Genomic DNA, 57,671 nt, shown 5'->3' on the forward strand with positions numbered 1-57,671 from the left:
CAGCAGGCCGGTGATCTGACCGCCAGCAGCGTGCAGAACTGGATGAGCGGGCGGATTCTGGTGCTGGAAAACCTCGCGCAGAACGTTGCCCATCAGGGCAAGGACGCGGATTTCCCGGGCCTGGTCGATCAACCAGCGTTCACCTCGAACTTCCAGTTCACCTATGTCGGTCAGGCCAACGGTGTATTCACCCAGCGCCCTGACGCGAAGATGCCGGACGGCTATGACCCGCGTCAGCGCCCTTGGTACAAGCAAGCAGTCGCTGCCGACAAAACCATGCTGACGCCGCCGTACATGGCGGCCGTCGGTGGCTTGGTGGTAACCATCGCCATGCCGGTGAAAAAGAACGGCGAACTGCTCGGCGTCGTCGGTGGTGACCTGAGCCTGGAAACCCTGGTGAAGATCATCAACTCGGTGGACTTCGGTGGCCTTGGCCATGCGTTTCTGGTCAGCGCCGACGGTCAGGTGATCGTCAGCCCGGACAAAGATCAGGTCATGAAAAACCTGAAAGACATCTACCCGAACACCAGCGTGCGCATCGAGAAGGGCAACCAGAACGTCGTGCTCAACGGTCAGGAACGTATTCTGTCGTTTACCCCGGTCAGCGATCTGCCGAATGCGCAGTGGTACATCGGTCTGTCGATCGATCGCGATAAAGCCTACGCCGCACTCAGCCAATTCCGCACCTCGGCGCTGATCGCGATGTTTGTTGCTGTGGCTGCGATTGCGCTGCTGCTTAGCCTGTTGATCAATGTGTTGATGCGTCCGCTGACCACCATGGGTCGTGCGATGCAGGACATCGCTCAGGGTGAAGGCGATCTGACCCGTCGTCTGGTGGTTGAGAGCAAAGACGAATTCGGTGAATTGGGCAGCGCATTCAACCAGTTCGTTGAACGGATTCACGCGTCGATTTCCGAAGTGTCCTCGGCAACCCGCCACGTGCATGACTTGTCGCAGCGCGTGATGGCGTCGTCCAACGCTTCGATCGTCGGTTCTGACGAACAAAGCGCGCGCACCAACAGCGTGGCTGCCGCTATTAACGAGCTGGGCGCCGCCACTCAGGAAATTGCGCGCAACGCCGCCGATGCTTCGCAACACGCCAGCGGCGCCAGCGAGCAGGCTGATGACGGTCGTCAGGTGGTCGAGCAGACGATTCAAGCGATGACAGAGTTGTCGCAGAAGATCAGCCTGTCGTGCACGCAGATCGAAACCCTGAACGCCAGCACCGACAACATCGGCCACATCCTCGATGTGATCAAAGGGATTTCGCAGCAGACCAACCTGCTGGCACTTAACGCCGCAATCGAAGCGGCGCGTGCCGGTGAAGCCGGACGTGGTTTTGCCGTGGTGGCGGACGAGGTGCGAAACCTTGCCCATCGCACCCAGGAGTCGGCGGAAGAGATCCACAAAATGATCACGTCGTTGCAGATCGGTTCGCGGGAAGCGGTGACCACGATGAACGCCAGTCAGGTGTCCAGCGAGCAGAGCGTGGAAGTGGCCAATCAGGCCGGTTTGCGTCTGGTCAGCGTGACTCAACGCATCGGTGAAATCGACGGCATGAACCAATCGGTGGCAGCGGCCACTGAAGAGCAGACCGCGGTTGTGGAAACCCTCAACGTCGACGTTAACCAGATCAACCTGCTGAACCAGCAGAGCGTCGCCAACCTCAATGAAACGTTGAAGGATTGTGATGCGTTGTCGCAGCAGGCCAATCGTCTGAAGCAGTTGGTCGACAGCTTCAAGATCTGACCTGAAGTCAGACCGCGTTATCGTTTATCGCGAGCAGGCTCACTCCTACAAATTAACCGGGCTCCATCTGAAGGAACCCGATCAACTGTAGGAGTGAGCCTGCTCGCGATAGCGATCTAGAACTCCCCGCCAAGCTCAAGCCTTAAACAAACAGCTTCAGCACATTCCCCATCGCATCATCCGCAAACCCCTGCACAAAATCCTTGAACCCTGGCAGTGCCTCTTCACCGCCCGAAGCCGGCTCGGCAATGATCGTCCACGTCGCCCGAGACTTACCCGCGCCCAGCGATTCGACATTCATCGCCGCCCACAGATTCGCCACCCCCAACGTGTTGTAAATCGTCGTCCAGGTCATGCTTCGGGCCTGCTCATCGCGGGAGTTGAGTTGCTCGACCACCACGTTGCCATCCTTAAAGCATTTCTTGCGCAGCGAGGACACGCCCTCGCCGATTGTTTCGATGTGCGACAGCGCCGGAATGAAACGGTCGAATCCGCCGAAATCGCCGACCACCGCCCAGACCTGCGCCGCGTCTGCTGGCACTTCTACCGAAGACACTACGTGGCAGCCATGCGGGTTTTTGATCAGGGTGTCGGGTTGCAGAGTGCTCATGGTGTTGCTCCTGTTTGATGGATCAGATGAAGTTGATTTCTTTCAGGTAATCGCAGCCACGACGCAGCAGTGCCGGGGATTTCTGTGGGTAGTGCGCGCCCATCAACTGCACGCCGGCCTCAGCGTTGGCATGGCCAATCAGGGAGATGTCGCCGATGTCTTCTTCGAAGCCGTTGAGGTAGAAACCGAGCACGCCGAACAGCGCGTTGTCGGCATCGACACGCCCGAGCTGCTGCTGCCAGTCGGCGACGCTGACCAGTGCGAACTTGCTGCCGGTTTCGCGGAACGAAGCGACGTAGGCATCCCAGCTCAATGGCTCGGGGTTATGCAGGTTGAACACTGCACGTTCGGGTGAATAACGGCTGGCGTGGAAGGCAATGAAGCGGGCAAGAAAGTCCACTGGCATCAGGTCGAAATTCAGCGCGAAGGCCGGCACCTGGCCGAGCTGGATCGAGCCTTTGAGCATCAGCATCAAACGGTTTTTGTGCGGCTGACAAACACCGCTGAGGCTGTTGAAACTAATGTTGCCGGGGCGATACAGATTGACCCGTACACCGCGTTCCCGCGCCCGTTCTAGGATGCGTTCGCCGACCCATTTCGACAGGTTGTAGCCGTTGCGGATGTAGATCGGTGGGGTCGTGGCGGCTGGCAGTTCCAGCACCCGTCCAGCATCGTCCACCGTGCTGGAAGCCGACAGCGTCGAGACGAAGTTGAAAACCTTTTTGCTCTGCCCTTCGCACAAGCGCAGCAGGGCGAAAATCGGTTCGACGTTGTCCGCCGCCAGCGACTCGTAATCGAGTACGTGATTGACGTTAGCGGCATTGTGCACCAGTGCGCCGAACTCGCGATCCAGGCGCTGATAGTCGTCGTCATTCAGGCCCAACTGCGGGCGCGTAATATCCGCCGCGTAAACCCGCACGCGACTCAGATCCAGATGCTCCAGGCGGTTTTCACGCAGTGACTCGGCAAAGCGTTGCGCCGCAGTTTTACCGCCGCCGTCGCGCACCAGACACGCCACTTCGCTGGCGCCCCAACCGAGCAGCGCCTCAACGATGTGCACGCCGACAAAACTATTGGCGCCGGTTACGATGACTTTATGCACATCGCCCATGTGGCTGATCGGCAGTGGCTCGATTTCCAGTGCACGCTCGGCGTCGGCCATGGCCTGGGCGCTGAGTACGGCGCTGTCATCGGTGCCGCGTACCAGCGTTGCCAGTTTGATGATGGTCGGCAGTTCGATGAAGCGGTTGATCGAAATGCTACGCCCGAACTCCTCACGCAAACGCAGCAACATGCGCGAGAGCAGAATCGAGTGGCCACCAAGATTGAAGAAGCTTTCGTCAGTGGAAATGTCGCTGCTCGGCAGCTCCAGCAACTCCGCCCAGATCTCCAGCAACAGCGCTTCATCGGCATTCACCGGCAGGCATTTCGGCCCGTTGTCCTGCACGCTCACTGGCAGTTCCAGCAGTGCTTTGCGATCGACTTTGCCGTTGCTGGCGAACGGCATGCTCGCCAGCTCGGTCCACGCCACCGGTTGCATGTAGTCCGGCAAAAACTGTCTGGCGTGGGCTTTCAGCGCGTCGCGTGCGGTGTCCGATTGCGCTTGTGCGAGGAACGCGAGAATGCGCCGCTGACTGTCGATCACCACCGCCATTTGCCGGTACAACTGGCTCTCGCGCAGGCAGCGCTCGATCTCTTCCGGCTCGACCCGGAAGCCACGGATTTTTACCTGATTGTCGCGCCGCCCGCACAGTTCGATACCGTGCTCGCCCCACCTGGCCATGTCGCCGCTGCGGTAGGCGCGCAGCGTTTGGCCGTCCGGCAATTGCAGGGTCAGATAACGCTCGGCGGTCTGCTGCGGATTGTTCAGATAACCGAGGCAAACACCGGGGCCGATGATGAACAATTCGCCGACGGTGTGCTCCGCCACCGGTTGCAAATCGTCATCGAGAATCAGCACTTGGCTGTTGGCGATTGGTGCCCCGAGGGTGCGGTTACTGTCGCCCGGTTTGAGCTGGCGCGCGGTGATCAGTACGGTGGCTTCGGTCGGGCCGTAAAGGTTGTGCAGTGTGCCTTGACGGGTCAGTTGCTCAATGACAAACGGCTCGCAGACATCGCCGCCGGTCATCACTTGCACGCCTTCCAGTTGCTCCAGCGGCAGGATGCTCAACAGCGCCGGTGGCAGGAATGCGTGGGTCAGGTGTCGGCGGCGGATCAACGCGACCAGTTGCAATGGATCGCGCCGTTGCGTGTCGTCCGGCACCACCAGTTCGGCACCTTCCAGCAGGGTCGGGAAGATGTCGATCAGTGACGAATCGAAGCTCAGCGACGAGAACTGCAAGACCCGACTCTCGGCCTGCAATTGCACGTAATCGGCGTACCACGCGGTGAAGTGCGCGAGGTTGGCCTGACTGAGCAACACGCCTTTCGGATGTCCGGTGGTGCCCGAGGTATAGAGCGCCATGCACGGTGCATCAAGGTCGGGACGGCGGCGCATTAGCGGTTGGCTGAGATCTGCCTCTGAGCTGTCGATGCGGCTGACGTCCAGCCCCGCCATGGATGCGCTGAGCGGATGCTCGCCATCATGCAGCAACAGCAGCGCGCCAGCATTTTGCAGAATGTATTGCTGACGCTGTAACGGATGACTCGGCTCCAGCGGCAGATACACCGCGCCGCTGCCGAGGATCGCCAGAATCGAGGCGAACAGCGCCGGGCTTTTTGGCAGGCAAATGCCGACCACCCACGGTTTTGGCTGTTGCTCGAGCAAGGGCAGCAACCGCTGCTGAAGCGCACGACTGTGAGCGTGCAGTTGGCGATAGCTGATCGACTGTTCGGCGATGTGTAGCGCCGGGCGTTCAGCGTGGTGGATCAAGCTTCGTTGCAGGCGCTCGATCACCGGGATCTGCGCCTCTTCCAGCAGTGTGAGATTGGTCGTGTCGTTGCGGCGATGGACGTAAGCCAGGCTGTCGAGGAACAGCAGGTTTTCCATTCTCTCGAAATCCGGCGCAGTCACTGACGCGGCCTGCTGCAGATAGTCAGCATCACGGGAGAAGCGGCTGACCAGCAACGCCACTTCATCGACCACCTGCGTCAGCACCCGTTGCCGCAGCGCCTGCCCATTGCCGGACGGCTCATCGCCAATCGGCACGCGGCTGATCAGTGACGAGCCAAGGAAACACAGCAAATCGAGTGTCGGCAAACCGGCATGGCTCTGCACGCCGACACCCAAACGCAGATGCAGGTGCGGGATCGAGCAGAAATCGCCGGCGCCGATAAAACCATCGTCGATGATCAGATCCACCGTCGCTGCACCGGCAGCGCTGCGCTGCAATGAGTGACCGTGTTGTTCCAGTTCCTGCGCCAGGTCGGTCATCGCCTGGCTGGCGCCAATCAGCAAAATGTCGAGACGTTTCATGTCGGCCTCCTCATCAAACCAGGTAATCGCGTAACGCGTGCTGCACGCACGGCGTGTCGAGCAGCGAGCTGTTGTGGAAGAACTTGACGATGTTGCCCACCAGCGGATGGTGGCGATTGATCGGGAACGCGAGCCCGGCCATCTCGTCCCTGAGCGAGCGGCGGGTGGTCTCGCTGACCGGCAGTGCGTCGATCAGGCGCAGGTCGAAGGCTTTCTGGATGTCGTTGGTCAGGTAATGGCCGATGAACACCGGCAGAATCTGCGCGATGGTTTCGCGATCCGCCGCGTTGGCGGTGTGCCAATAGATGCGCACCATCCGCGCCCAGAAACTCGAATGGCGACCTTCATCGAGCAAGTGATCGGCCATCAGGCCTTTGATCGACGGCTTGACCGTGTCGTCGCGTGCGAACGCCGCGACATCACCGGTCACGGTGTTTTCGGCGATGGCCACGCAGATCAATTCGACCGCGCTGCGCAGGTGCTCTGGCGCCAGCGCTACTGCCGCAGGAATCGCCCGGCTCAGTTCGATTTCATCGGGGAGCTGAATCGGTTCGATGCCGGTCATCGCCACTGTTTGCTGCATGAAATCCATCGCCACGAGGGCGTGGTAATCCTCGTCGACCACCACGGTCATCGCGTCGTAACGACAGGCAAACGGGAAGGCCACGGCGAAGCGATTCTTGGCGATGCTGCGCGCGGTCTTGTCGACGATCTCGGTCTCGAAAATCACCACGTCGTTGATGAATTTGTACAGCGTCTGTACCAAGGCGAAATCACGCTGTTGCGGGCACTCGCGCAGGAAGGTTTCGCTGAGTACCAGCGGCTGACGACTGAGCGGATAGATCAGCCGTTCGTCGTCTTCGAGTACGCGTCGCGGGCGGGTGCGGATGGTCGCGCGATTCTCCCAGGCGTCGGCAAAGGATTGATAGTCAGCAGCGTTCATTGGGTCACCTCTGCCAACGGCTCGCGCATGCTTACGCGCAGGCCGTCCCACAAGGCGATACGGCTTTCCACGGCGGCAATGGCGCTGGCGTAGACCTCGGCTTCACGTTGCGGGTCGCCGTCGACCAGGCGCTCGAGCAGGTGTTCGGCCGCCGGGCCGTGGTCTTCGGAGTCGACCTCGATGTGCCGTTCCAGGTAATAGCGAAAGGTCGGCGCCTGTTCGATACCGATGCCCCAGTCGTCAAGAATGCGCTGGAACATGGTCGGGATCACGCTCTCGCGACCATGCAGAAACGCCGCCGCCACGCTGTGTCCCGGAGCATGCAGGGCGGTACGCAAAGTATCGCGGACAAACTGCGCGGCAGCCGGATCAACCTCGACGCTTTGCAGCGCGACGTCATAGCTCACGCCTTCCTGTTGCAGGGCGACAAAGCGCTCTACGGCGGTGGTACTCGCGCCGATTTCGCGCATCGCATCCAAGTACAACTCGAAATGGCTGTAATGCCCCTCGGTCAGGCGATCATCCGATTCTTCACCGAGAACGATCTCGTTGATCAACCGCGCGGCGTGAGGGTCACGCGGCGGTAGCCAGGGCAAACGCGTGCAGGTCAGTTCCTGCTGCAGGCGTTTGGTCAGCGACATGAAATCCCACACGGCAAATACATGGGTTTCCATGAAACGACGCAATACCGATAACGACGTGATCTCGGAAAAGATCGGGTGAATGCTAAGTTCGGCTTTCTTCAGGGTGAGTTGGTGCTTAGTGGGCATCATGATGTCCTTTATCGTTGATATTAAATGGAACTGCTCTGCAACTGCGCAATCAATGGAATTACGACTTACTTGTTTTCTGTCGACGGACGACAGCCTTCCTTCCTGATAGGTAAGTGCGGATCGATATACCTTTGACATGACTTCATGTCTGCCCATAAAGCGCTGCTGCTGCTCCGCAGGCATTGGGCTGCTGCCGAGGTGAAGGGTGAAGTTCAAACTTGGCGAAGAAAAGCTAATACACCGACAAAGTGTTTAACAAGTATATTTTTAATTATTTTAAGTTAGCTGTTTTTTGAAGTTGAGTTGTTCCAATAAAACTTTCAAATAAAGTTTTATTTGGGCGTAGTTGCTCCTTTCGGCGAATAACGGCCAAAATTGCTCAAGAAGAGTGAATGCCTCACTCGAAGCAACTTTCCAGTAATAAGAGTTGAATGATTTAAAAGGGGCGGAAGTTGGCCGTGACCCCGCGCCATGACTTCCTTTTTCCCGTGGCAAGGCTCCTTCCGTAGGTTCCTGGTGCGGGGACTGCGCCGGCAGGGCGGCGCGTCGCCCGTTCTTTATGGGGTGGCGGCTCAAGAGTGCGGGTAAATTTGCGCCACGGCTATGACCGATTCATCAGCGGTAACTTGCAAATATCGGACTGAACGGCGCAGGGAGGTTAGAGCGGACATGTGGATCCGCCCAGCAGAGGGCTGGCGGATCGCTTGGGGATTTGTAAGCGGGTGATTCGCGGGGCGGTGCGCGCTCAGCGCGCAGCTTGGCGGTTTTGCGCGGCAGGGGTAGCGAGATAACGAGTAATCACTTCGACACCGCGATTGAGGTGCTGCTCGAGGAGTTTGATCGACAGTTCAGTGTCGCGATCCAGCACGGCTTGCAACATCGCCCGATGATCGTCCTGGGACAATTTGCCCAGGCCCATGGCCTCAAGGTTGAAGCGCAGAAAACGCTCCTCTTCGTTTAGCCCGTCTTCAACCAGTCGCAGTAAGCGTTGGTTGGGCGCCTTGCTGTACAGGGCCATGTGGAACAAACGGTTGAGTCGGCCGATTTCCGTGTAGTCGTGTTGCGCCTCGAGCTCTTCGATGTACCCGGCTGCGCGTGCGTGGTCGGCAGCGGTCAGCAGCGGAATCGATTGCCGCATGGCTTCGGATTCGAGCAGGATGCGCAGCTCGTAGGTTTCGGTAGCATCACCCTGAATCAATGGCGCAACCACTGCACCTTTATGCGTAGTAACGCTCAGCAGTTCTTGGGCTTCGAGCTGGCGCAACGCTTCGCGCACCGGCATGCGGCTGACACCGAAAAGGTCGGCCAGATCCTGCTGGCGCAGCGCCGTGCCACAGGGCAGACGACCGTCGAGGATTGCTGAGCGCAGGGTTTCTTCGATCACCGAACGGGCCAGATGAGCAGGAATCGGTCCATCGACTTTAATGCTGTGCAACGGTTTGGGCTTCTGTGTCACGACTACGCACCCTGTATGTCGGCCTGGTTTGGATCCAAATGACACTAGTGATTGCTCTACAGGTTGTCAAACCTTGTAAAACATCGCTGTGCCAACTGAAGTTTAGCGTGCCGAGTATGATCTCATGGTGCCATTGTTTTTTGTCGGGCTAAGCTTCACCATCAAACGCTTTCCTTCCTGCCCCCTGGAAACCTGCTGTGGCGGTACGTTTCGCGATCCCCCGGACTCTGCGCTGGCTAGGCTGCGCACTGCTGCTGGCCGGCGTCATGCTGGGCGGTCTGCATGCCGATTGGGATTTTTCCACGATCAGCCGCAAAGCCACGGCACTCTACGGGCCGCTGGGTGCCGGCCAGCAGCGCATTGATGCCTGGCAGAATCTGTTGGCCACGCAGAAACAGGTCAGCGAGATGGAAAAGCTCAAAGTGGTGAACCTGTTCTTCAACAAACAGGTGCGCTATGTCGAAGACATCGATCTGTGGCACGAGGTCGATTACTGGGAAACGCCGATCGAGGCGCTGTGGAAGGGCGCCGGCGACTGCGAAGACTATGCGATCGCCAAGTATTTCAGCTTGCGTCACCTCGGGGTTTCCAGTGACAAGCTGCGCATTACTTATGTCAAAGCGTTGCGCCAGAACCGCGCGCATATGGTCCTGACTTACTATGCCACCCCCGATGCCATGCCTCTGGTGCTCGACAGCCTGATCGATCCGATCCAGCCGGCGTCGCAGCGAACCGATTTGCTGCCGGTCTACTCTTTTAATGCTGAAGGGTTGTACCTGCCAGGCGCCAAGGGCAACAAGAAGGTCGGAGATACCAAACGCCTGTCACGCTGGCAGGATGTGTTGAAGAAAATGCAGGCCGAAGGTTTCCCGGTCGAAACGACTAACTAGGAGCATGCGCTCAGATGTCTTTGTTCAAACAGCTGTTGATCGCTATCTGTCTGTTCCTGGTGGTCGCCTTCACCGGCAGCTTCATGGTCAGTCTGGAGAGCTCGCGCACCCAGTACGTCAACCAGTTGCGTTCCCACGCCCAGGACGCCGCGACGGCGCTGGCGTTGTCGCTGACGCCGAATATCGACGACCCGGCCATGGTCGAGTTGCTGGTCAGCTCGATTTTCGACAGCGGTTATTACGCGAGCATCCGCGTGGTCGATCTGAAGACTGACCAGACGATTGTTGAGCGCAACGGCATTCCGGCCGTCACCAATGTGCCGGACTGGTTCGTCAAGCTGATCGGGCTGGAGCCGGCCGGTGGCGACGCGCTGGTCAGCCGTGGCTGGGAGCAGGCGGCGCGGGTCGAGGTAGTCAGCCATCCGATGTTTGCTGTGGCCAAATTGTGGCAGAGCGCATTGGGTAGCCTTGGCTGGCTGCTGATCTGCGGGGCGATCAGTGCCGTGCTTGGCGCGCTGCTACTGCGTCGGCAATTGAAGCCACTGGATTACATGGTCAAGCAGTCCCACGCCATCGCCCGTCGCGAATTCCTCAGCCTGCCGGAATTGCCGCGCACACCTGAATTGCGCCGCGTGGTGCAGGCGATGAACCAGATGGTCGAGAAGCTCAAGGCGCTGTTCCAGGAGCAGGCCGAACGTAGCGAAAAACTGCGCGCCGAGTCCTATCAGGACAATCTCACCGGGCTGGCCAACCGACGTTATTTCGAGATGCAGCTGCACAACCGGGTGAGCAACCCGGAGCAGGCCAGTTCCGGTTATCTGCTGCTGTTGCGGGTCAAGGATCTGGCCGGGCTCAACCAGCGCTTGGGCGGTCAGCGCACCGATGAATTGTTGAAGGCTGTTGGCGAACAACTGTCCCGCGAATGCGCCAAATACCCGGAAACCCAGAACCTCGTCACCCGTATTCGTGGCGGTGAGTTTGCCGTGCTGGCGCCGGGGCTGGTTCGTGAGGAAGCGCTGCAACTGGCGCAGAACCTCGACAGCGCTTTGAGCAGTCTGCACGCCACCGGGGCGACCGACGTGGCTGCCGTGGCGTCGATCGGCCTGGCGCCGTTCACCCACGGTGATTCACCGCAACAAGTACTGACGCTCGGCGATCAGGCGCTGGCGCAAGCTGAAGGTCAGGGCGAGCAGAATTGGGCGTGCATCGATCAGAGCCTGACGGCGGATGTCGGCGACGATCACCATGCCTGGCATCGCTTGCTCGATCAGGCCTTGAGTCAGCAGCGTTTCGAGCTGTATTTCCAGCCAGTGGTTGCCGCTGCAGACACGCAGCTGGTGCTGCATTACAAAGTGCTCTCGCGCCTGCTCGATGATCAGGGCAAGACCATCCCGGCCGGGCGCTTCCTGCCGTGGCTGGAACGCTTCGGCTGGACTGCACGGCTTGACCGCTTGATGCTCGAACGCGTGCTGGAGCAGATGAAAGGGCACGAAGATTCGCTGGCGCTGAACTTGTCCTCGGCGACCCTGGCTGATCCGCAGGCACTGAACAAAGTCTTCGAGATTCTGCGCGCGCATTCCAACCTGGGCGAGCGCTTGACCCTGGAAATTGGCGAGGAGCAATTGCCCGAACAAGCGGTGCTGGAGCAGTTGACCCGGCGCCTGCGCGAACTCGGTTTCTCTCTGAGCCTGCAACGCTTTGGTGGTCGCTTCAGCATGATCGGCAACCTGGCGCGGCTGGGGCTGGCGTACTTGAAGATCGATGGCAGTTACATTCGTGCGATTGATCAGGAGAGTGACAAGCGTCTGTTTATCGAGGCGATCCAGCGTGCGGCGCACAGCATTGATCTGCCGCTGATTGCCGAGCGGGTCGAGACGGAAGGGGAGTTGTCGGTGATTCGCGAGATGGGCTTGTATGGGGTTCAGGGGCAGTTGTTTGGTGAGCCTCGGCCTTGGCGGTGAGATTGCAAAAGCCATCCTCACCCTAGCCCTCTCCCAGAGGGAGAGGGGACTGATCGTGGGATATTGATGTAATACGCCGACGTGAACGATTTGCGCTGAATCCATAATCGACTCGATTTCTCAGGTCGATGTATAGCGCCAGACTCCTCGGTCGACCCCTCTCGGTCAGGGAGAGGGGACTGATTGGGGGATATTCGGGAAATACGCCGACGTGAGCGATTTGCGCTGAATCCATAATCGACCCGGTTTTTCAGGTCGATGTATGACGCCAGACACCTCGGTCGGCCCCCTCTCCCTCGGGGAGAGGGCTGGGGTGAGGGTAGGCTTTTGATACCGGGTGGATCAGATCAACCCGCCCTCATCCTCATCGATCAACTGGCTCAACCCGCCCAACGCCTCACGCGCCTGGGTCCGGTCCATCAACTTGGCCTGAGCCGCCGGCGGCAGGTCGGTGACGCGGATCACGCCCTTCTGGGTCAGCACCTGAATCAGGTCGTCGAGTACCCGAATCATTTCGAAGTCGCTCTGCTTGAGCTGTTTCAGGCTGGTTTCCACCACTTCATTGGCGAACCAGGCCTGGATTTCATGGCTGTCGGCCGGCAGCGTTTCCGTGGCCTCGGCGTAGGCCGCGGCTTCCACGCGAATCAACAGACCTTGCGCATCGCGTTGCACGTAAAACATTGAGCATCCCTCAGAAATGAACCAGCGTCATGCTGTCAGCAGCATAGCCAACTGTGCGCGAGTATGCGGTGCGGCGACGCGATCGTCACCGGTCCGGTCAGCACAAACGTGACGGCCGCCCCATCGGGGCGGCCGTTTTGTTCACTATCAGCTGTTGTTGTGGTCGACCTTGATGGTCGGGTCGCTGCCGGCAATCAGGTTGTGAATGTTGGCGCTCGACCAGTTGTTGCCTTCCAGTTTGATCGTCACGTCCGGGGTTGCCGCCGCAGCGTCGCCGGAGTTGAACTTGCCCGCCGAGCTGACTTGCAGCGACGACGTGCCGTCGACCGTGGTGATCTTCAGGAAGTTGTCGATGGTGCTGCCGGTCTCGCCCTGCAGCAGATCACGCAGATCGATGCGGTCACCTTCGCTGGCCTTGAAGTCCTTGATCACGTCGTTGCCGGTGTCGCCCGCCTTCCAGACGAAGGTGTCGGCACCCGAACCACCGATGAGGATGTCATTACCCTGACCGCCGATCAGCGTGTCGTTGCCGGTGCCGCCGAGCAGGATGTCATTACCTTTGCCGCCATCGAGCAAATCGTTGCCGCCCGAGCCGAACAGGATGTCATTGCCCGCGCCGCCCAGCAGGGTGTCGTTACCATCGTGCGCGCCGGAGACATCGAACGCCTGATAGTGCTCGGTGATGTACTGGTGCACGTTGCTGGTGGTGACTTTGCTGACATCGACCCCGGTTTCTTTGGCAACGAACGCCTGCATCGCCTGATAACCCTCGCCGGCAATGCCGTTGAAGCTGACCAGATCGCCGAACAGGATGTCATTGCCGTCGCCACCGCTGACGGTGTCGTTGCCTGGCAGCGTCGCTTCGGTGTGGCCGATGATCGAGTTGGCCAGATCCTTCGGATCAATGTTGGTCTGCGGCGTTTTATCCGTATCGTACGGCTTCAGATCGTTGAGGCTGACATCGTTGTTCAGTCCGATAGCCTCGACGTTCGACAGACCGTTGAGCAAGGCAAAACCACTGGTCGAGTTGCTGGTCGTTGACGAGTTGGTGCTGTTACCGGTACCCGCCAGACTCGACAACTCATAAGTGCCGTCGCCCTGCGCGTGGATGGTGCCCAGATTAGAGCTGCTCCAGCCCCACCACGAAGTGTAGGTTTGCAGGGTCACGGTGCCGGCGCTGTTGATCGTCAACGCGTGGGTATTGTCGATGTAAGTGCTGAAGGTGTCGCCCGGCTTGTAGTTGCTGGTTTTCACCACATCGTCGAGCTTCACGTTGCCGTACAGCGTCGGGTTGGTCTGCTCGCCGCTCTGGTAATAGGTCGGCTGGCCGTCGGTGATGAAGTACGTAAGGTTCTTCGCGCCGGTGTTGGCCACAGCGTCAGCGCTCTGGAACCAGTTGGCCGTGGTCTTGAACACGTCCTCGTAGTTGGTGCCGCCGCCGGAGGCCATCGAGTCCAGTACCGCTTTGAGTTGCGTCAGCGCGTTCGGGTCGTTGAGGTTCACCGACACCGACTTGTTGACCTGGGTATCGAAGTCGACGAGGAAAATGTTCACCGTGCCCGAATTGCTGCCGCCCAGGCTCTGCTTGAGACTGTTGAACACCGACGTCAGCGAGTCTTTGGCGGCGTTGAGCGACGAACTGCTCATGCTGCCGGAGCTGTCGACCATGAACGCGATGTTGTAGTTGGTGCCCGGGACCACGGTCAGGCCGCCGATGTCGGCGACGATTATGTCGTTGCCATCGGTGCCGGTGACGGTGTCGTCGCCCGACGTCGCAACCACGGCGTTGTAGACCGCCGGCACCACGCTGACCGGAATGGTCGCGGTGCTGCTGGCCGAGCCGCCGACCATCTCGGTGGAGGTCGAGGTCACGGTCAGGTTGAATTGGCCGTTGTAGTACGGCGGTGGCGTTACGGTCAGGCTGCCAAGGTTCCAGCCAGTGACGTTGGCGTCGCCGCTGCTGGCAGTGACGGTGAAGGTGTGACCCGCGCCATCGCTGAGCACCGAGCCGACCGGTGCGCCGCTGATCTTCACGCTCAGGGTTTCCGAGCCGTCGGTGTCAGTCAGTGCGGTGGTGATTGCCGAGAGTTTCACCGTGGTGCCTTCGGCGCCGGTATTGAGTTTGTAGCCGTCGTAATAGCCTTCGCCGTTGCTGCCGTGCAGATCGGAGACGGTCACGCCCGAATTGATCAGATCCTGCACGCCGGTGTAGATCGGCACGCCGGCGCTGCTCAGGTCGATCGGCGTGCTGCCATTGACCGACAGGTTGACGTCGTAGCTGCCCGGGCCGCTCTGGTTGTGGTGGTAGATGTCCAGGGTGTAGTAGCCGCTGGTGGTAGGGGTGAACGAGCCATTGATGGCGCCGCCCGCGCCCCAGGTACCCGAAGCCACACTCTTGCCGCCGATCGTGATCAACAAACTGTCATCGGCAATACCGCTGAAGGTGTAGGTTTTGCCGGCTTCCAGATAAATCAGGCCTGACGTCTTCGATGCCGTGCCCGCCGCAACGCTACCGTCGGACTGCACATTGGTCACCGAGCCGCTGGAGTTCGGTTTGCCGGCGCCGTCGATGACGTTTTTCAACGTGGTCGAATCCGCGCCATTGCCGTTGGTGCCCAGACCCGCCAGGCCGGTCCAGACTTCCTTGATCAGCCCGGTGGACTTCACGCTGTTGTCGGCCACGCTCACGGTCGGCGCGTCCGCCACTGGCGTGATGTCGATCTTCACGGTGCCGGTGTTGCCCAGCAGTTGGCCGTCGGTTGGCTGGAATTTGATCTGTGCGTAGTCCGCCTGGTTGTTGCCCAGACCGCTGCCGCCGTAACCGTTGACCCCCGACTCGTTGGCATCCGGCAGGAAGCGCAGCTTGCCCGCGTCGATGTCAGCCTTGCTGAAGGTCTGGTTGTTGGCGACGTCTTTCCAGGTCGAACCGTCCAGATACTGCAGTTTGCCTTCGCCCGGCAGCTGAGTGATTTTGATGCCGAGGCTGCTGGCCGGGCTGTCGACGTCGGTCACGCCGAAGGTCGACCAGCCGAGCACCAGCGGAGTGTCTTCGGTGCCAGTGACGTTGCTTGGCGCTGCCACCGGAGCGTCGTTGACCGCCACCACGTTGACCGTGGTGGTCGCGGTGTTGGAGTAATTGCCGCCGTCGGTCACGGTCACCGTGATGATGCGCGGCACGGTGCTCGGGTTTTCGCTGCCGTTGGTGAAGCTGATGTTCTTGATGGCCTGCATGTAGTCGGCCAGCGTCGCGTTACCGGACAGCGTCAGCGTGACGGTGCCGTTGGTGCTGTTGGCATTGATGGTGATGCCGTTGACGCTGTTGCCCAGGTTCAGCGCATCGCCGTCCTGACGGTTGGTCAGGACCACAGTGGCACCGGTGAGCATGGTGCTGTCCGGGTCAGTGATGCTGATGTCAGTGTCGGCAATCGACACACCCGCGCCCGGGGTGTTTTCGGTGAAGGTCACCTTGTAGTCGGCACCGGTGGCGCCGCTGGAGTTGTTGGCATCCAGGTCGAGCACCGGCGGCGCATCGTTGTCGATGATCGAGGTACTGACGCTGCCGTTGGTGCTGCTGACCGCGAGGTTTTCGAAGTTGCCGCCGGTGGCGGAATCGATCTTGACCACGAAGTTTTCGGTGCCTTCGGTGATCTTGTCATCGATGGTCGCGACATTGAACTGCGCGCTGCTCGCACCGGCCGGGATCTTCACGGTGTACACGCCGGTGAAGTCCGAACCGTCGGCGGCGGTGCCGCTGTAGACGATTTTCAGGGTCACTTCGGTTTGCGCCGGGTGGTTCAGGCTGACCGTGTAGCTGGCGGTCTGGCCTTCGGTCACCGAGCTGCTGCCAGTGATGCTGACGGTGGTGGTGTCGACCGTGTCGGTGACGTTGGTCACGGCTGGCGTGTTGCTGGTCACCAGATTTTCGAAGCTGCCGCCGCTGGTGCCGGTGATGGTCGCCTGCACGGTGCCGGCGTCTTTGTAGACGTCGTCAGTTGGTGCTGGAACGGTCACGGTGCCGCTGGTTTTACCCGCGTCGATGGTGATCACCGAGCCGTTGCTCAGGGTCACGGTGACTGGCGAGCCAGCGGCGTTGGTCAGCGTAGCGGTGTAAGTGATCTGACCACCTTCGGCCACGGTGCCGGTCGCGGACAGCGATAGGTTGGTGGTGTCGACGGTATCGGTGACGGTGGTCGAAACCGGCGTTTTGTCGGCCACGAGGTTCTCGTAGTTGCCGCCAGTCACATTGGTGATCGAGTTGGTCAGCGGTGCATGGCCGGTCAATGCGTCGTTAGGCGCAGTGGTGGTCGCGGTGCCCGTGGTCTGGCCGACGCCGATGGTGATGGTCTGACCGTTCGACAGGCTTACCACGACTGGCGAGCCCGTCACTGGCGCGCCGACAGTTGCGGTGTAGACGACGTTACCGCCTTCAGCGGCAGTGGCGGTCGCGGTCAGTTTCACCGTGGTGGTGTCGATGGTATCGGTAACGCTGGTGATTGCCGGCGTGGTGCTTGGCACGAGGTTTTCGAAGTTGCCACCGGTGGCGGTGCTGATCGTTGCCTGGACGGTGCCGGCGTCTTTATAGACGTCGTCAGCCGGTGCCGGAACAGTCACGGTGCCGGTGGTTTTGCCGGCCTCGATAGTGATCACGGCGCCGTTCGACAGGGTCACGGTCACAGGCGAACCTGCGGCGTTGGTCAGCGTGGCGGTGTAAACAATCGAACCGCCCTCAGCCACAGAGCCGGTCGCACTGAGCGACAGGTTGGTGGTGTCGACGGTATCCGTGACGGTGGTCGATACCGGGGTCTTGTCGGCCACCAGATTCTCGTAGTTGCCGCCGGTCACGTTGGTGATCGAGTTGGTCAGTGGTGCGTGGCCAGTCAGTGCGTCGTTTGGCGCGGTAGTGGTCGCGGTGCCAGTGGTCTGGCCGACGCCGATGGTAATGGTCTGACCGTTGGCCAGCGTTACAACCACAGGCGAACCGGTCACCGGAGCACCGACGGTCGCGGTGTAGACGACGTTGCCGCCTTCCGTCGCTGTGCCGGTAGCTGTCAGTTTCACAGTGGTGGTGTCGATGGTATCGGTAACGCTAGTGATGGCCGGTGTTGTGCTCGGCACCAGGTTTTCGAAGCTGCCACCGGTGGCGGTGCTGATGGTTGCTTGTACGGTGCCGGCATCTTTGTAGACGTCGTCAGCAGGAGCTGGAACGGTCACGGTGCCGGTGGTTTTGCCGGCGTCGATGGTGATCACGGCGCCGTTCGACAGCGTCACGGTCACTGGCGAACCAGCCGCGTTGGTCAGCGTTGCGGTGTAAACAATCGAACCGCCTTCAGCGACCGAATTGGTAGCGCTGAGCGACAGGTTGGTGGTGTCGACAGTGTCGGTCACCGTAGTGCTGACCGGCGTCTTATCCGCCACGAGGTTTTCGTAGTTACCGCCGCTGACGTCGGTGATCGCGTTGGTTAGCGGTGCGTGACCGGTCAATACGTCGTTTGGTGCGGTAGTGGTTGCGGTGCCAGTGGTCTGGCCGACTCCAATGGTGATGGTCTGACCGTTCGACAGGGTTACCACGACTGGCGAACCGGTTACTGGTGCACCGACGGTTGCGGTGTAGACGACATTGCCGCCCTCTGCCGCAGTAGCCGTTGCCGTCAGTTTCACAGTGGTGGTGTCGATGGTATCGGTAACGCTGGTGATAGCCGGAGTCGTGCTTGGCACCAGGTTTTCGAAGTTGCCACCGGTAGCGGTGGAGATTGTCGCCTCAACCTTGCCGGCGTCTTTGTAGACGTCGTCAGCAGGAGCTGGAACGGTCACGGTGCCGGTGGTTTTGCCAGCGTCGATTGTGATCACGGCGCCGTTGCTCAGCGTCACGGTCACTGGCGAACCAGCCGCGTTGGTCAGCGTTGCGGTGTAAACAATCGAACCGCCTTCAGCGACCGAATTGGTAGCGCTGAGCGACAGGTTGGTGGTGTCGACAGTGTCGGTCACCGTAGTGCTGACCGGCGTCTTATCCGCCACGAGGTTTTCGTAGTTACCGCCGCTGACGTCGGTGATCGCGTTGGTTAGCGGTGCGTGACCGGTCAATACGTCGTTTGGTGCGGTAGTGGTTGCGGTGCCAGTGGTCTGGCCTACGCCGATGGTGATGGTCTGACCGTTCGACAGGGTAACGACCACCGGCGAGCCGGTGACTGGTGCACCGACGGTTGCGGTGTAGACGACATTGCCGCCCTCTGCCGCAGTAGCCGTTGCCGTCAGTTTCACAGTGGTGGTGTCGATGGTATCGGTAACGCTGGTGATAGCCGGAGTCGTGCTTGGCACCAGGTTTTCGAAGTTGCCACCGGTAGCGGTGGAGATTGTCGCCTCAACCTTGCCGGCATCTTTGTAGACGTCGTCAGCAGGAGCTGGAACGGTCACGGTGCCGGTGGTTTTGCCGGCGTCGATGGTGATCACGGCGCCGTTGCTCAGCGTCACGGTCACTGGCGAACCAGCCGCATTGGTCAGGGTCGCGGTGTAAACAATCGAACCGCCTTCAGCGACCGAATTGGTAGCGCTGAGCGACAGATTGGTCGTGTCGACAGTGTCGGTCACCGTAGTGCTGACCGGCGTCTTATCCGCCACGAGGTTTTCGTAGTTGCCGCCGGTTACGCCAGTAATCGAGTTGGTCAGCGGTGCGTGGCCGGTCAGCGCATCGTTCGGTGCGGTGAAGGTTACGGTGCCGGTGGTTTTGCCGACTTCGATGGTGATGTTCTGGCCGTTTGCCAGGGTCACGACAACCGGCGAGCCGGTCACCGGCGCGCCGACAGTGGCGGTGTAAGTGACGGTGCCGCCTTCAGCTACCGACGTATCAGCCGTGAGTTTGACGGTTGAGGTGTCGATGGTATCGGTGACTTCGGTCACAGCCGGAACAGTGCTCGGCACCAGATTTTCGAAATTGCCGCCCGTTGCAGTCGAGATCGTCGCTTCAACCTTGCCGGCGTCTTTGTAGACATCATCGGCTGGCGCTGGAACGGACACGGTGCCAGTGGTTTTGCCGGCGTCGATGGTAATCACCGCGCCGTTCGACAGGGTTACGGTAACTGGCGAACCCGCTGGGTTGGTCAAGGTTGCGGTGTAAACAATCGAACCGCCCTCGGCCACGGTGCCGGTCGCGCTGAGCGACAGGTTGGTGGTGTCGACGGTGTCAGTGACCGTGGTCGAAACCGGGGTCTTGTCGGCCACCAGATTCTCGTAATTGCCACCGCTGACCTCAGCGATCGCATTGGTGATCGGCGCGTGGCCGGTCAATGCGTCGTTCGGCGCGGTGGTGGTGGCGGTGCCTGTGGTCTGGCCTACGCCGATGGTAATGGTCTGACCGTTGGCCAGGGTCACGACCACCGGCGAACCGGTCACCGGCGCGCCGACAGTGGCGGTGTAGACGACATTACCGCCTTCAGCCGCCGACTCGGTGGCGGTCAGTTTGACGGTGGTGGTGTCGATGGTGTCGGTGACTTCGGTCACAGCCGGAACAGTGCTCGGCACCAGATTTTCGAAATTGCCGCCCGTTGCAGTCGAGATCGTCGCTTCAACCTTGCCGGCGTCTTTGTAGACATCATCGGCTGGCGCTGGAACGGTCACGGTGCCAGTGGTTTTACCAGCCTCGATAGTGATCACGGCGCCGTTGGACAGGGTCACGGTGACTGGTGAGCCTGCGGCGTTGGTCAAGGTTGCGGTGTAAACGATCGAACCGCCTTCGGTGACGGAACCGGTCGCGCTGAGCGACAGGTTGGTGGTGTCGACGGTGTCAGTGACCGTGGTCGAAACCGGGGTCTTGTCGGCCACCAGATTCTCGTAATTGCCGCCGCTTACCTCAGTGATCGCATTGGTGATCGGCGCGTGGCCGGTCAATGCATCGTTCGGCGCGGTGGTGGTCGCGGTGCCGGTGGTCTGGCCGACGCCGATGGTGATGGTCTGACCGTTGGCCAGGGTCACAACCACAGGCGAACCGGTCACCGGCGCGCCGACAGTGGCGGTGTAGACGACATTACCGCCTTCAGCCGCCGACTCGGTGGCGGTCAGTTTGACGGTGGTGGTGTCGATGGTGTCGGTGACTTCGGTCACAGCCGGAACATTGCTCGGCACCAGATTTTCGAAGTTGCCACCGGTGGCAGTCGAAATCGTCGCTTCAACTTTGCCCGCGTCTTTGTATACGTCGTCAGCCGGTGCTGGAACGGTCACGGTGCCAGTGGTTTTACCAGCCTCGATAGTGATCACGGCGCCGTTGGACAGGGTCACGGTGACTGGTGAGCCTGCGGCGTTGGTCAAGGTTGCGGTGTAAACAATCGAACCGCCCTCGGCCACGGTGCCGGTCGCGCTGAGCGACAGGTTGGTGGTGTCGACGGTGTCAGTGACCGTGGTCGAAACCGGGGTCTTGTCGGCCACCAGATTCTCGTAATTGCCACCGCTGACCTCAGCGATCGCATTGGTGATCGGCGCGTGGCCGGTCAATGCGTCGTTCGGCGCGGTGGTGGTGGCGGTGCCTGTGGTCTGGCCGACGCCGATGGTAATGGTCTGACCGTTGGCCAGGGTCACGACCACCGGCGAACCGGTGACTGGCGCGCCGACGGTAGCAGTGTAGGTAACGGTACCGCCCTCAGCCGCCGACTCGGTCGCGGTGAGTTTGACGGCGGTGGTATCGATGGTGTCGGTGACGTTGGTCACGGCCGGCACGGTGCTCGGAACGAGGTTCTCGAAGTTACCGCCTGTTGCATCCTTGATCGTCACTTCGACCTTGCCGGCGTCTTTGTAGACGTCATCGGCAGGCGCAGGAACGGTCACGGTGCCGGTGGTTTTGCCCGCTTCGATGGTGATCACCGAACCGTTCGACAGCGTCACGGTTACCGGGGTGCCGGCCGGGTTGGTCAGCGTCGCGGTGTAAACGATCGACCCGCCTTCAGCCACCGAATCGGTCGCGGTCAGATTCAGGTTGGTGGTGTCGGTGGTGTCCGAAACCGCGGTGTCGGCGGACTTGCCGTCGACTGCCAGTTTTTCGTAGTTGCCGCCAGTGGCGCCGTCGATGGTCACGCTCAGCGAGCTGCCGCCGGCCAATGGGCTGTTCGGCGCAACGAAGTTCACCGAGCCGGTGGTTTCACCGACGGCAATGGTGATGGTCTGGCCGTTGGACAGGGTCACGACAACCGGTGAACCCGTCACGGGTGCGGTCACGGTCGCGGTGTAGACCACGGTTTCGCCTTCGGCGACGTTCGCCGTGGCGGTCAGCGACACGGTGGAGGTGTCGATGGTGTCGTTGACGGTGGTGACCGCCGGGGCGGTATTGGTGACCAGGTTTTCGAAGTCGCCACCGGTCGCGCCTTTGATGGTCGCTTCAACGGTGCCGGCATCTTTGTAGACGTCATCTTTCGGCGCATCGACGGTGACGGTGCCGGTGGTTTTGCCGGCGTCGATGGTGATCACGGCACCGTTCGACAGAGTCACGGTGACCGGCGAGCCAGCGGCATTGGTCAGGGTCGCGGTGTAGGTGATCTGGCCGCCTTCATCCACAGAACCGGTGCCGCTCAGCGACAGGTTGGTGGTGTCGACAGTATCGGTGACGGTGGTGCTGACCGGAGTTTTATCGGCCACGAGGTTTTCGTAATTGCCGCCGGAAACGTCAGTGATCGCGTTGGTCAGCGGAGCGTGGCCAGTGAGCGCATCGTTTGGCACGGTAGTGGTCACGGTGCCGGTGGTTTTACCCACTTCGATGGTGATGTTCTGACCGTTGGCCAAGGTCACCACAACTGGCGAGCCAGTGACTGGCGCACCGACCGTGGCGGTGTAGGTGACGGTGCCACCTTCAGCCGCCGACTCGGTGGCGGTCAGTTTGACCGTCGAAGTGTCGATGGTGTCAGAGACGTCGGTAACGGCTGGGTTGGTGCTCGGAACGAGGTTCTCGAAGTTGCCGCCAGTGGCGTCCTTGATCGTGACTTCAACTTTGCCGGCGTCTTTATAGACGTCATCGGCGGGCGCAGCGACGGTGACGGTGCCAGTGGTTTTACCCGCCTCAATGGTGATCACGGCGCCGTTGGACAGGGTCACGGTGACTGGCGTGCCGGCCGGATTGGTCAGTGTTGCGGTGTAAACGATCGAACCGCCTTCGGCCACGGTGTCGGTCGCAGTCAGCGACAGGTTGGTGGTGTCGACAGTGTCAGTAACAGTGGTCGAAACCGGAGTCTTGTCGGCAACCAGATTCTCGTAGTTACCGCCGCTTACGTCAGTGATCGCATTGGTCAGCGGGGTGTGGCCGTTCAACGCATCGTTCGGCGCAGTGGTGGTCACGGTGCCGATGGTTTTGCCGATTTCGATGGTGATGTTCTGGCCGTTGGCCAAGGTCACGACGACCGGCGAACCGGTGACTGGAGAGCCTACGGTGGCGGTGTAAGTAACGGTGCCACCTTCAGCCGCTGACTCGGTGGCGGTCAGTTTGACGGTGGTAGTGTCGACGGTATCAGTGACTTCGGTCACGGCCGGGACAGTGCTTGGTACCAGATTCTCGAAGTCGCCGCCGGTGGCGTCCTTGATGGTGACTTCGACTTTGCCGGCGTCTTTATAGACGTCATCGGCTGGCGCAGCGACAGTCACGGTGCCGGTGGTTTTACCGGCCTCGATGGTAATGACCGAGCCGTTCGACAGGTTCACAGTCACTGGCGAGCCAGCCGGGTTGGTCAGCGTCGCGGTGTAGATGATCGAACCGCCCTCGGCGACCGAGTTGGTGGCGCTGAGCGACAGGTCAGTGGTGTCGACGGTGTCAGTGACCGAAGTCGAAACCGGGGTCTTGTCGGCCACCAGGTTTTCGTAGTTACCGCCGCTTACACCCGTAATCGAATTACCCAGCGACGCTTGACCGGTCAACGCATCGTTCGGCGCGGTGAAGGTCACAGTGCCGGTGGTCTTGCCGACTTCGATGGTAATGCTCTGACCATTGGCCAGGGTCACGACCACAGGCGAACCGGTCACCGGAGCGCCAACAGTGGCGATGTAGGTGACGGTGCCGCCTTCAGCGACCGTGGTGTCGGCCGTCAGCTTCACGGTCGAGGTGTCGATGGTGTCAGTGACTTCGGTCACGGCTGGCGTGGTGCTTGGCACCAGGTTCTCGAAGTTGCCACCGGTGGCGTCCTTGATGGTGACTTCGACCTTGCCGGCGTCTTTGTAGACATCATCGGCAGGCGCCGCAACGGTCACGGTGCCGGTAGTTTTGCCCGCTTCGATGGTGATCACCGAGCCGTTGCTCAGGGTCACAGTGACTGGCGTGCCGGCCGGATTGGTCAGGGTCGCGGTGTAAACAATTGAACCCCCTTCAGCCACGGTGCCCGTCGCGCTCAGCGTCAGGTCGGTGGTGTCAGTGGTGTCGGTGACGGTGGTGCTGACCGGGGTTTTGTCGGCCACGAGGTTTTCGTAATTGCCGCCGGAAACGTTGGTGATCGAGTTGGTCAGCGGAGCTTGGCCAGTCAGCGCATCGTTTGGCGCGGTGGTGGTCACGGTGCCGCTGGTTTTGCCGACCTCGATGGTGATGTTCTGGCCGTTGGCCAGAGTCACTACAACCGGAGAACCCGTCACTGGAGCACCGACAGTGGCGGTGTAGGTGACGGTGCCACCTTCAGCGGCAGTCTCGGTGGCGGTCAGTTTGACCGTAGAGGTATCAACGGTATCGGTCACGTCGGTGACGGCAGGAACGGTGCTTGGCACCAGGTTCTCGAAGTTGCCGCCGGTAGCATCCTTGATAGTGACTTCGACCTTGCCGGCGTCTTTGTAGACGTCATCAGCTGGCGCTGGAACGGTCACGGTGCCAGTGGTTTTGCCGGCCTCGATGGTGATCACCGAGCCGTTGCTCAGGGTCACAGTGACTGGCGTGCCAGCCGGGTTGGTCAGGGTCGCGGTGTAAACAATCGAACCGCCTTCAGCCACGGTGCCAGTCGCAGTGAGCGACAGGTTGGTGGTGTCGACAGTGTCAGTAACAGTGGTCGAAACCGGGGTCTTGTCGGCAACGAGGTTCTCGTAGTTACCACCGCTCACGTCAGTAATCACGTTGGTCAGGGGCGTGTGGCCAGTCAGCGCATCGTTAGGTGCGGTGGTGGTCACGGTGCCGGTGGTTTTGCCGACTTCAATGGTGATGTTCTGGCCGTTGGCGAGAGTCACGACCACCGGCGAACCGGTCACCGGTGCGCCAACAGTGGCGGTGTAAGTGACGGTGCCACCTTCAGCGGCAGTCTCGGTGGCGGTCAGTTTGACCGTCGAGGTGTCGATGGTATCGGTTACGTCAGTGACAGCCGGAACGGTGCTTGGCACCAGGTTCTCGAAGTTGCCGCCAGTCGCGTCCTTGATGGTGACTTCGACTTTGCCAGCGTCTTTATAGACGTCATCGGCGGGCGCCGGAACGGTCACGGTGCCAGTGGTTTTACCCGCCTCGATGGTGATCACCGAACCGTTCGACAGGGTTACGGTGACAGGCGAACCTGCGGCGTTGGTCAGGGTCGCGGTGTAGGTGATCTGGCCACCTTCAGCCACGGTGCCCGTCGCGCTCAGCGTCAGGTCGGTGGTGTCATTGGTGTCGGTGACGGTGGTGCTGACCGGGGTTTTGTCGGCAACGAGGTCTTCGTAATTGCCGCCGCTCACGCCCGTGATCGCATTGGTAATCGGCGCGTGGCCGGTCAACGCATCGTTCGGTGCAATGGTCGTCACGGTGCCGGTGGTTTTGCCGACTTCGATAGTGATGTTCTGACCATTGGCCAGAGTCACGACCACAGGCGAACCGGTCACTGGGGCGCCGACAGTGGCGGTGTAGGTGACGGTGCCACCTTCAGCGGCCGTCTCGGTGGCGGTCAGTTTCACCGTCGAGGTATCAACGGTATCGGTCACGTCGGTGACGGCAGGAACGGTGCTCGGCACCAGGTTCTCGAAGTTGCCGCCAGTCGCGTCCTTGATCGTGACTTCGACTTTGCCGGCGTCTTTGTAGACGTCATCGGCGGGCGCCGGAACGGTCACGGTGCCAGTGGTTTTACCAGCCTCGATGGTGATCACCGAACCGTTCGACAGGGTAACGGTGACAGGCGAGCCTGCGGCGTTGGTCAGGGTCGCGGTGTAGGTGATCTGGCCGCCTTCAGCCACGGTGCCCGTCGCGCTCAGCGTCAGGTCGGTGGTGTCAGTGGTGTCGGTGACGGTGGTGCTGACCGGGGTTTTGTCGGCAACGAGGTCTTCGTAATTGCCGCCGCTCACGCCCGTGATCGCATTGGTAATCGGCGCGTGGCCGGTCAACGCATCGTTCGGTGCAATGGTCGTCACGGTGCCGGTGGTTTTGCCGACTTCAATGGTGATGTTTTGACCATTGGCCAAGGTCACGACAACAGGCGAGCCGGTCACCGGCGCGCCGACAGTGGCGGTGTAAGTGACGGTACCGCCTTCAGCGACCGAGGTGTCAGCCGTCAGCTTTACGGTCGACGTGTCGATGGTATCAGTGACGTCGGTCACGGCTGGCGTGGTGCTCGGGACCAGGTTCTCGAAATTACCGCCAGACACATCCTTGATGGTGACTTCGACTTTGCCGGCGTCTTTGTAAACGTCATCAGATGGCGCTGGAACGGTCACGGTGCCAGTGGTTTTACCCGCTTCGATGGTGATCACCGAGCCATTCGACAGGGTCACGGTGACTGGCGTGCCGGCCGGATTGGTCAGCGTCGCGGTGTAAACGATCGAACCACCCTCGGCCACGGAACCGGTGGCGCTCAGCGACAGGTCGGTGGTGTCGGCGACATCGGTAACAGTGGTCGATACCGGGGTCTTGTCGGCAACCAGATCTTCGTAATTACCACCGGAAACACCGGTGATCGAGTTGGTCAGCGGCGCATTGCCGGTCAACGCATCGTTAGGGGCGTTGGTGGTCACGGTGCCGCTGGTTTTGCCGACTTCGATGGTGATGTTCTGACCGTTGGCCAGGGTCACGATCACTGGCGAGCCAGTCACCGGCGCACCGACGGTGGCGGTGTAAGTGACGGTGCCACCTTCAGCCACCGAGGTGTCAGCCGTCAGTTTCACGGTCGACGTGTCGATGGTGTCGGTCACTTCGGTCACGGCTGGAACGGTGCTAGGCACCAGATTCTCGAAGTTGCCGCCAGTTGCATCCTTGATGGTGACTTCGACTTTGCCTGAGTCTTTATAGACATCATCGGCCGGCGCCGGAACGGTCACGGTGCCAGTGGTTTTGCCAGCCTCGATGGTGATCACCGAGCCATTGCTCAGGGTCACGGTTACCGGTGTGCCGGCAGGGTTGGTCAGGGTCGCGGTGTAAACAATCGAACCACCTTCGGCCACGGTCCCGGTTGCCGTCAGCGACAGGTTGGTGTCGTCGATCGAGTCGGTAATGGTGGTGGTCGCTGGCGTCGTGTTCGGCACCAGATTTTCGAAATTGCCACCGGTAGCACCGGTGATGGTGGTGCTGACGGTGCTGCCATTGTTGTAAACGTCGTTGGCCGCAGTCGGCACGTTGACGGTGCCAGTGGTCTGGCCGGCGTCAATGGTGATGGTCGAGCCGTTCGACAGGGTGATCGTCACCGGAGTCTGCGCAGCATTGGTCAGCGTCGCGGTGTAAGTGATCTGGCCGCCTTCGACGACCGTACCGGTGGCGGTAAGGCTCACGCTGGTGGTGTCGATCGAGTCGGTAATGGTGGTGGTCGCAGGCGTGGTGTTCGGCACCAGGCTTTCGAAGTTGCCGCCGGTAGCGCCAGTAATGGTGGTGCTGACGGTGCCGCCATTGTTGTAGACGTCATTGGCCGCAGTCGGCACGTTGACGGTGCCGGTGGTCTGCCCAGCCTCAATGGTGATGGTCGAACCGTTCGACAGGGTGACAGTCACCGGGGTTTGCGCCGGGTTGGTCAGGGTCGCGGTGTAAGTGATCTGGCCACCCTCGACCACAGTGCCGGTGGCGGTCAGGGTCAGGTTGGTGGTGTCGATCGAATCGGTGATGGTGGTCACCGCTGGCGTCGGGTTCGGCACCAGGTTTTCGAAGTTACCGCCGCTGGCACCGGTAATCGTCGTGGTGACGGTGCTGCCATTGTTATAGACGTCGTTGGCCGGGGTCGGCACGTTGACCGTGCCGGTGGTCTGGCCGGCGCCGATGGTGATGGTCGAGCCGTTCGACAGGGTGACGGTCACCGGGGTTTGCGCCGGGTTGGTCAGGGTCGCGGTGTAAGTGATCTGCCCGCCTTCGGTGACACTCGGCCCAGCCGTCAGGGTGACGATGGTGGTGTCGATGGTGTCAGTGACCTGGGTTGTGGCCGGAGTGGTCGGCGGGGTCACGGTGATGCCATTGCCGCCGGTGGTGCCGGTGACGGTCACGTCGATCTGGGTCGGGTCGTTGTAAACGGTGTCGTTCGGCGCCAGCGGCACATTGACGGTGCCAGTGGTTGCGCCTGCCGGAATCACAATCACCGCGCCGTTGGACAGGGTGATGGTCAGGTCGGTCAGCGGCGCCTGGGTCAGGGTCGCGGTGTACACCAGCACGCCGCCGGCTTCGGTGATGGACGGCGTGGCGCTGAGGCTCAGGGTCGAATCACGCAAGGCGTTGGTGGTGGTGTCGGTGGTCTGGCCGCCGGTGATGTTTTGCGCGGCTTGTCCGCCAGCGTTGATGCCTGCAGTCGGGAAACCAATGGTCGGGTCAACGCGGCCAGCGGTGGCGTCGAGCATGACGAAGCTGTGACCACCACCGGCGGCACCGCCCGTGCCTGCGGCACTCGGGCCGGCAGCAGTGGCGTCCAGCGCGGTGGTCGGGTCGACACCGGCGGCGATGGCTTGCTGCAGTTCGGCTACCGACGGCGCTGCCTGCGCAGTGGCCTCGGCCAGGTCAGTGCTGGAGTCAGGCGCGTTGGCGCTCCACTGGGTTTCTCGGCCCAGATCGAGGGTGCGGCCATCAGCCAACTCAAGCGATACGGCGCCGGATAGGCCGGTGTCGATCTGGTCACCCACGAACAGGCGATCGCCTTCAACGAGTACGCGACGTACACCCTCAGGGGAGACTACAAATACCTGACCGACAATGCTTTTGACGATGGCAACAACACTGCTCATTGAAGACTCTCCGGGGGTGTCACGTTCAGTTGACTTCTATAGACCTGATGGCTTTTGGCGCCGACTCAGTCTGGACGTACTTTTAAAATTTGCGAATCAAGTTTGACGCATCTAATCGTCAATAATTTGGCTATATTCTTTCGCTATTAACTTTATGCCAAACTATTGACCTTCTGGGTGCCATCCTAAACAATCGCCCCACTAATGTCACATTGATATTTCCGCGGCGACCTGTCCTTTAGCGTGTGATCCAGTTCCTGTTTTGAACTTTCCGACATACGGTCAATCTGGTTGCCATCATCCGACGCAGCGCCACGTTTTGCTGTGATTCAAGACAAGAAGTTCTGGGAAATTCCTATCATGCGTTCGCCCCTGCTTTTCGCCGTACCCTTCGCTCTCGCCGCCTCTTTTGTACAAGCACAATCCTTACCAGAAGCCATGCAGCAGGCACTGGATGTCCATCCGGAAATCCAGGCAGGGGTCAACAGTCGTTTGGCGGCGGATTATCAATTAAGAGCGGCGAAAGGGGGATACCTGCCGAAGGTCGATCTGCTCGGCGGTTATGGCCGTGAAGGCACCGACAGCGTCACCACCCGCGCCAATGGCGGCGGCAACCACTGGGAAACCCTGAACCGCAGCGAGTCAAGTTTACGTCTCTCGCAAATGGTCTTCGACGGTTTTGCGACGTCCAGCGAAGTCGGGCGTCAACAAGCCACCGTTAACTCCCGTGCGTACTCGTTGCTTGGTACTTCCGAGCGCACCGCGCTGACCGTCGCCCAGGTTTATCTGGACGTGCTGACCCGTCGTGAGTTCGTGCGTCTGGCCGAAGAAAACCTCAAGAGCCACCAGCGCATCTACGATCAGATCCAGTTGCGCACCCAGCGCGGCGTCGGCAGCGGTGCCGACCTCGATCAGGCCGAAGCGCGGATGGCCCAGGCCCGCAACAACCTGATCACCGAGCAGACCAATCTGGCCGACTCGGAAACCAATTTCCTCAGCGCCGTCGGCCAGATGCCCGATCAACTCGAGCGGCCGGCGCCGTTCATGGCAATGATGCCGGCCAACCTCAATGAAGCGCGGCAGCAGATGCTGGAAAACAGCCCGATCCTGCGTTCGGCCGAATCCGACATCGCCGCCGCCGAGAAACAATACGAAACAGCCAAGTCGACCTTCTACCCACGTTTCGACGCCGAACTGGGGCGCACCGCCGACAACGACCTCGACGGCCAGAACGGTCACAACAACGAATGGCAAGCCATGCTGCGCATGCGTTTCAACCTCTATTCGGGCGGCAGCAACAAGGCCGATCTGGAATCCAAGTCGTACCTGTCGAACCAGGCGCTGGACATCCGCAACAACGCTTTGCGTCAGTTGAACGAAGAGCTGGGTCTGGCCTGGAACGCCTTGAACAACGCCAACGCGCAGGTGCCGATCGCTCAGCAATACGTCGACCACAGCACCTCGGTGCGCACCGCTTACCAGCGTCAGTTCAGCCTCGGCGAACGGACCCTGCTCGATTTGCTCGACAGCGAAAACGAGTTGTTCACCGCTTCGCGGCGTCTGGCTGAAATCAAAAACATTCAGTTATTTACTCAGTACCGAATCAAGGCGACCATGGGCGAGTTGCTCAGAAGCCAGGGAGTGGTCGCACCGTTGGCATCCGTTGTGCAAAACGACGTGAAGCCCAAGGTCCAGCTGCCTGGGATGAATTGAGTTATCCCTTTTCAACTGTCAAAGAGTGTCGAGCGTGGAATCAGAAGTCAGTCGAGTTCAACTCAGTCATGATCCACGCGCGTTGCACGACGATCCGTTACTGGACGGCCTGCTCGCCCTTTGCATGCTCCACCAGAAACCCGCCAGCGCGGCGATGCTGACCACCGGCCTGCCGCTGCCCAAACAACGCCTCAGTGTCGAGTTGCTGCCCCGCGCGGCGGCTCGCGCCGGCCTGCAAGGTCGAGTGCTGCAGCGCAAACTGGAAGAAATTCCGGCGATCGCCATGCCGGCATTGTTGCTGCTCAAGGATGGCCGCAGCGCCGTCCTGCTCGGCTGGCAGGGTGACCACGAAGCGCGGGTGTTGCTCAGCGAAACCGACGGCGGCGAGTCCATCGTCAGTCGCGAATTGCTCGCTGACGATTACACCGGCAAAGTCTTCTTCGCCCAGCCGCAACACAAATTCGACGTCAACCACGGCACGCTGATTCCACGTGCCCGCTCGTGGTTCCGCGACACCCTCAAGCGCTCGCGCTGGCTGTATGCCGATGCGATCGCCGCGAGTTTCCTGATCAACATCATCGCCATGGCCGCGCCGCTGTTCGTGATGAACGTCTACGACCGCGTGGTGCCGAACCAGGCCGAAGCGACCCTGTGGGTGCTGGCCCTCGGGATTACCGGCGCCTACCTCTTTGACCTGATCCTCAAGAGCCTGCGCAGTTTGTGCCTGGATCTGGCCGGGAAGAAAACCGACCTGATCATCTCCGCGACGCTGTTCGAACGCATCGTCGGCATGTCGATGAAATACCGCCCGGCGCGGGTCGGCAGTTTTGCGCAGAACATCCACGAGTTTCAGAGCCTGCGCGACTTCCTTGCCTCGCTGACCCTGACCAGCCTGATCGACCTGCCGTTCACCATCCTCATCTTTATCGTTATCGCCATTCTCGGCGGGCACTTGGTGTGGATTCCGGTGTTGGCTTTCCCGATTGCCTTGCTGATCGGCTACGCGTTGCAGAAACCGCTGGTGGCGACCATGGAGCGCACCATGGCCCTCGGTGCCGAGCGCCAGTCGAGCCTGATCGAAACACTCGCCGGCCTCGACGCGGTCAAGGTCAACAACGCCGAGAGCGAACGCCAGTACCAGTGGGAACAGACCATCGGCACCCTCAGCCGTCTCGAGCTGCGGGTGAAAATGCTTTCCGGCCTGGCAATGAACATCACCCTGCTGATCCAGCAACTGGCCGGGGTGATCATGATTGTCTTCGGCGTGTACCAGATCATCGCCGGCAACCTGAGCATGGGCGGTCTGATTGCCTGCTACATGCTTAGCGGTCGCGCACTGAGTCCGCTGGCGTCGCTGTCGGGTCTGCTGACCCGTTATCAGCAGGCGCGGGTAACCATGACCTCGGTCGACCAGATGATGGAGCTGCCGCAAGAGCGCAATTTCGAAGAGCGCCCGCTGAGCCGCAAGGTGCTGCAAGGCGCGATCGAGTGCCGCCAGCTCAGCTTTACCTACCCGGAACAACAGAACCCGGCGCTGAAGAACATCAACCTAGTGATCCGTCCGGGCGAGAAAATCGGCATCATCGGACGCAGCGGCTCGGGCAAAAGCTCCCTCGCCAAACTGTTGGTCGGCCTGTATCAGCCGGACGATGGCGCGTTGCTGGTCGACGGTGTGGATATCCGCCAGATCGACGTCAGCGAACTGCGCTACAACATTGGCTACGTGCCGCAAGACATCCAACTGCTGGCCGGCACCCTGCGTGACAACCTCGTCTCCGGCGCACGCTATGTAGAAGACGAACTCGTCCTGCAAGCCGCCGAACTGGCCGGCGTCCACGAATTCGCCCGTCTGCATCCACAGGGTTACGAACTGCAAGTCGGCGAGCGTGGACAGAACCTCTCCGGCGGTCAACGACAGAACGTCGCGCTGGCCCGGGCCTTGTTGCTCAACCCGCCGATTTTGCTGATGGACGAGCCGACCAGTGCGATGGACAACACCGGTGAAGAACGCCTCAAACAACGCCTCGCGGCGGTGATTGAAAACAAGACCGTGGTGCTGGTCACGCACCGGGCTTCACTGTTGTCGCTGGTCGATCGTCTGCTGGTGATCGACCGTGGACAGATTCTCGCCGATGGCCCGAAAGCCGCCGTGATGGAAGCGTTGAAGAAGGGGCAGATCAGTGTTGCTTAAGTCGGGTTTCAAGGATTCGATCCGTCGCTACTTCAAAGGCTCGGCATCACTGCAGGGCCAGCCCCTCCCAGAGGTCAACAAAGCGCTGATCGAAGACGCCCCGCGCGTCGTGCGCCTGACCATCTGGGCGATCATCGGCTTCTTTATATTCCTGCTGCTGTGGGCCAACTTCGCCGTGATCGACGAAGTGACCAAGGGCGACGGCAAAGCGATTCCGTCGTCGAAGATCCAGAAAATCCAGAACCTTGAGGGCGGGATCATCTCCGAACTGTTCGTCAAGGAAGGCCAGATCGTCGAGGCGGGTGCGCCGCTGATTCGTCTCGATGACACGCGATTTGCCTCCAACGTCGGCGAAACCGAAGCCGATCGCCTGTCGATGTTGCTGCGGGTCGAGCGCCTGAGCGCCGAAGTGGATGACCGTCCGCTGAATTTCCCCGAGGACGTGCTCAAGGCCGTGCCGGGCCAGGCGAAAAGTGAGGAATCGCTGTACATCAGCCGCCGTCAGCAATTGCATGACGAAATTGGTGGTTTGCAGGAGCAGTTGATTCAGCGTCAGCAAGAGCTGCGCGAATTCGCCTCCAAGCAAGCGCAGTATCGGCAGCAGCTCGGCTTGCAGCGGCAGGAAATCAATATGTCCGAGCCGCTGGTGGCGCAGGGCGCGGTGTCCCCGGTGGAGGTCTTGCGTCTGAAGCGTGCCGAGGTGGAAACCCGTGGTCAGCTGGATGCAACGACGCTGGCGATTCCGCGCGCTGAATCGGCGATCAAGGAAGTGCAGCGCAAGATCGACGAGACGCGCGGTAAATTCCGCAGCGAAGCGCTGACCCAACTCAACGAGGCGCGCACCGACCTGAACAAGGCCAGCGCTACCGGCAAGGCGCTGGAAGACCGCGTCAGCCGCACGCTGGTGACATCGCCGGTGCGCGGCATCGTCAACAAGTTGCTGGTCAACACCATCGGCGGCGTTATTCAGCCGGGCAGCGACATGGTCGAAATCGTACCGCTGGACGACACCTTGCTCGTCGAAGCGAAGATCCGTCCGCAGGACATCGCGTTCCTGCACCCGGGGCAGGAAGCGATCGTCAAATTCACCGCGTACGACTACACCATTTACGGCGGGCTCAAAGCCAAGCTTGAGCAGATCGGTGCCGACACCATCACCGACGAAGACAAGAAAACCACCTACTACATCATCAAGGTGCGCACTGAGCGCAGCCACTTGGGTACGGATGAAAAACCGTTGCTGATCATCCCGGGGATGGTGGCGTCGGTGGATATCATTACCGGCAAGAAGTCGGTGTTGAGTTATCTGCTCAAGCCGATCATTCGCGCGCGGGCTGAGGCGTTGCACGAGCGTTGATTTTTTAGTGACCTCACTGGCCTCATCGCGAGCAGGCTCACTCCTACAGTAACCGCATTTCTCCAGATGGAATGCGATCCCTGTAGGAGTGAGCCTGCTCGCGATAGCGGCAGCCCAAACACCACATCTCTGTCAGGAAGTGACAAAAACCGTCACTCACCACTCAGTCCATTCCTCACCATTCGCCATATCGTTATTCAATAACGGTATTTAATTTCCAATTCTTATAGCTATAAAGTCATCCCCCTGCGTACCTGCCGACCAATCGGCGCGCCGCACGACCTGAACCAACACGCAATCCAGCGTGAGTGTCTGATCGACGAGCGCGCCCGTGAGCGCGCCGTGCGTGGGAGATGGAAAGATGTCCGCAGCTACTGCTTCCCCAAGCGCCGCGACCGCCGCGCCGCAATCCTTTGAAATCCGCCCGTTCAGCGGTGCCGTCGGCGCCGAAATCATCGGCCTTGACCTCACCCGGCCGATCAATGATCAGGACTTCGCACGCATTCATCGCGCGCACCTGGATCACCACGTCGTGGTGTTCCGCGACCAGCAAATCACCCCACAGCAACAGATCGACTTCAGCCGCCGCTTCGGCGTGTTGCAGATCCACGTGCTCAAGCAGTTCCTGCTGGCCAATCACCCGGAAATCCTCATTGTTTCCAACATCATCGAAAACGGCCAGAACATCGGCCTCGGCGATGCTGGCAAGTTCTGGCACTCCGATCTCTCCTATAAAGAGTTGCCAAGTCTCGGCTCGATGCTCCATGCACAGGAGTTGCCAGAGGAGGGCGGCGACACGCTGTTCGCCGACATGCACAAAGCCTGGGACAGCTTGCCCGAAGCGTTGCGCAAAGCGGTCGAAGGCCGCAGTGCCGCGCATTCCTACACCGCCCGCTATAGCGAAACCAAATTCGAAGGCAACTGGCGCCCGACCCTGACCCCGGAGCAACTGGCTCAAGTCGCGGAAGTGGTGCACCCGGTGGTGCGCACGCACCCGGAAAACGGCCGCAAGGCGTTGTTCGTCAGCGAAGGTTTCACCACGCGCATCGTCGGCCTGCCGGATGACGAGAGCCAGCAGTTGCTGACCGAGCTTTACGCCCACAGCGTGCTGCCGCAAAACATCTACCGCCATCAGTGGCAGCCCCACGATCTGGTGTTCTGGGACAACCGTTCGCTGATCCATCTCGCCGCCGGCTGTCCCGCGCACCTGCGCCGCAAGCTGTATCGCACGACCATTCAGGGCGATGCGCCTTTCTGATTCGCCGGAGATTGATCAAATCATGAACGCTCCCTTGCAAGGCCACGCGGCCAGCAACCCGATCGCTCGCAGCGAAGCGCTGCTGGCGGTCGATCATGTCAGCCTCGAATACCGCACCCCGCAACGCGTGGTGCGCGCCACTCACCAGGTCAGTTTCGAAATCGATCCGGCCGATCGCTACGTGTTGCTCGGGCCGTCCGGTTGCGGCAAATCCACCTTGCTCAAAGCGGTCGCCGGGTTCATTCAACCGTGCGAAGGCGAGATCCGTCTGCAAGGTCAGCGCGTCGATGCGCCGGGTCCGGACCGGATTGTGGTGTTTCAGGAATTCGATCAGCTGCCGCCGTGGAAAACCGTAAAACAGAACGTGATGTTTCCGCTGCTTGCCTCGCGCACCCTGAAGAAAAAAGAAGCCGAAGAACGTGCGCTGCACTATCTGGAAAAGGTCGGCTTGGCGGCGTTTGCCGATGCCTATCCGCACACTTTGTCTGGTGGCATGAAAGCGCGCGTAGCGATTGCCCGGGCGTTGGCGATGCAGCCGAAAATCCTGCTGATGGACGAGCCATTCGCCGCACTCGATGCGCTGACCCGGCGCAAGATGCAGGAAGAACTGCTGCTGCTCTGGGAAGAGGTGCGCTTCACTCTGCTGTTCGTCACCCACTCGATTGAAGAGGCGTTGGTGGTCGGCAATCGTATCCTGCTGCTGTCGCCGCATCCCGGCCGAGTGCGCGCCGAAGTGCACAGCCATCAATACGACTTGCACAGCTTGGGTGGCGTGGCGTTTCAGGAGTCGGCGCGGCGCATTCATCGACTGCTGTTCGACGAAGGCCAGTCGCCGGAAACCGAGCGTGATCACGACTTCAACGACATTCGCATTGCCTATTGAGCGGCCAGGAGGACTACCCGATGAGCCATTCATCATCCGTGCGTGAAGAGTTTGAAGTTGTTCTGGAGCCGCTGACTGAAGTGCCGGTCGAGCGGGAGTTGTCGCTCGGCACGCGGCTGTGGCAACAGGGCTGGTTGCGTAAAGGCCTGATCCTGATTGTGCTGGCGGTGCTTTGGGAAGTGGTCGCACGGATCCAGAACAATGACCTGATGCTGCCGAGTTTCTTGCAGACCAGCCACGCGCTGTTCGAGGGGCTGCTCAGTGGTGAGCTGCTGGCCAAGGTGTGGATATCGCTGGTGGTCCTGATCAAGGGCTACCTGATCGGCATCGTTCTGGCGTTTGCCCTGACCACGCTGGCGGTGTCGACGCAGTTGGGGCGCGATCTGCTGAGCACGATGACCTCGATGTTCAACCCGTTGCCGGCGATTGCCCTGTTGCCGCTGGCGCTGCTGTGGTTTGGCCTAGGGCAGAACAGCCTGATTTTTGTGCTGGTGCATTCGGTGTTGTGGGCTTTGGCACTAAACACTTACGCGGGGTTTCTCGGAGTTTCTGAAACGCTGCGCATGGCCGGGCGCAATTACGGTTTGAAGGGCTTGCGGCTGGTGCTGTTCATCCTGATCCCGGCGGCGCTGCCGTCGATTCTGGCCGGGCTGAAGATCGGCTGGGCGTTTGCCTGGCGCACGTTGATCGCGGCGGAACTAGTGTTTGGCGCGACCAGCGGCAAGGGTGGGCTGGGTTGGTACATCTTTCAGAATCGCAATGAGCTGTATACCGACAAGGTGTTTGCCGGGTTGGCGGTGGTGATTCTGATCGGGTTGCTGGTGGAGAATCTGGTGTTCGATACGCTGGAGCGGGTGACCGTTAAGCGGTGGGGGATGCAGCGGTAATTTCTGGCGTGACGGCTGGCCCCATCGCTGGCAAGCCAGCTCCCCCAGGTTTTTTGGTGTTTTCAGATGTTGTGAACGCCTCAACCACTGTGGGAGCTGGCTTGCCAGCGATGGCGTCCTGTCCGGCGCCTCCATACCTAAAGGATGTTTGCTAGCATTGCGCGCAGATCAATCCTGATCAGCCATGAGTGCTCAGTATGCAGCTCCCGGACATGAACCTTCTGGTCGCCCTCGACGCCTTGCTCGATGAGGGCAGTGTGGTCGGCGCCGCTCGGCGGATGAACCTCAGTCCGGCGGCCATGAGCCGCACCCTGACGCGGATCCGCGAGGCCATCGGCGACCCGATCCTTGTGCGCGCCGGTCGTGGTCTGGTGCCAACCCCCAAGGCGCTAGAGTTGCGCGAACAGGTGCGCGATGTGGTCGAGCAGGCCGCGCTGCTGTTCCGCTCGGCCGACTCGGTGGAACTGGGCACGCTGCGCCGGCGCTTCAGCATCCGTGCCAATGACTTCTTCATCGGTGTTTACGGCGGCAAGCTATTCGACACCCTCGATCAACTGGCGCCGCACTGCGAATTGCGTTTCGTCCCGGAAGGCGATGGCGACGATGAGGCACTGCGCGAGGGCCGCATCGATCTGAGCGTCAGCAACACCCGGCCCGTCACCCCGGAAGTCAAAGTGCAGAACCTGTTCTCGACGCACTTCGTGGGACTGGTGCGCGAAGATCATCCATTGCTCGACGGTGAAATCACCGCCGAGCGCTACGCCGGGTTTTCCCATATCAGCATGTCGCGACGCGGCATCGCGCGCGGCCCGATCGATACGGCGCTGAATGCGCTAGGCCTGGAGCGGCGCGTGGCGGTGATCGCGCCGAGTTTCCATGCGGCGATGTTTGCGCTGCCGGATTCCGATCTGATCTTGCCGGTGCCCAAAGAAGCGTTGCTCAGCGTGCGCCGGCTCGGTTTGAAACTGCGCTCGTTCGACCTGCCAATCCCGTTGCCAACACTGATGCTGACCCAGGCCTGGCACCCGCGTTTCGACAAAGATCCGGCGCACCGCTGGCTGCGCGAAACCCTCAAGGCTTGTTGTGATGAAACGTGGCTGGCTGCCCAGCCTTAATCTGCGAACCCACACAAAACCCTTGTAGGAGTGAGCCTGCTCGCGATAGCGGTGTGTCAGTCAACACATACATTGGCTGACCCAACGCTATCGCGAGCAGGCTCACTCCTACAGAGGTTAATGATTGCGTCCGGCGCACTTATAAGCTGCCAATAAGTCAATTTTCGTCATTGCTAAGCCCGACTAAGATGCTCCGGTATTTTTCCCTCCGGAGTGTGTATTCATGACATCCCTGTCGGCTGCGGTGCCCATCGCTGCGGCCAGCCCGGCGACGGCGGCCGCGCCACCGGTGTTCGGGGCGCGGATCATCATTGGCCTGGTCGGCGTGCTGCTGGCGGTGCTGGTGTCGGGCCTCAACGAGATGGTCACCAAGGTGGCCCTGGCCGACATCCGTGGCGGGTTGCACATCGGTTACGACGAAGGCACCTGGCTGGTCGCCAGCTACACCGCCACCTCGGTCGCGGCCATGGCCTTCGCGCCGTGGTGTTCGGTGACCTTCTCGCTGCGGCGGTTCACGCTCTGCGCGATCGCTTTGTTCACCTTGCTCGGCGTGCTCTGTCCGTTCGCGCCGAACTACGAAAGTCTGTTGCTGATGCGCATCCTGCAAGGTCTGGCCGGTGGCGCATTGCCGCCGATGCTGATGACCGTCGCCCTGCGTTTTCTGCCCGCCAATATCAAACTCTATGGCTTGGCCGGCTACGCACTGACGGCGACATTCGGCCCCGGCCTGGGCACGCCGCTGGCCGGTTTATGGACCGAATACGTCGGCTGGCAGTGGACGTTCTGGCAAATCATCGTGCCTTGTCTGATCGCCATGGCGATGGTCGCGTGGGGTATTCCGCAGGACCCGCTGCGCCTGGAGCGCCTCAAATCGTTCAACTGGAAAGGCCTGCTGCTGGGCTTTCCGGCGATCTGCATGTTGGTGATCGGTTTGCTGCAGGGCAATCGGCTGGACTGGTTCGAGTCGAGCCTGATCTGTGGATTGCTCGGCGCCGGCTCGCTGCTGCTGGTGGCGTTCCTGATCAACGAGTGGTCGCAGCCGACCCCGTTTTTCAAATTGCAGATGCTCGGTATCCGCAACCTGTCGTTCGCCTTGATGACCCTGGCCGGTGTGCTGATAGTTCTGCAGGCGGTGGTGTTGATTCCGTCGAGTTATCTGGCGCAGGTGCAGGGTTATCGCCCGGCGCAGACCGCACCGATCATGCTGATCGCCGCATTGCCGCAACTGATTGCGCTGCCGTTGGTGGCTGCGTTGTGCAACCTGCGCTGGGTCGATTGCCGCTGGGTGCTTGGCATGGGTTTGAGCATGTTGACGCTGTCCTGCCTGGGCGGATCGCTGCTGACTTCAGAATGGATTCGCGACAATTTCTACGTCCTGCAATGGCTGCAGATCTTCGGTCAGCCGATGTCGGTGTTGCCGCTGTTGATGTTGTCCACCGGCAGCATCCAGCCGCAGGACGGGCCGTTCGCCTCCGCGTGGTTCAACACGGTAAAAGGCTTGGCGGCCGTGGTCGCTACCGGGGTGATCGAAGCGCTGACCACCGCGCGTCTGCATTTCCACTCGACCATGCTGGTCGACAGCCTCGGCAATTCGCCGCTGGCCGATCGCAGCGATCCGGGCCTCGCCCATCGCCTGCACGAACAAGCCGTGGTGCTGACTTCTTCCGATCTCTATGTGTGCATGGCCGGCGTCGCAGTGGCGTTGATCCTGCTGATTTTCTGGCTGCCGACGCGGATCTTTCCGCCGCGCGCGCCGACCTGATTGCTTCACTGAAACAGAAGGTTTTTATGACGACTCAAGCAAAGCAAAAACTCGCGGTGGCCATCGCCGCCGCACTGGCGGTCGGCGTGCTGGTTTACCTGGCGCTGCCCGGCGTGTTTGGCAAACGTACCCAGCAAAACACCAATGACGCCTTTGTCTCCGCCGACTACACGCTCGTCGTGCCGCGCGTGGCCGGGTTTATCAAGGAAGTCTTGGTGGAGGACAACCAGCAAGTGAAGGCGGGCCAGTTGCTGGCGCTGATCGATGATCGCGACTTGCGCGCTTCAGCCGAGGCGGCGGACGCGCAAACCCTGGTCGCGCGAGCGCAGTTGCAGAACGCCAAAGCGACGCTGGAGCGGCAGACCTCGGTGATCGCTCAGGCGCAAGCCTCGGTGGTGTCGGCGAAGGCTGAAATGGCTTTCGCCCAGCAGGAGTTGAATCGCTACAACCATTTGGCCGGCGTTGGTGCCGGTACGGTGCAGAACGCGCAACAGGCGCGTACTCGCATCGATCAGGCCACTGCGCATCTCGACACCGCCACGGCGAAACTGGCGGCAGAGCGCAAGCAAGTCGACATTCTTACCGCTCAACGAGATGCGGCCGAAGGCAGTTTGAAACACGCACAAGCGGCACTGGAAATCGCCAGTTTCGAACTCTCTTACACGCGCATCACCGCACCGCAGGACGGCATGATCGGCGAGCGCGCCGTGCGCGTCGGCGCCTATGTGACGCCGGGCAGCAAGCTGCTGGCGGTGGTGCCGTTGCAGCAGGCGTATGTCGTGGCGAATTTTCAGGAGACGCAACTGACGGACGTGCAGCCTGGGCAGGAAGTGCAAGTGCGTGTCGACAGCCTCGGCGGTGAGACATTGAGCGGTCGCGTCGAAAGTATTGCTCCAGCAACCGGCGTGACCTTTGCGGCGGTGAAACCGGATAACGCCACGGGCAACTTCACCAAGGTGGTGCAGCGGATTCCGGTGAAGATCATGCTGGAACCGGGTCAGCCATTGGCCGAGCGCTTGCGCGTGGGGATGTCGGTGGAGGCGAGTATTGATACAGGCAGTTCAGAGAAATCCGTGCGTGAGGTGACCCAGCGATGATGGGTGGTAATTCGACTGGCCTCATCGCTGGCAAGCCAGCTCCCACAGGTTCCGTCGGTAGGGCTCAACAATTTGGACAACCTGCACAATCCCTGTGGGAGCTGGCTTGCCAGCGATGGGGTCTGTGGCAGCCACTCACCTTCAGTGCCTTGCTCGCAGTAAGCCTCACTGCCTGCACCGTAGGCCCGGACTTCCACAAGCCCGAAACCACGCAAATCGCTGACTGGAGCAAACCCGCCAAGTCCGCCCCCAGCCAAGCCGTCAGCGAACCTCTCAACGAACGCTGGTGGGAAGTCTTCCACGACGCGCAACTCTCCGCGCTCACTCAACGTGCGGTGAAGAGCAACCTCGACCTGCAACTGGCCAGCAGCCGCCTGCAACAAAGCCGCGCCGCTCGCCAGGTGATCACCGCCGACCGTTATCCGAACACCGCCGCCACTGGCAGCTACGCGCGCAAACGCAACAGCGGCGAAGGCCTGAACGACCCGTCCGGACGCAACGGCGATTCCGCGTTCAACCTGTGGGACGCCGGTTTCTCCGCCTCATGGGAACTGGATTTCTGGGGCCGCGTGCGCCGCGAAACCGAAGCTGCCGATGCTAACCTCGAAGTCGCCGAAAACGACCGTCGCGGCGTGTTGCTGGCCGTGCTCGCCGATACCGCACAAAACTACATTCAGCTGCGCGGCGTGCAGAACACTCGCGCGGTCACCGAGCAAAACCTCGATGTTGCCCGGCACAGCCTCAAGCTCTCGCAACTGCGCCTGGCCGACGGCGTGGCGACTGACCTCGACGTTGCCGAAGCCGCCGCGCAAGTCGCCGCGATCGAGTCGCGCCTGCCCGCGCTGGAACAGCGCCAATCGCAACTGATCAACGCGATCAGCCTGTTGATGGGCGAACCGCCACAGGCATTGGCCAAGGAGTTATCCACAGACGCCGCCGTGCCGCAGTCGCCGCTGCAAGTCGCCATCGGCCTGCCGTCGCAACTGGCCGAACGCCGCCCTGACATCCGCCAGGCCGAAGCGCGCCTGCACGCTGCCACTGCCAATATCGGCGTGGCCAAGGGCGATTTCTATCCGCGCATCACCCTGTCCGGCAACCTCGGCTCGCAAGCCATGCAGCTCAGCGACTTTGGCTCGTGGGGTTCGCGGGCCTTCGGCATCGGCCCGCAATTCAGTTTGCCGTTATTCGACGGCGGACGCCTGCGCGGCGTGCTGCAACTGCGCGAAGCGCAACAGCAGGAAGCGGCCGTTGCCTACCAGCAAACCGTACTGCGTGCCTGGCACGAAATCGACGATCAACTGACCGCCTACAACGCCAGTCAACGCCGCCGCGACAGCCTCGCCGAAGCCGTCCGCCAGAACCAGATCGCCCTGCGCACTGCGCAACAGCAATACGTCGAAGGCGTGGTCGATTTCGTCAACGTCCTCACCGTGCAAAGCGCGCTGCTGGCGACGCAGGAGCAGTGGGTGGAGAGTTCGACCGGTGTTTCGCTGGCGATGGTCGGGTTGTACAAGGCGTTGGGCGGCGGTTGGGAGTCGGTGTATCCAGAGGCAAAAGTCGCCGTCGGGTTGCCGGGTGTCGTGAAAGCACCAACCGGCATCGACGGTTCTGCCGTGGCTGACCTAAAGTGATGGGCAGGTTGGCGCGTCATACTCTCGTGGCGCTGCGGCGCGGCAAGAGGCAGCAATGGCGGCGAACAGAGTCACGCCAATGGGCGACACGCAAGATCCGTTTGCCGCGCCCGGCTCCTGGTTCGGCAGCTTGCGCTGGGTGCGCTGGATAAAAAATCACTGGCTATGGCCGATCCTGGCGCTGGCCGCATTCGTGCGTTTTTATGATCTGACCGCGGCAGCGATATGGGGCGATGAAGGTTCCAGTCTGCTGCTGGCGCGCTATTCGCTGAGTGAAATCTGGCAGCACGCGGCATTCGATGTGCATCCGCCGCTGTACTTCATGCTGCTGCATGGCTGGGTCGAACTGTTCGGGGACGGCATTCTGGCGGTCCGCTCTCTCAGTGCGCTGGCCGGCATTGCGGCGGTCGGGCTGGGCGTGTGGCTGGTGGATCGCCTGGCCACTCGCCGCGCCGCATTCATCGCCGGTGTGTTGCTGGCGCTGCTGCCGACTGCGGTGCGTTACAGCCAGGAAGTGCGCATGTACGCGCTGCTCGGGGCGCTGCTGCTTGCCGCGAGCCTGGCGCTGGCCTACTGGATCCGGCGCCCGCAACGCCAGCGATATCTGGTGTATTACGTGCTGCTGATGAGCGCCGCGCTCTACACCCACTATTTCGCCGTGCTCGCGGCGCTGTGTCACTGGCTTTATCTGATCGCGATCCGCGTACAACGAGGTTATCGATTCCGGCATATCCAGCACTGGAACTGGTGGCTGGCGAACCTGGCCATCGTTGCTTTGTATCTGCCTTGGCTGCCCAATCTGCTTGATTTGGTGCAACACATGCAGCAGCTCGAGGCCGGTGGCGATGTCGGTTGGGAGCCTGCCGTAACGTTGAGTTCGCTGCCGTCGATGATCTGGTCATGGCTGATTCAGGATGACGGTGAAAGTTTGCCGTGGCTGATTTTCGCGGCGTTGCCGCTGGCGATGCTGGGGCTGGCAGTCATTGCTGTGATGCGCGATCGCAGCGTGTCGCGCGGTAGCATCCTGCTGGCGCTGTACACCGGCCTGCCGCTGTTGCTGGTGTATCTGGTGTCGTTCATTACGCCAGTGTTCATCGAACGTTATCTGACGGCTTACGCCCTCGGCCTGCCGATGCTGACGGCGTTGGCCATCGACCGTTTGTACAGCCGCGTGCGGATGTTGGCATTGGCGGTGCTGGTGTCGCTGATCGCGGTGGAACTGGTCGGCGTAAACAACAACACCACGGTCGACACTCATGATCAACTCGACACGGTCGTGAAGTACGTCAACCAGCATTTCCTTGCCGGTGACCGCATCGTCACCAGCGACATGCTCTGGTATCTGAGCTACGTCTACTACGATCGCACCGGGGCGCAGGTGCGCCTCTTCACCCCACCGAAAGCCGATGGCCAATCGACGCGGCCAAATGAGTACGGGTTCGGCACGCTGGTGACGAGTGATGTCTATCTGAACAGCCTGACAGAGCTCTCAGCCGGAGGCCGGGTCTGGCTGGTCGGAACCGTCGACGAGCCACAAGAGTTCTCACCGCTACCCGCAACCTGGCAGGCCAGCGCTGAAGTCCACGCGGGCGGGATGCAAGCACGCTTGTTCGTGGCCAAACCTGCGGGTGGATAGGCGGGTCAGGATTTGCCGGACAAATCCGCCATGCCCTTGAGCAACTCAATCGGCAACGGAAAGACAATCGTCGAACTCTTGTCCCCGGCAATCGAACTCAAGGTTTGCATATAGCGCAACTGCATTGCGCCAGGCTGGCGACCGAGCATTTCCGCTGCCTGCATGAGTTTTTCCGAGGCCTGCAATTCGCCTTCGGCGTGAATCACTTTGGCGCGCCGCTCGCGTTCGGCTTCTGCCTGTTTGGCGATGGCGCGCACCATCGACTCGTTGAGGTCGACGTGCTTGATCTCGACGTTGGCGACCTTGATGCCCCAGGCATCGGTTTGAGCATCGAGCACCTGCTGAATGTCGATGTTCAACTGCTCGCGCTCGGCCAGCAGCTCATCCAGTTCATGCTTGCCGAGCACCGCGCGCAGGGTGGTTTGCGCCAGTTGGCTGGTGGCAGAAAGATAATCCTCAACCTGAATAATCGCCTTCTGCGGATCGAGCACGCGGAAATACAGCACGGCGTTGACCTTGACCGAGACGTTGTCGCGGGTGATCACGTCCTGCGGCGGCACGTCGAGCACCACCGTGCGCAGGTCGACCCGGACCATTTGCTGCACCACCGGGATCAGCAGGATCAGGCCAGGGCCTTTGACCTGCCAAAAGCGGCCGAGCTGGAACACCACGCCGCGTTCGTACTCGCGCAGGATGCGAAACGTCGAGCCGGCCAAGGCAATGACCAGTAACAGCAGCGCAACAAAACCGATTTGCAGACCCATGATCACTCTCCGAGCGGTGCCGCGTCAGTCGCGGCCACTTGCAGCAACAATCCCTTGCGCCCCACCACGCGCACTGATTGCCCGGTGTGCAGCGGTGTCGCGCTGAGCACTTGCCAGCGCTCACCTTGCAGTTGCACCCAGCCATTGCGGGCATCGCCCGGTTGCACCGTGGTGATCGCGGTCACGCTGCCGAGCAGGCCGGCGTCGCCACTGACGGCGTGGCGCGGGCGGGTTTTCAGGGCGCGGATCAGCAGTCCGATCAACAGCAGGGCGCTGATCAGACCGAGGCCGATCATCATTGGCACTGGCAACTCGGCGTTGCTCAGAATCAGCGCACCGATGACGAACATGATGATGCCGCCCAGCCCGATCACTCCGTAATTGGGCAGCGCCGCTTCGGCGATCAGAAAGACGATGCCCAAGGTAATCAGCCACAAACCGGCCGGACTCATCGGCGGCAACGGGGTGTCGGCAGCCAGGGCTGAGCCGCTAATCAGCAGGAGCAAGGCAAACGCACAACATCGGCTGTTCACGTGACCCTCCGCGAGCGTCATGGGCTGGTTCTTTCAGTCTAGTTGAGGGTTGTCCTGTATGAATTTTGATCAATGTGCAGATATGTCCGGTGAGCGGATTTCCCTGCGCCAGACACCCGCCGAACTAGACTCAAAGACACGGCAACCACCGTTCAGCGCAACACCGAGGTGCATCATGCGTATGGCAAAAAAGGTGCAGAGCAGCCTGAACCGGGCGCACTGCGAATACGACATCGTCGCCCATCGACACTCGTCCAGCAGCCTGGAAACCGCACGGGTCGCCGGGGTGCCCGCCGAGCGCGTGGCCAAATCGATCATCCTCGACGACCACCACGGGCATTACCTGATGGCCGTGCTACCGGCCAGCCGTCACTTGGACCTGAGCAAGGTGCGCACCAGCGGCGAATGGCAACTGACCCGCGAAAGCAATCTGGCGCACATCTTCGACGACTGTGAGCGCGGCGCGGTGCCGCCGCTGGGTGACTCCTATGGCCTGGACATGGTCATCGACCCGTTGCTGACGCGGCAGAAGGATATTTATCTGGAGGCGGGCAACCACAACTACCTGCTGCACATGAGCATGCCGGAGTTTCTGAAAATGGTGCCGCATGCCGAGGTGCGGGAGTTGAGTGATTAGGTTTTGTGGCGCCGGCACTGACGCCTTCGCGAGCAGGCTCGCTCCCACAGGTTGATCGCATTCCCCTGTGGGAGCGAGCCTGCTCGCGAATAATCTTCCAAACACCCCATTTTTGAAGGAACTCAGCAATGGAGCAACCAACCCATAGCCTCCCATCCCTGTTCAAACAACTCGGCCTGGACAACGACCCGACCAGCATCGACCAATTCATCACCACCCATTCCCCGCTCAAACCCGAACTGCATTTGGCTGATGCGTTTTTCTGGACGAAGAGCCAAGCGGAGTTTTTACGGGACGAGATTCTGGATGACGCCGATTGGGCGGAGGTGGTGGATCAGTTGGATGTGTTGTTGCGCAAGGGGCGTGAGAGCTGACTGAAAGCCACCCTCTTGTCATTCAATTGAGTGGAACGGTTGTTGAGGATCAAAAAATAGACCAAAATCACGACCTCAATTGAGGTCTTTTATTATGCAAAGCGTTCTGGCCGATATGGCTGTCAGTGTCTCAGAATTAAAGAAAAACCCTTCCGCTGTGCTGAGCGGTGCACATGGCGGTGCCGTGGCTGTTCTTAACCACAATCGCGTTATGGGCTATATGGTGCCAGCGGATGTGTACGAAGCAATGATGGAGCGACTTGATGATTTGGAGCTTGCTGAAATCGTTCGCGCCCGCAGCCATGAGACGCCAATTTCGGTGAGCCTGGATGACCTATAAGCTCGAATTTTTGCCATCCGCTCACAAAGAGTGGAACAAGTTGGGTCATACACTACGAGAACAATTCAAAAAGAAGCTGGGTGAGAGATTGAAGCTGCCCAGAGTCTCCGCTGACGCACTTCATGGAATGCCTGATTGCTACAAAATCAAATTGAAGGCTTCAGGCTATCGTCTGGTTTATCAGGTCATTGACGAGAGGGTCGTCGTTTCAGTCGTAGCGGTCGGTAAACGTGAGCGCAGTAGCGTTTATGAGAATGCAAAAAAGCGCTGATTTATCTCTCAGCGGCGGCTCTCTTCCCCCCAGTAGGCAATTTGTTTCAAAACTTGACTGAAATTCCCCTCCAATGCGATATTGATAGTTAGCAAACTAACAGTGTGCATCTCCCCTTGCCGAACGATCTCGACGCTCTCCAGATGAACATCAGCAGTGCCATGGTGGTAGCCGCCAGGCATTGGCGGAAGATCTGCCAGACCACGCTGGTCAACTATGGAATCTCCGAAGCCTGCGCTGTGCCGCTGTTGATGATCGGCCGCTTGGGCGAGGGCGTGCGCCAGGTGCAAGTGGCGCAGGCGGCCGGGATGGAGAGTCCGTCGCTGGTGCGTCTGCTCGATCAGCTCTGCCATTCCGGCTACGTCTGCCGCACCGAAGATGCCCAGGATCGCCGGGCCAAATGCCTGAGCCTGACCGACACCGGGCGTGAACTGGTGCAGGCTGTCGAGATCGAACTGGTGCGCTTGCGTCATGAGGTGCTCGAAGGCATCGAGCAAAGCGATCTGGAAGCTACGCTTCGGGTACTCAGAGCTTTTGAGGCGGCCAGCCCGCCTTTGGTGGTCAATTCTTGAACGGTTTTTTCTCTGGCATCCCGCCGGCCCGTGACTGGTTTTATGGGGTGCGAACTTTTGCAGCGTCGATGATCGCGCTGTACATCGCCTTGCTCATGCAAATGCCGCGTCCGTATTGGGCAATGGCCACGGTGTATATCGTCTCAAGCCCGTTTCTCGGGCCGACCAGTTCCAAGGCCTTATACCGCGCCATCGGGACTTTTCTCGGTGCCGCGGCGGCGGTTTTTTTCGTGCCGATGTTCGTGCAGAGCCCGTATGTGCTGGTGGTAGTCATCGCGCTGTGGACGGGCATTTTGTTGTTCCTGTCCCTGCAACTGCGCACGGCCAACAACTATGCATTGATGCTCGCCGGTTACACCCTGCCGCTGATTGCCTTGCCGGTGGTGGATAACCCGCTGGCGGTGTGGGACGTAGCAGAGGCGCGCACCGAAGAGATTTTCCTCGGCATCGCTGTCGCCGCCGTGGTTGGTGCGATGTTCTGGCCGCGTCGTCTGGCCCCGGTGTTCAACGATGCCGTGAGCAAGTGGTTCGCCGACGCAACGACCTATAGCCTGAAATTCCTCAGTCGCGACGTGCAGCCCGAAGAAGTCACTGCGCTGCGCATGGCCATGGTTGCCAACTTCAACAGCCTCGAATTGATGATCGGCCAGTTGCCCCACGAAGGCGCGCGACCGCAAACCGTGCGCAACACCAAGGAATTGCGCGGGCGCATGATTCATCTATTACCGGTGATCGATGCGCTGGAAGATTCGCTCTACGCCCTCGAACGGCGCACGCCGGAACTGGTGGAAAAGTTCGAACCGCTGCTGGCTGCAACCCGTGAATGGCTCGCTCATCAGGACGCCGATCTCGACCGCTGGCAAGCGCTGAAAGATCAGCTCGAAGCCCTGCAACCGAGTGCCGAAGCACTGCAAGACCGCAAACAACTGCTGTTCTCCAACTCGATTTATCGCCTCGGCGAATTCATCGATTTATGGCAGGACTGCCGCAGTCTGCAAGACGCGATTCTCTGCGAGCGCCAGGACAGCTGGCGCGCGGTCTACCGTCACTGGCGCCTCGGTCGTCTGACGCCGTTCATTGATCGTGGGCTGATGCTCTACTCGGCGGCCTCGACCGTTCTGGCGATCATTACCGCCTCGGTGCTGTGGATTCTGCTCGGCTGGCCGGACGGCGGCAGCGCGGTGATTCTCGCCGCGGTGGCCTGTAGCTTCTTCGCTTCGATGGACGACCCGGCACCGCAGATTTACCGGTTCTTTTTCTGGACCGGCATGTCGGTATTGTTCGCCAGCCTTTATCTGTTTTTGATTCTGCCCAACCTGCATGACTTCCCGATGCTGGTGCTGGCGTTTTCCATCCCGTTCATCTGCGTCGGCACCCTGACGGTGCAGCCGCGGTTCTTCCTCGGCATGCTGCTGACGCTGGTTAACACCTCCTCATTCATCAGTATTCAGGGGGCTTACGACGCGGACTTTTTTGCCTTCGTGAACTCCAACCTGGCGGGTCCGTTAGGGCTGTTGTTCGCGTTTATATGGACGCTGGTTGCACGCCCGTTCGGCGCCGAACTGGCGGCCAAACGCCTGACCCGCTTCAGCTGGAAAGACATCGTCGACATGACCGAACCGGCCAACCTTGCCGAACACCGCAAATTGGGCGTGCAGTTGCTCGATCGACTGATGCAGCACCTGCCGCGTCTGGCCCTCACCGGCCAGGACACCGGCATCGCCATGCGCGAAGTGCGGGTGGGCCTGAACCTGCTCGATTTGCTCGCCTACACCCCACGGGTGAACGGCGCGCCGAACGCGCTGTTGCAGCAAGTGGTCAGTGAAGTCGGCGAGTATTTCCGCGCCTGCCTCAAGGCTGGCGAACGCTTGCCGGCGCCAGCGCCGCTGTTGATGACCCTCGATCGCACTCGTCGCGCACTCAATGGCCACGGCGACGATGAAACCCGTCTGAACCTGCTGCACGCCTTGAGCGGTTTGCGTCTGGCGCTGTTGCCCGGCGTCGAATTCGTCGCCAGTGCCGACTCCGAAGAACCGCTGCCCGATGGAGCGCCCCTATGATCGGTGATCTGGACATCAGCGGCATTTTCCTGCCGACCTTGCTGGTGTTGATGGGCATCACTTATGTGCTGTTTTTGCTGGTGCATGCCGTGCTTACGCGTGTGCACTTTTACCGTCTGGTCTGGCACCGGGCATTGTTCAACGTGGCCCTCTACGCGGTACTGCTGTACGGCGTGGACTCACTCAGTCGATACCTGATGACATGAAAAAACCGTTTTTGACCATCGGTCGCGTGGTACTGACCCTGCTGATCGTGACTTTTGCCGTTGTCCTCGTCTGGCGCATGGTGATGTATTACATGTTTGCGCCGTGGACCCGTGACGGCCACATTCGCGCCGACATCATCCAGATCGCTCCGGACGTGTCCGGGTTGATCCAGCAGGTTGAGGTGAAAGACAACCAGTTGATCAAACGCGGCCAGGTGCTGTTCAGCATCGATCAGGACCGTTTCAAACTGGCTCTGCGTCAGGCCAAAGCGGCTGTCGCTGATCGCGAAGAAACCCTTGCTCAAGCCCAGCGCGAAGCCAAGCGTAACCGTGGCCTCGGCAACCTCGTGCCGGCCGAGCAACTGGAAGAAAGCCAGTCGAAGGTCGCCCGCGCGCAATCAGCGCTGGCCGAAGCCATGGTCACCGTGGACAGCGCCCAACTCAACCTCGACCGCTCGGTGATCCGCAGCCCGGTGGACGGCTACGTCAACGACCGTGCGCCGCGTCCGCAGGAGTTCGTCACGGCCGGGCGTCCGGTGTTGTCGGTGGTCGACAGCAATTCGTTTCACATCGACGGCTATTTCGAAGAGACCAAACTCGACGGCATTCATGTTGGCCAGTCGGTGGATATTCGTGTGATCGGCGACCGCGCCAAACTGCGCGGGCATGTTGAAAGCATCGTCGCCGGTATCGAAGACCGCGACCGTACCAGCGGCAGCAATCTGTTGCCGAACGTCAACCCGGCGTTCAGCTGGGTGCGGCTGGCGCAGCGGATTCCGGTGCGGATTGCCTTTGACGATGTACCGGAAGACTTCCGCATGATCGCCGGGCGTACCGCCACCGTTTCGATCATCGACGATCAGCCACGCGACGAGCGTAAGCAGGAGCCCGCGCAATGAGCAGGGCGCTGATGATCGCCGGGTTGGGCTTGATGCTCTCGGCCTGTCAGATGGTCGGGCCGGACTATCAGGTGCCTGAGGATGCGGCGGTTCAGCGCAAGGATTTTCAGGGCGAACTGGCGGTCGCCGGCAAACCGGTGGTCTCGGCGCCGGTACCGGCGGACTGGTGGCGTCTTTATAAGGATGCGCGGCTGGATCAACTGGTGCAGCAGGCCATGGCCTCCAACACCGATTTGCGCGTCGCGGCGGCGAACCTGCAACGGGTCGAGCTCAGGTCGATGAGGCCGAAGCAGCGGGCGGCTGGAGCGCAGGTGTGAAGATGGGCGCGCAGCGTTTGCAAGAGTCTGGTCAGGCATTCTTGCTGCCGGAAAAAGTCCCGGTCGATAACGTCGGCGACATCGGCATCAGCGCTTCTTATCAGTTCGATCTGTGGGGCACTTTGCAACGCGGCATCGAGGGCGCGAAGGCCAATGCCGATGCGACGCAGGCAGCAGCGGATACCGCGCGTATCACCTTGGTGGCGGATGTGGTTCGTGCCTACACCCAGGTCTGCGCGGCCAATGAAGAGCGGGAAATCGCCGAGCATTCCCTCGACCTGCAATCGCAAAGCACCACGTTGATCCAGCGTTTGCGCGACGCCGGGCGTGGTGATGAAACTCAGGTAACCCGCTCGCAAACCCAGTTCAAATCCTTGCGCGCCGAACTGCCCCGCTATGAAGCCGCGCGTCAGGCCGGGCTGTTCCGTCTGTCGATGCTGTTGGCGAAACCGGTCGATCAATTGCCGACGGGCACCGCAACTTGCGCCGAGCTGCCGAAAATCGCCCAATTGGTACCCGTCGGTGATGGTGCCGCACTGCTCAAGCGTCGCCCCGATATCCGTCAGGCCGAACGGCGGCTGGCTGCCGCGACTGCCGGGATCGGTGTCGCCACTGGCGAGTTGTATCCGGACATCAGTATCGGCGCGACCATCGGCACTGTTGGTCTCATCGATGACTTGGGTGATCCGTCGACCAACCGCTGGGGCTTTGGCCCGTCGCTGAGCTGGAAGGTGCCGACCAACGGCGCCCGCGCTCGAATCCGCGAGGCAGAAGCGGCGACCCAAGGCGCACTGGCGCACTTCGATGGCGTGGTGCTCAACGCCATTCGTGAAACCCAGACCGGTCTGGCCCAGTACAGCGCGCTGCTGCAACGCCGCGATGCGCTGGCCGATGCCGAGCAGTCGGCGAAACTGGCCGCGGACCAAACCCACCGCTTCTTCCAGGCCGGCCGCGAGTCGTTCCTCGCCGACCTGCAAGCAACGCGCACCTACACCGATGTCACCGCGCAACTGGCCGCCGCCAACACCCAGGTTGCGATGAGCCAGATCGATTTGTTCCTCGCCCTCGGCGGCGGTTGGGAAAGCGGACGAACGCACGCTGCAAGCCCCAGCAAACCCTGAGGCCGTTGCTATGCTTTGAAGTGTTGGAGGGGCGCCCCGAGCAAGGCGCCCTTTCAGCGCACATTGCTAGCGCTGGTCTAGGGGAAACCAATAATGAAAAACCCTTACGCTCTCGGCTTCTGGTGCGCCATCGCAGCGCTGGTGCTGCTCTCGGCGACCTATTTCTACGGCATCATGCTGGCCCACCAGATCGACAAGGCCATGGTTTTCCTCGACAGCGCCGTCGCGCTGATTGCGGTCATGGCCATCGTCGTGGTCGCCTGGGCGTCGGTTCAGGTGCAGCGCGTGAAGAAGCGGCAGCTTGAACAGGGCAAGACCCTGGTGCTGATCTGGGACACCAAAGTCGCCCTGCGCCGGGTCGAAACCGTGTTCGACCGGTATTTCTGGGGCAGTTACTGGCAGCCGGGGCGCACCTTCGCCGAAGTCATGGGCGAACTCACCGGCACGCCGCTGGAAAAAAGTCTCGAAGCGCTGAAAAAGCAGTGCCTGGAACTCGACAAGCAGATCGATGACGAGGGCTGGCACTGGCTCAACAATGCCCGCGAATTGTCCGATGTCGCTACAGCCATGGCCCGCGAGCGTTATCAACTGGATTTCTGCGACCCGCGCGCCGAGGGGCCGGGCGGGGCGGTGATCGATCGGGACTTTGAAGTGCTGGTGTACACCTGGACCGCGCGGCTCAAAAGCTTTGATCATCAGTTGGATGAGATCGAGGTTCAGTATTCCTGATTTTTGCCTGAATCATCTGGCCCCTTCGCGAGCAGGCTCGCTCCCACAGGTACAGTATTGTCCTTGTGGGAGCGAGCCTGCTCGCGAAGGCGGACTGAAAAACACCGAAACTCTTCCAACCTGTCGACTGTCCATTCCCCCCATAGACACTCTTTAACCTTTAAACATTGGGCCAGCTCACGCGCCCGGTGCTAATCTCCACCGCTGAATTCAGCGCAGTCGAGCCGCGACCCGGTCACGGGTTCAGGGAAGACGACCACACTCACAGCCACGGAAATCGATCAGGTCATTCATGAATAAATCAGCAGGCGTGCTCCTCGGAATTGTTGTTGCCATCGGCGCGATCAGCGCGGGCGGGGCCTGGTACACCGGGACCAAAATCGAAGGCGTGTTGAACAACGCCGTCAGCAACGCCAACAAAGAGCTGCAAACCGCGATGGCCGGCTCCAACGGCACCGCATCGCTGGAGCTGGTGTCGCTGGATCGCCACACCTTCACCAGCACCGCGCACTATCGCCTCAAGGGTGAAGGCGAGATGTTCGGTGATGCGCCGGTCGAACTGCTGTTCGTCGACCACATCGAACACGGTCCGCTGCCGTTCTCGCGTCTGGTTTCGCTGAAATGGCTGCCGGTCATGGCCACCAGCAACTACGAACTGGAAAAGAATCCGGCTACCGAGAAGTGGTTCGCCGCCACCAAGGGCGCCGCGCCGCTCAAAGGCGTGACCAGCATCGGCTACGACGAGTCCACCACCAGCACTCTCGACCTGCTGCCGTTCGAAACTGCGCTGGATGAGCAATCGAGTCTGAAATTTTCCGGCCTGACCATGAACATCTCCGCTAACGCCAAAGCGCAGAAGGTCAAGGCAGACGGCTACATGGATAACCTGAAACTGGTTACTGTGGCTGAAGACCAGGCGCCGGTGCAGGTCGAGCTCAACGGTCTGACCCTGGCCAGCAACCTCGCCAAGAGCAGCTACGGCTACTACACCGGGGAAAACACTCTGGAGCTGACCAACAGCAAAACCACCTTCGGCACCAAGCAATCGGTGCTCGGTGTGAAGAACTTCGAAATGAAGAACCTCACCGAAGAAAACGGCAGCAATGCCTCTGGCCGTGCCGATTACAAGGTTGGCGAAGTCAGCCTCAACGACAAGAAAATCGGCTCGGCCAATATGGCCATGAGCCTGAAAAACCTCGACATCCCGTCGACCATGTCGCTGATGCAGATCTACCAGACTAAATTGCAGCCGTATGAAAAAGCCGCGGCCGAGGCTGCAGCCCAAGGCTTGCCAGCGCCGGAGCTGAACCTCACCGAAGCTGAAAACGCCCAGGTCAAAGCCGACCTGCAGAAATTGCTGGCCGCCGGCCCACAGATTGCGCTGGAGAACCTGTCGTTCAACACCGCCAACGGCGAGAGCAAGGCCAATCTGGTGATCGACCTGACCAAGCCGCAATCGATGGATTTGCCGCCGGATCAACTGGGCAAACAACTGATTGCATTGCTGGATCTGAATATCCAGGTGTCCAAGCCGATGCTGGTCGATCTGCTCAGTGTGCAGGCGCAACTCGACGGCCAGACCGATGCCAAAGCCATCGTCGATCAGTCCAAGGAAGCGGCCGACATGTTTGCGGGCATGGCGGTCGGTTCGCAGTTGGCCGTCGTCGACGGCACCAATGTCGTGACCAAGCTGCATTACGCCGCCAATCAGGTCGAATTCAACGGCCAGAAGATGACCGTCGAGCAGTTCGTCGGCTTCCTGATGAGCAAGTTCGCAGGCGTCACGCAAGTGCAGTAATTCTGCGTTCTTAATAGCAGCGCCCGGCCTCTGTATCGCACAGACGCCGGGCGTTTTGCTGTCTGGCGTTCGGGTTTTTGACTGAACCGCCAGCACGATTCTGAACAATTATTGTGTTCCGGAGATCGGTCTGCGCTTGCGTGCAAAACTGCCTGACTAAGCTTGGCCGTTGCATGTGCATTGGCGGCCACCGTTACGAATGGGCAAGGAGGGCATTGCGACCCGGCTGGCCATGTAAGGATGCTGACGAATGCCGCGTATTGATGTTCCCGTATTACATCGTGGTTTACGCCCTTTGTTTCGAGTCGCGCTGTGCAGCCAGTTGCTCTGGCCGGCACTGGCGTTTGCCGACACACCCTACGATCAAATGGTGCGCGACGCCCGTGCCGGGCAATACACGCCTGCGCTAACGGTTTTGCGGCAGGTGCCACCCGGCCAATCGACCACCGGGCAGATCAGCGATCACCTGCAAATTGCCAGTTGGGCCGGACTCGACGCCGAAGTGGTGCAAGTCTATGAAACCCAGGGCCGCGACCACGTGCTGCCGGTTCAGGCGCTGACCGCCACCGCCCGCGCCTATCGCAATCTCAAACGTTGGGATCAAGCCACGCAGGTCTACAACAAGGCTTTGGCGCTGGAGCCGGACAACGCCGACCTGCAACTGGGCCTGGCCCTGACTCAGGCTGACGCCGGTAAACCCGACGAAGCGGTGACCCGCGCCAAAGCGCTGGTCGCGGCCAAGCCCGATGATCCGTCGCGCCGTCTCGCCTTGGGCTATGCCCTGACCCGTGACAACAAACCTTACGATGCCCTGTTCGAATACGATCAGGCCTTCAAGCGCGCCGGCAGCAAGCCGGAAGTCGCTCGCGAATACGTGGTTGCCCTGCAAAAGGCGCGTTTGCCGGAACCGGCGCTGCGTCTGGCCAATCAGCGTCCGGGGTTGATCGATCCGGTCACGTTGCGTCGCCTCGAAGGTGATCTGGCCGCCGAGCGCGTGCGCCTCGCCGAACTCGCCACCCGCAGCGAAAAAGAACGCTACGTCATCGCCGACCGTGCGCTGGTCGATTACGACAAACTGCTCGCCACCTGGACACCGGATGCCACGGCTCACGACGACGTGATTCGCTGGCGCATCGATCGCATGGGCGCGCTCAAGGCCCGGGCGCGCACCGCCGACGTCATCACTGAATACCAAAAGCTGCAAGCCGAAGGCGTGAAGATTCCGACCTACGCACTGCGTTGGGTAGCGGCGTCGTATCTGGATCAACGCCAGCCGGAAATCGCCACGGACTTGTATCGCCAAGTGCTTGCGGCGCCGGATGCCGATGTCGGCGACCGACTCGTAGACACCACAGCGCTGTACTACTCGCTGCTGGAAAGCGACCGCGCTGATGAGGCGCGCAAAGTCGCCGAGGACGCCGCCAAGTCCCAGCGTCCGCGTGTCGAACTCAAGGGCTTGCCGATCGGCAACCCCAATGATGAATGGATGGACGCCCAGCAACTGGCGGCGCAGGCCGGCACTTACAGCGCTGACTTGCCCCACGGTGAGGAGCGCTTGCAGACGCTGGTCGATCAGGCGCCGGGTAACGTCGGTTTGCGTCTGGCTCAGGCCGATTTATACCTGGCCCGTAACTGGCCGCGCCGCGCAGAAATGCAGCTCAAGGAAACCGAGAGCATGGTGCCACGCGCCATGGGCCTGGAAATTGGCCAGGCCCACACCGCGATGGAATTACAGGAATGGCGGCAAATGGATGCGCTGACCGACGACGTCGTCGCCCGTTATCCGGATAACCGCCAGGTACAGCGTCTGGCCCGTGAGCGCGAAGTGCACGACATGTCCGAGCTGCGCGTCGAAGCCTACGGCGGCAAGGCCAACGGTGGTGGCAGCGGTGATGCCGGTGCTGTCAGCGGCAGCCGCGATTTCGGTATCCAGACCACCCTGTACAGCCCGCCCATCAATGAAGACTGGCGCGTGTTCGCCGGGGGCGGTTATGCCACCGGCGACTTCGCCGAAGGCACCGGTCACCACCGCTTTCAGCGTGTTGGCCTGGAACGCCGCACTCGTGACATGACCCTTGAAGCCGAGGTGTCCAATCACGATTACGGGTTCGGCGACAAACAGGGCGCGCGTCTGGCGATCGCCCGCGACTTCAATGACCACTGGCAGTACGGCGGCAGCCTCGAATACCTGTCGGCCGAGACGCCATTGCGTGCGCTCAACAGTGACATCAAGGCCAATGGCGGCAGCGGTTTCATTCGCTGGCGTGCCAACGAAAGCCGCGAGTGGCGCCTGTCGGTAAGCCCGTCGCACTTCAGCGACGGCAACAACCGCGTCGAAGCCTTGCTCACCGGCCGTGAGGGCGTCTACAGCGCGCCGAACGTGCAGGTCGACGCCGGTCTGGAGGTCGGCACCAGCCACAACTCCAAGTCTGATGATGTGCCGTACTTCAACCCCAAATCCGACTTCAGCGTGATGCCGCTGGTCAACGTCAATCACGTGCTCTACCACCGCTACGAAACCTCCTGGAGCCAACAATTCCAGGCCGGCGCGGGCACGTACAGCCAGCGTGAGCACGGCACCGGCGGCATGGCCCTGCTCGGTTACGGCCAACGTTACGCCTGGAACGACGTGTTCGAAGTGGGCGGTTTGTTCAGTGTGATCAACCGGCCTTACGACGGTGATCGGGAGACCGATCTGCGTCTGCTCGTCGACCTCACTTTCCGCTTCTAGAAGAGTTTGAAGATGCCTTTGATTTCGCGTTTCATCCTTCTGCTGGGAGCGCTGCTGGTCAGCGCCTGCGCCCAGCAAGCTCCGGCCTTTGCGCCGCCATCCGAGCGTCCGCTGGCGGCCAGCGAAAAACCGTGGCCGAAAAATCACGTGCTCGGCATTGCCTATCACGACGTTGAAGACCGCGATCCCGATCAGGCCGTGGTGGCGGTGCGCACCGAGCGCATG

Annotated in this window: 35 protein-coding genes and 1 pseudogene (2 of these 36 only partly in view); 27 read left to right on the plus strand and 9 right to left on the minus strand. The window is 60.7% G+C overall.

What is annotated here, in order from left to right:
* Positions 1 to 1,749 carry the 3' portion of a methyl-accepting chemotaxis protein gene (locus tag ACOYXH_RS26180; RefSeq protein ID WP_095051117.1) on the plus strand. 132 nt of this gene lie to the left of the window's left edge, so only the last 1,749 of its 1,881 coding nucleotides appear in the window; the start codon falls outside the window, past its left edge; the stop codon is at positions 1,747 to 1,749.
* A 142-nt stretch (positions 1,750 to 1,891) separates the two neighbouring features.
* Here the strand turns inward: ACOYXH_RS26180 and ACOYXH_RS26185 are convergent, their stop codons facing one another.
* The 5 genes from ACOYXH_RS26185 to ACOYXH_RS26205 form a co-directional block, all read right to left on the minus strand.
* A complete protein-coding gene (locus tag ACOYXH_RS26185) occupies positions 1,892 to 2,359 on the minus strand; it encodes an SRPBCC family protein (RefSeq protein ID WP_095051118.1) in 468 nt (155 codons plus the stop codon).
* Positions 2,360 to 2,381: 22 nt separating this feature from the next.
* Positions 2,382 to 5,774: an amino acid adenylation domain-containing protein gene (locus ACOYXH_RS26190; protein WP_320413712.1), complete on the minus strand. Its 3,393-nt coding sequence runs from the start codon at positions 5,772 to 5,774 to the stop codon at positions 2,382 to 2,384.
* Positions 5,775 to 5,787: 13 nt separating this feature from the next.
* Positions 5,788 to 6,717 carry a diiron oxygenase gene (locus tag ACOYXH_RS26195; protein ID WP_095126617.1) on the minus strand — a complete coding sequence of 310 codons (930 nt, stop codon included), beginning with the start codon at positions 6,715 to 6,717 and terminating at the stop codon, positions 5,788 to 5,790.
* Positions 6,714 to 7,490, minus strand: a complete 777-nt coding sequence (locus tag ACOYXH_RS26200; protein ID WP_095051121.1) for a DUF3050 domain-containing protein — start codon at positions 7,488 to 7,490, stop codon at positions 6,714 to 6,716. Before ACOYXH_RS26200 ends, ACOYXH_RS26195 begins: the two co-directional genes overlap by 4 nt.
* A gap of 745 nt (positions 7,491 to 8,235) precedes the next feature.
* Positions 8,236 to 8,946 (minus strand): GntR family transcriptional regulator, encoded by a 711-nt coding sequence (locus ACOYXH_RS26205; RefSeq protein WP_095126616.1) that lies wholly within the window; start codon positions 8,944 to 8,946, stop codon positions 8,236 to 8,238.
* Positions 8,947 to 9,143: 197 nt separating this feature from the next.
* Here ACOYXH_RS26205 and lapG point away from each other — a divergent pair, with 197 nt between their 5' ends.
* Positions 9,144 to 9,836, plus strand: coding sequence for a cysteine protease LapG (lapG, locus tag ACOYXH_RS26210; protein WP_095113878.1), 693 nt, complete (start codon positions 9,144 to 9,146; stop codon positions 9,834 to 9,836).
* Between the two features lie 14 nt (positions 9,837 to 9,850).
* Positions 9,851 to 11,797, plus strand: coding sequence for a cyclic di-GMP receptor LapD (lapD, locus tag ACOYXH_RS26215; protein ID WP_095051123.1), 1,947 nt, complete (start codon positions 9,851 to 9,853; stop codon positions 11,795 to 11,797).
* 342 nt (positions 11,798 to 12,139) lie between these two features.
* Here lapD and ACOYXH_RS26220 read toward each other — a convergent pair whose 3' ends face one another.
* Positions 12,140 to 12,478, minus strand: coding sequence for a hypothetical protein (locus ACOYXH_RS26220; protein WP_007918987.1), 339 nt, complete (start codon positions 12,476 to 12,478; stop codon positions 12,140 to 12,142).
* Between the two features lie 147 nt (positions 12,479 to 12,625).
* Positions 12,626 to 28,564 (minus strand): LapA family giant adhesin, encoded by a 15,939-nt coding sequence (locus ACOYXH_RS26225; protein WP_460411509.1) that lies wholly within the window; start codon positions 28,562 to 28,564, stop codon positions 12,626 to 12,628.
* A 360-nt stretch (positions 28,565 to 28,924) separates the two neighbouring features.
* Here ACOYXH_RS26225 and ACOYXH_RS26230 point away from each other — a divergent pair, with 360 nt between their 5' ends.
* The 11 genes from ACOYXH_RS26230 to ACOYXH_RS26280 all read left to right on the plus strand — a co-directional run bounded on the left by ACOYXH_RS26230 (position 28,925) and on the right by ACOYXH_RS26280 (position 44,094).
* Positions 28,925 to 30,277 carry a TolC family outer membrane protein gene (locus ACOYXH_RS26230; protein ID WP_095047026.1) on the plus strand — a complete coding sequence of 451 codons (1,353 nt, stop codon included), beginning with the start codon at positions 28,925 to 28,927 and terminating at the stop codon, positions 30,275 to 30,277.
* A gap of 34 nt (positions 30,278 to 30,311) precedes the next feature.
* Complete coding sequence (locus ACOYXH_RS26235) at positions 30,312 to 32,468, plus strand: type I secretion system permease/ATPase (RefSeq protein WP_460410037.1); 2,157 nt, start codon at positions 30,312 to 30,314, stop codon at positions 32,466 to 32,468.
* Positions 32,458 to 33,825, plus strand: a complete 1,368-nt coding sequence (locus tag ACOYXH_RS26240) for an HlyD family type I secretion periplasmic adaptor subunit (protein WP_007918311.1) — start codon at positions 32,458 to 32,460, stop codon at positions 33,823 to 33,825. Before ACOYXH_RS26235 ends, ACOYXH_RS26240 begins: the two co-directional genes overlap by 11 nt.
* A gap of 361 nt (positions 33,826 to 34,186) precedes the next feature.
* Positions 34,187 to 35,083 carry a TauD/TfdA dioxygenase family protein gene (locus tag ACOYXH_RS26245; RefSeq protein WP_095047028.1) on the plus strand — a complete coding sequence of 299 codons (897 nt, stop codon included), beginning with the start codon at positions 34,187 to 34,189 and terminating at the stop codon, positions 35,081 to 35,083.
* A 22-nt stretch (positions 35,084 to 35,105) separates the two neighbouring features.
* Positions 35,106 to 35,966: an ABC transporter ATP-binding protein gene (locus ACOYXH_RS26250; RefSeq protein ID WP_116029366.1), complete on the plus strand. Its 861-nt coding sequence runs from the start codon at positions 35,106 to 35,108 to the stop codon at positions 35,964 to 35,966.
* A 20-nt stretch (positions 35,967 to 35,986) separates the two neighbouring features.
* On the plus strand, positions 35,987 to 36,853 hold the full coding sequence (locus ACOYXH_RS26255; RefSeq protein ID WP_016985558.1) for an ABC transporter permease: 867 nt from the start codon (positions 35,987 to 35,989) through the stop codon (positions 36,851 to 36,853).
* Between the two features lie 197 nt (positions 36,854 to 37,050).
* Positions 37,051 to 37,968 (plus strand): LysR family transcriptional regulator, encoded by a 918-nt coding sequence (locus tag ACOYXH_RS26260; RefSeq protein ID WP_016985559.1) that lies wholly within the window; start codon positions 37,051 to 37,053, stop codon positions 37,966 to 37,968.
* Positions 37,969 to 38,191: 223 nt separating this feature from the next.
* Positions 38,192 to 39,730, plus strand: coding sequence for an MFS transporter (locus ACOYXH_RS26265; protein ID WP_460410038.1), 1,539 nt, complete (start codon positions 38,192 to 38,194; stop codon positions 39,728 to 39,730).
* A 26-nt stretch (positions 39,731 to 39,756) separates the two neighbouring features.
* Positions 39,757 to 40,827 (plus strand): HlyD family secretion protein, encoded by a 1,071-nt coding sequence (locus tag ACOYXH_RS26270; RefSeq protein ID WP_460410039.1) that lies wholly within the window; start codon positions 39,757 to 39,759, stop codon positions 40,825 to 40,827.
* Positions 40,824 to 42,458 carry an efflux transporter outer membrane subunit gene (locus ACOYXH_RS26275; protein ID WP_460410040.1) on the plus strand — a complete coding sequence of 545 codons (1,635 nt, stop codon included), beginning with the start codon at positions 40,824 to 40,826 and terminating at the stop codon, positions 42,456 to 42,458. The genes ACOYXH_RS26270 and ACOYXH_RS26275 overlap by 4 nt, the downstream gene beginning before the upstream one ends.
* 55 nt (positions 42,459 to 42,513) lie before the next feature.
* Positions 42,514 to 44,094, plus strand: a complete 1,581-nt coding sequence (locus tag ACOYXH_RS26280; protein ID WP_460410041.1) for a glycosyltransferase family 39 protein — start codon at positions 42,514 to 42,516, stop codon at positions 44,092 to 44,094.
* Positions 44,095 to 44,099: 5 nt separating this feature from the next.
* Here the strand turns inward: ACOYXH_RS26280 and ACOYXH_RS26285 are convergent, their stop codons facing one another.
* Positions 44,100 to 44,858, minus strand: a complete 759-nt coding sequence (locus tag ACOYXH_RS26285; RefSeq protein ID WP_007917711.1) for a slipin family protein — start codon at positions 44,856 to 44,858, stop codon at positions 44,100 to 44,102.
* Between the two features lie 2 nt (positions 44,859 to 44,860).
* Positions 44,861 to 45,391 carry an NfeD family protein gene (locus ACOYXH_RS26290; RefSeq protein WP_220557271.1) on the minus strand — a complete coding sequence of 177 codons (531 nt, stop codon included), beginning with the start codon at positions 45,389 to 45,391 and terminating at the stop codon, positions 44,861 to 44,863.
* A 175-nt stretch (positions 45,392 to 45,566) separates the two neighbouring features.
* Between ACOYXH_RS26290 and ACOYXH_RS26295 the strand changes: the two genes are divergently transcribed.
* From ACOYXH_RS26295 to pgaB, 13 genes and pseudogenes are all read left to right on the plus strand, one after another.
* Positions 45,567 to 46,028: an aminoacyl-tRNA deacylase gene (locus ACOYXH_RS26295; RefSeq protein WP_095047033.1), complete on the plus strand. Its 462-nt coding sequence runs from the start codon at positions 45,567 to 45,569 to the stop codon at positions 46,026 to 46,028.
* A gap of 128 nt (positions 46,029 to 46,156) precedes the next feature.
* A complete protein-coding gene (locus ACOYXH_RS26300) occupies positions 46,157 to 46,402 on the plus strand; it encodes a DUF2789 domain-containing protein (RefSeq protein ID WP_460410042.1) in 246 nt (81 codons plus the stop codon).
* 94 nt (positions 46,403 to 46,496) lie between these two features.
* On the plus strand, positions 46,497 to 46,742 hold the full coding sequence (locus ACOYXH_RS26305) for a type II toxin-antitoxin system Phd/YefM family antitoxin (RefSeq protein WP_095122322.1): 246 nt from the start codon (positions 46,497 to 46,499) through the stop codon (positions 46,740 to 46,742).
* Positions 46,732 to 47,013, plus strand: coding sequence for a type II toxin-antitoxin system RelE family toxin (locus ACOYXH_RS26310; protein ID WP_064389059.1), 282 nt, complete (start codon positions 46,732 to 46,734; stop codon positions 47,011 to 47,013). Before ACOYXH_RS26305 ends, ACOYXH_RS26310 begins: the two co-directional genes overlap by 11 nt.
* Positions 47,014 to 47,156: 143 nt before the next feature.
* Complete coding sequence (locus ACOYXH_RS26315) at positions 47,157 to 47,585, plus strand: MarR family winged helix-turn-helix transcriptional regulator (RefSeq protein WP_127925375.1); 429 nt, start codon at positions 47,157 to 47,159, stop codon at positions 47,583 to 47,585.
* A complete protein-coding gene (locus ACOYXH_RS26320; protein WP_460410043.1) occupies positions 47,582 to 49,645 on the plus strand; it encodes an FUSC family protein in 2,064 nt (687 codons plus the stop codon). Before ACOYXH_RS26315 ends, ACOYXH_RS26320 begins: the two co-directional genes overlap by 4 nt.
* Positions 49,642 to 49,851 carry a DUF1656 domain-containing protein gene (locus ACOYXH_RS26325; RefSeq protein ID WP_007917703.1) on the plus strand — a complete coding sequence of 70 codons (210 nt, stop codon included), beginning with the start codon at positions 49,642 to 49,644 and terminating at the stop codon, positions 49,849 to 49,851. Before ACOYXH_RS26320 ends, ACOYXH_RS26325 begins: the two co-directional genes overlap by 4 nt.
* On the plus strand, positions 49,848 to 50,750 hold the full coding sequence (locus tag ACOYXH_RS26330; RefSeq protein WP_460410044.1) for an efflux RND transporter periplasmic adaptor subunit: 903 nt from the start codon (positions 49,848 to 49,850) through the stop codon (positions 50,748 to 50,750). Before ACOYXH_RS26325 ends, ACOYXH_RS26330 begins: the two co-directional genes overlap by 4 nt.
* Positions 50,747 to 52,188, plus strand: a pseudogene (locus tag ACOYXH_RS26335) (efflux transporter outer membrane subunit). Before ACOYXH_RS26330 ends, ACOYXH_RS26335 begins: the two are co-directional and overlap by 4 nt.
* A gap of 93 nt (positions 52,189 to 52,281) precedes the next feature.
* On the plus strand, positions 52,282 to 52,917 hold the full coding sequence (locus tag ACOYXH_RS26340) for an NADH:ubiquinone oxidoreductase subunit N (protein WP_095126610.1): 636 nt from the start codon (positions 52,282 to 52,284) through the stop codon (positions 52,915 to 52,917).
* Between the two features lie 292 nt (positions 52,918 to 53,209).
* A complete protein-coding gene (locus ACOYXH_RS26345) occupies positions 53,210 to 54,715 on the plus strand; it encodes a YdgA family protein (RefSeq protein WP_095125232.1) in 1,506 nt (501 codons plus the stop codon).
* A gap of 250 nt (positions 54,716 to 54,965) precedes the next feature.
* Complete coding sequence (gene pgaA, locus ACOYXH_RS26350; protein ID WP_460410046.1) at positions 54,966 to 57,446, plus strand: poly-beta-1,6 N-acetyl-D-glucosamine export porin PgaA; 2,481 nt, start codon at positions 54,966 to 54,968, stop codon at positions 57,444 to 57,446.
* Between the two features lie 12 nt (positions 57,447 to 57,458).
* On the plus strand, positions 57,459 to 57,671 hold the beginning of the coding sequence (gene pgaB, locus ACOYXH_RS26355) for a poly-beta-1,6-N-acetyl-D-glucosamine N-deacetylase PgaB (protein ID WP_460410047.1). Its footprint extends 1,785 nt past the window's final position; the window shows 213 of its 1,998 coding nt (coding positions 1-213); its start codon is at positions 57,459 to 57,461; its stop codon lies off the right edge, out of view.

This window comes from Pseudomonas sp. Mb7, assembly GCF_054790525.1.

Excerpts from the sequence above, each read along its gene's own strand:
- ACOYXH_RS26195 (WP_095126617.1), bottom strand. The coding sequence starts at position 6,717 with ATGAACGCTGCTGACTATCAATCCTTTGCCGACGCCTGGGAGAATCGC.
- ACOYXH_RS26260 (WP_016985559.1), top strand. The coding sequence starts at position 37,051 with ATGCAGCTCCCGGACATGAACCTTCTGGTCGCCCTCGACGCCTTGCTC.
- ACOYXH_RS26265 (WP_460410038.1), top strand. The coding sequence starts at position 38,192 with ATGACATCCCTGTCGGCTGCGGTGCCCATCGCTGCGGCCAGCCCGGCG.
- ACOYXH_RS26190 (WP_320413712.1), bottom strand. The coding sequence starts at position 5,774 with ATGAAACGTCTCGACATTTTGCTGATTGGCGCCAGCCAGGCGATGACC.
- ACOYXH_RS26315 (WP_127925375.1), top strand. The coding sequence starts at position 47,157 with ATGAACATCAGCAGTGCCATGGTGGTAGCCGCCAGGCATTGGCGGAAG.
- ACOYXH_RS26255 (WP_016985558.1), top strand. The coding sequence starts at position 35,987 with ATGAGCCATTCATCATCCGTGCGTGAAGAGTTTGAAGTTGTTCTGGAG.
- ACOYXH_RS26225 (WP_460411509.1), bottom strand. The coding sequence starts at position 28,564 with ATGAGCAGTGTTGTTGCCATCGTCAAAAGCATTGTCGGTCAGGTATTT.
- ACOYXH_RS26230 (WP_095047026.1), top strand. The coding sequence starts at position 28,925 with ATGCGTTCGCCCCTGCTTTTCGCCGTACCCTTCGCTCTCGCCGCCTCT.
- ACOYXH_RS26330 (WP_460410044.1), top strand. The coding sequence starts at position 49,848 with ATGAAAAAACCGTTTTTGACCATCGGTCGCGTGGTACTGACCCTGCTG.
- ACOYXH_RS26275 (WP_460410040.1), top strand. The coding sequence starts at position 40,824 with ATGATGGGTGGTAATTCGACTGGCCTCATCGCTGGCAAGCCAGCTCCC.
- ACOYXH_RS26325 (WP_007917703.1), top strand. The coding sequence starts at position 49,642 with ATGATCGGTGATCTGGACATCAGCGGCATTTTCCTGCCGACCTTGCTG.
- ACOYXH_RS26310 (WP_064389059.1), top strand. The coding sequence starts at position 46,732 with ATGACCTATAAGCTCGAATTTTTGCCATCCGCTCACAAAGAGTGGAAC.
- ACOYXH_RS26200 (WP_095051121.1), bottom strand. The coding sequence starts at position 7,490 with ATGATGCCCACTAAGCACCAACTCACCCTGAAGAAAGCCGAACTTAGC.
- ACOYXH_RS26185 (WP_095051118.1), bottom strand. The coding sequence starts at position 2,359 with ATGAGCACTCTGCAACCCGACACCCTGATCAAAAACCCGCATGGCTGC.
- ACOYXH_RS26295 (WP_095047033.1), top strand. The coding sequence starts at position 45,567 with ATGCGTATGGCAAAAAAGGTGCAGAGCAGCCTGAACCGGGCGCACTGC.
- lapD (WP_095051123.1), top strand. The coding sequence starts at position 9,851 with ATGTCTTTGTTCAAACAGCTGTTGATCGCTATCTGTCTGTTCCTGGTG.
- ACOYXH_RS26250 (WP_116029366.1), top strand. The coding sequence starts at position 35,106 with ATGAACGCTCCCTTGCAAGGCCACGCGGCCAGCAACCCGATCGCTCGC.
- ACOYXH_RS26300 (WP_460410042.1), top strand. The coding sequence starts at position 46,157 with ATGGAGCAACCAACCCATAGCCTCCCATCCCTGTTCAAACAACTCGGC.
- ACOYXH_RS26340 (WP_095126610.1), top strand. The coding sequence starts at position 52,282 with ATGAAAAACCCTTACGCTCTCGGCTTCTGGTGCGCCATCGCAGCGCTG.
- ACOYXH_RS26220 (WP_007918987.1), bottom strand. The coding sequence starts at position 12,478 with ATGTTTTACGTGCAACGCGATGCGCAAGGTCTGTTGATTCGCGTGGAA.
- ACOYXH_RS26270 (WP_460410039.1), top strand. The coding sequence starts at position 39,757 with ATGACGACTCAAGCAAAGCAAAAACTCGCGGTGGCCATCGCCGCCGCA.
- pgaA (WP_460410046.1), top strand. The coding sequence starts at position 54,966 with ATGCCGCGTATTGATGTTCCCGTATTACATCGTGGTTTACGCCCTTTG.
- ACOYXH_RS26345 (WP_095125232.1), top strand. The coding sequence starts at position 53,210 with ATGAATAAATCAGCAGGCGTGCTCCTCGGAATTGTTGTTGCCATCGGC.
- ACOYXH_RS26285 (WP_007917711.1), bottom strand. The coding sequence starts at position 44,858 with ATGGGTCTGCAAATCGGTTTTGTTGCGCTGCTGTTACTGGTCATTGCC.
- ACOYXH_RS26305 (WP_095122322.1), top strand. The coding sequence starts at position 46,497 with ATGCAAAGCGTTCTGGCCGATATGGCTGTCAGTGTCTCAGAATTAAAG.
- ACOYXH_RS26245 (WP_095047028.1), top strand. The coding sequence starts at position 34,187 with ATGTCCGCAGCTACTGCTTCCCCAAGCGCCGCGACCGCCGCGCCGCAA.
- ACOYXH_RS26280 (WP_460410041.1), top strand. The coding sequence starts at position 42,514 with ATGGCGGCGAACAGAGTCACGCCAATGGGCGACACGCAAGATCCGTTT.